Origin of the sequence: Streptomyces sp. NPDC029216 (assembly GCF_040648015.1) — a bacterium.
GTDB lineage: Bacteria > Actinomycetota > Actinomycetes > Streptomycetales > Streptomycetaceae > Streptomyces.
In genome coordinates, this window is record NZ_JBEZWL010000015.1 from 22,530 (window position 1) to 79,106 (window position 56,577).

Consider the following 56,577-nt stretch of genomic DNA (forward strand, 5'->3'; position numbering starts at 1 on the left):
TCCGGCGGTCGTCTGGGGCTGATATCCGCAGCTGAGGACGACGGGATGGTTCTCCGGGTCCGTGGGGCGCGTCAGATCGCTGCGCGCTTCCCTTTGCTGGGCGTCCGGCGGCCGTCTGGGGCTGATGCCTGCAGCCGAGGGTGAGCAGATGGGCCTCTGGGCCCGACAGGTGGACCTCCCGGAGCCCGCGAGCCGGTCGGGACCCCTCCCGGGGCCCTGGCGCTCAGCCGTCCGTGCGGCCCCGGCGCAGCATGGCGAAGCCCAGGCCGGCTGCGCCCACGGCGGCGATGCCGCCGCCTGCGGCGAGCAGCAGTACGCCGTCGCCCGGGCCGTCGGCCAGGGTGTTCAGGCGCAGGGCCTCGGCGGTGCGGGCGGTGCGGTGGGTTTCGGCGTCGGCAGGTACCGCCTGTCCGGCGCCGTGGCGGGTCGCCGTCTTGAAACCGTCGCCGGCCACCGTGTGCGAGCCGTCCTGTGCGCGGGTCTCGCCGACCCAGGAGGACAGGCGCCCGTCCGGCCGCAGTGCGGCGTGCAGCTCACCGGCCCCGCCCACGCCGGTGGCGCCGTCGCGGCTGGTCAGCGTCGCCACCGTGGTGCCCGAGCGCAGGATCTCCGCCTGGTACGCGTCCTTCGCCAGGCGGTACACGTTGGCGGTCGACCGGCCGTCCGCGAGGGAGAGGCTGCTGATCAGGGTCCGCTGCGCGCCGGCGGCGGCCGGAACCCCGTCGGCGAGCGCGGCGGCGGTGGGCAGGGCCAGCAGGCCGGCGGCGCATGCGGTCACGGCGGTGGCGCGAACGATGGTGCGGCGGCTGACGGTGTTCACGGGAGTCCTTCGGGGCGGGCGGTGCTGGCGGGTAGGCCACCAACGTAGGGGCGGGCTGTTGCGGTAGGGCGCTGGCCTTGTAACAGGAAGGCAGCAGCGAGCCGACGGAGCTGTTACATGTTCGAGGGATTGCCGAGGGCGGCGGCGCCTGCTCCCATGGAGAGCGGGGGTGAGGCCGATGGGCGGACTCAAGGTGCTTCCGAGCGGCCGGCCCGGCCGCGGCCGGCTCTACGTGAACCGGCCCGACGGCCAGGCGGTGGCCTGGTACGACCGGCAGACCAACCGGATCAGCGTCCTCGCCGACGACCAGCGCGAGGCCGTACTGGCGGCGCTGCGCCCGTACTTGAGCGCCGACTGGACGATCGGCCCGCCCCCGGTCCCCACCGCGGCCGAACTGCGCCGCCTGTACCTACCGCCGGACCAGGACCTGGCCCCGAACCGCCCCGGCGAGACGCTGCTCGGCGAACTGGCGTACGGCTCACCGGGCGGCAGCCGGGCCCGGCACCGGATGCGGCGGGAACTCCTGGCGTTCCAGCGCACGGGGGCGGAGCTCGACCTGCTGGAGGCCACGGACTGGCGGGCCCTCCACGACGTCCCCCTGCCCGGTCTCGGGCTCCTGGACCACCTGCTCATCGGCCCGCCGGGCGTCCTGGCCCTCCGCACGGTTCCGTGCCGTCACCAGCGGGCCCAGGCGGGCGACCTCCTCCTGGCGGTGGGCCGCGCCGCCCCCACCCCGGACCCGGGCTGGATCCGCCGGGCGGCGGCCTGCGCCGCCCGGGCCCTCTCGGCCCCGGTGGCCCCGGCCCTGGTCCTCACGGACGCCTCCCGGGTGGACGTGGCCCCGACCCTCCGGGACGTCCTGATCCTCCAGCCCCCCACCCTGACGACCACCCTCAGGGCGATCCCGCCCACCCTCAAACCCCCGGACGTGGAAGCCCTCTTCACGGTGGCCCGTACGGTCACGACGTGGGTGGCCCCGCCCGGCCCCGCCGCCCTCAGGCCGAACTCCGCTTCCGCGGCGCAGCCTTCTTGGCCGTCGTCTTCTTCGCGGAGGCCGCCGTCGAGGTGGACTTCGTCCCCGAAGCGGCCTTCTTCGTAGCGGACTTGCCGGCCGTCGCCTTCGAAGTCGACTTCGCCGCGGTCTTCTTGGTGCCCCCGGAGGTCTTCCGGGCCCCGGCCGCAGTCGACTTCTTCCCGCCCACCGCCTTCGGCGCGGCCGGAGCCGCCTTCCGCCGGATCGGCGTGACCTCCGCCTCCCCGCCCCCGCCGGAGCCGGCGGCGTCCCCGCCCCGCGAGGCGCGGGCCGCCCGCACGCTGCTCTCCAGCGCCGCCATCAGGTCGATCACCTGCCCGCCGGCCGGTTCCACCACCGCCTCCTGCGGTTCGAACGCGCCCCCCGCCTTCGCCGTGATCATCGCCTCCACGGCCTCCCGGTACTCGTCCCGCAGGGAGGAGATCTCCACCTCCCCCAGCGTCGCCATCAACGCGTCCGCCAGGTCCAGTTCGGCCTCCCGCACCGAGACCGACGCGTCCGGTGCCACGCCCTCCGGCGCCCGGATCTCGTCGGGCCACAGCAGCCCGTGCATGGCGATCACGTCGTCCACGACCCGCAGCATCCCCAGCCGCTCCCGCCCGCGCAGGGCGAACTTCGCGATGGCCACCTTCCGGCTCCGCTTCAGCGCCTCCCGCAGCAGCGTGTACGGCTTGGCCGCCGTGGCCCCGTTCGCCGCGAGGTAGTACGCCGAGTCCATCTGGAGCGGATCGATCTCATCGGCCGGCACGAAGGAAACGATCTCGATCGTCTTGGCCGTCGCGATCGGCAGCTGCGCCAGGTCCTCGTCCGTGATCGGCACGATCGACCCGTCCGCCTCCTCGTACCCCTTGCCGATCTCGTCCGCCGACACCTCCTCGCCGTCCAGCTCGCACACCTTGCGGTAGCGGACGCGGCCGCCGTCCGTCACGTGGATCTGGCGGAAGGAGATGGAGTGGCTCTCGGTGGCGTTCACGAGCTTGATCGGGATGCTGACCAGGCCGAAGGAGATCGCCCCGTTCCAAATGGATCGCACGGTTCCTCCTGATTCGTGGCAATCTCATCGTATGACGCCGATCACGTTGGTGGAGGGGCGTCGCATCGCGCTCAGCAACCTGGACAAGGTCCTGTACCCGCGGACCGGCTTCACCAAGGGCGAGGTGCTGCACTACTACGCCACCGTCGCGCCTGCCCTCCTCGCGCACATCCATGACCGCCCGGTCTCCTTCCTTCGCTATCCGGACGGCCCTGACGGCCAGCTCTTCTTCACCAAGAACCCGCCGCCCGGCACACCCGCCTGGGTGAAGACCGCCCCGGTGCCCCGCTCCGAGGACCCCCGGGCCGAACAGGTGCTCGTATCCGACGTGCCGGCCCTCATCTGGGCCGCCAATCTGGTGGTCGAGTTCCACGTCCACCAGTGGACGGCCGCCACCCCGGCCGTCGCCGACCGCATCGTCTTCGACCTCGACCCCGGCCCGCCCGCGAGCATCGTCGAGTGCTGCGCCGTCGCCCTCTGGCTGCGCGGCCGCCTCGCCGCCGACGGGCTGCACGCGTACGCCAAGACCTCCGGCTCCAAGGGCCTGCACCTGGCCGTCGCCGTCGAGCCGACCCCGTCCGCGCGGGTGTCCGCGTACGCCAAACGCCTCGCCCAGGAGGCCGAGGCGGCCCTCCCCGGCCTCGTCGTGCACCGCATGGCCCGGGCGCTGCGTCCCGGCAAGGTCTTCGTCGACCACAGCCAGAACGCCGCCGCCAAGACCACCGCCGCCCCCTACACCCTGCGCGCGCGGCCCCTGCCCACCGCGTCCGCCCCCGTCTCCTGGGCGGAGGTCGAGTCCTGCCGGGACGCCTCCGACCTGGTGTTCCTCGCCGACGACGTGCCACCCCGCCTCGCCCGTGACGGCGACCTCCTGGCCCCCCTCCTGGACCCCGCCCAGGCCGGCACCCTGCCCGGGGAGCGACGGTGACACCGCCGGTCCGGGTGGCCCTGGCGGCCTCCGTGCGCACCCTCCCGCGCGGGCCGGGTCTGGCCTACGAGCCGAAGTTCGACGGGCACCGGATGGTCATCCTCCGTGAGGCCGAGCGCGTCGTCCTCCAGGCCCGCTCCGGCCGTACCGTGACCGCCGCGTTTCCCGATCTCGCGGCGGCCGCACGGCAGTTGCCGCCCGGAACCGTCCTGGACGGGGAGGTGGTCGTCTGGCACGCCGGCCGGACGGACTTCGCCCTGGTCCAGCGCCGCGCGGCGGCAACCCCGGCCCGGGCGGCCGCACTGGCCCGCACCCTTCCGGCCTCGTACGCGGCCTTCGACGTCCTGGAGCTGGCCGGCCTCGACGTACGCGCCCACCCCTACGCGCGCCGCCGCGCCCTCCTCGTCGACCTCCTCGTCCCCCTCGGCCCGCCGCTCCAGCCCGTGCCGATGACGACCGACCCGGAACTGGCCGAGACCTGGTACGAGACCCTGCCCGCGAGCGGTATCGAGGGGCTGGTCGTCAAACGCCTGGACCAGCCCTACCCCTCCGGCCGCCGCTCCTGGCGCAAGCTCCGCCACACGAACCTCCGGGACGCGGCGGTGATCGGCTACACCGGCACCCCGCGCCGCCCCCTGGCGCTGGTCCTCGTCCTGACGGGGGAGGACGAGGAGACCCCCCTCCTGTCGAGCCCGCTCTCGCCCACCCTCCGCACGGACCTCACGGCGGCCCTGCGCACGGCACCCCTGGCGGCCCCGGACCTGCCGACGGTCACGGCGGTCGGCCTGGGCGAAACCCCCTACACCCCCCTGGACCCACCCCTGACGGCAGAGGTCCGCCACGCCTCGACCCGCCACCCCCCACCGGAGGTACTACGCCTCCGGACAGACCTCTGACCCGCGCCGAAGGCGCGGGTCAGAAGCCACTGCTCGCTCTACGGACGGGCGCCTAGGCGTGCGCCCCGCGCCCCGCGTCGGGCGGAGCCCCCGGCTGGGGGTGCGGTCCCGGCCCGGTGACGGGCTTGTAGCCGGACTCCCGCTCGGCCCGTACCTCCTCCGGGTGGCTGGAGGTGGTGGAGCCGAAGTTCCCGTACCCCTGCATCTCGTGCGGCCGCAGACCGCCCTCCGGGATCTCCACCTGGTCCCGCTCCTCCCGGACCTCGTGGACGGCACCGCCCTCGGGCAGGTGCGGCTGGCTCTCGGGGCTGGGCGGCGGCGGCTCCTTGGCCCGTACCCGCTGCCCCAGCTTGAACCCGCCGAGCAGGAAGCCCGCGATGATGATTCCGACGATGAAGAACCACGCACTGCGGGACAGGGTCGCGTCCACACTCAGGATCGTGTCCATGAGTCTTATTTTCCCGTTTTCACACCTTTTTCACGCGGGCGGCCCAAAGAATCATGAACGGCCCCCGCCCCGAGGCCCCGCCTCCGGCCCCCGCCCCGCTACCTCAGCGGCCCGTCGGAGTCCCGCAGCCCCCGGGCGTCCCGCCCCCCGAGCACCCCGAGGATCTCCGCGCAGATCGCCAGGGCCGTCTCGGCCGGCGTCTTGGCGCCCAGGTCGAGCCCGATCGGCCCGTGCACCCGCGCCAGCTCGGCCTCGCCCACCCCGGCGGCGATGAGCCCCTCGCGACGCCGCGCGGTGGTCCGCCGCGACCCGAGCGCGCCCACGTACGGAATCCCCAGCGCCAAGGCGTTCCTCAAGGTCGGCACGTCGAACTCCGGCTCATGGCTGAGCAGCACCAGGCACGCGGCGTCCCGGTGGTCGGCCAGCGCCTTCTCGGCCTCACCGGCGCTCTCCACCGCCACCGACTCCCACCCGAGCAGCCCGGCCTGCGCCCCGATCACCTCGGCCAGCTCCCCGCTCCCGCCGATCACCAGGTACGGGGCCGACGGGTACGCCTCCACGAGCACCAGCCCGGACCCCCCGTACAGCGCGTCCCTCCCCGGCCGGCGCGTCCCGAGCAGCTCCCCGGCCCGCCGCCCGGCGTCATCGGCCGGCACGTCCCCGGCCCGTACGACCTCGCTCACGGCGGCGTCCGCCCCCTCGCTCAGCCGGGTCACGAGCGCCACCCCGGCCCCCGTACCGAGCAGCTCCCACCACTCGGCGGGGATCGCGGACAGCGGCTGCAGCAGCACCTCGGCCTGCCCGCCACAGGTCAGCTTCGCCTCCGTGGCCTCACCGGCCCCGACCGACACCTCACACACCCGCGCACCGCCCCCGGCCCCCACAACCCCGGCCTCGGCGACGAGCTCGGCGTCGAACACCCCCCGGTACAGGGCCCCGACACACTCACCCCGCGCGTCCACGAGCACGGCCCCGGCGGGATCCCGCGGCCCGAACCCCTGCTCGGTCACCGGCCGCGCCAGGAACGCCACCCGCCCCTCGGCCACCCACTGCCGCGCCGTCTCCGCCAGCTCACGCATCTCGTCGCCCCATCCTCTATGCGCCATCACGCCACAAAGCACCTGGTCAACGGCACAAAGCGGCCTCAAATCCACCCTACGCACCCCCCGTCCCCCCACCACCCCCCGAACGCACAGACCCTGCCCCGCCCCCTCGTACGGACCACCGGAACGTCTGTGGTCTCGGCCGTGCACCGCCGGTCGCAAGTGGCGGATGCCGCCTCCTGCGTCGAACCCCGTCCCACCCGTCCCCGACAGCCCCGCCCGTTGTGACCGGTTCACGCCCTTTGCAGCGGCCGCCGGACTGTCGACCCTCCAGGTATGGGGGACTTCCATGAGGGACCGCGCCGGCTCGGCGGCGGGCGGGCGTGCTGTGCGTACTGCGGGCTGCCGGTGGACCGGGTGGCGACGCTGGAGCACGACTGGGTGCTGCTGGAGCCGGACATGGAGCCGCTCGCGCACATCGTGCCGGCGGAGCACCGGTGGATCGAGGTGTCGGACGGGAGGGTCACGGTCTACGGGGTCTGCCCGCCGGTCCAGGACCAGCGGTGCCGCATCGAGCACCGGCTCGCCTGCTCGGCGCAGCCCCTCCCCGACCTCTGGCCCTGGCTGACGATCCTGCGCACCGAGAACGGCCGCCGCGTGGAGCGCCGGGCGGACTCCGCGCAGGAGTGGCCCGACGCCGGATAGCAGAGACGGCCCGCCGTGGGAGCCGGCGGGCCGTCGAGGGGGTCAGGCCAGGGGGCCCGCGTTGAACGGCGTCCCGACCGGGGCCGGGTTCGGGGGAGGGTAGCCGCCGTCGGGCGGGGTGCAGGGTGCCGCGAAGCACTCCCACACGTGGCCGGAGGGGATGCCCCCGGGGTGCCCGTGCTTGCCGTCGGGCGGGCCGCAGGGGGCCTTGATGCACTGCCACTGGTGATCGGCCACGGTCACGTGGGGCGTTCCGTGGACGGCGGCGAACGCGGCGACGTTCAGCACGGCACTCCCCGCCGCCACGATGGTCGAGGCGGCGAACACGAACAGACGGCGGGTCCAGAAGGGCTGGGCGGGCTGGGTCATCGGAATCCTCCTCTATAGGGGCAAAGGGGGCGGGACACGGGGCCGGGGCCGCTGCCGCCGCTCGCCCCGCCTCCAGTAGGCCCCGCCGCCCACCCGCCCGTCACGCCCCGCGAACTCGTGCCTTGACGAGCGACACGGATACGGATATGCGATGTGCGGAAGAGCCGACGAATCGACGCGGCTCGCCTGCCCACAGGCCCTTCGAACGCCGACGCGTCGGTTCACCCCCCTGGGACAACGGCCGGACACTAGGCTGGCCGGGTGAACGCCCGCACCGCCCTCACGCAATGGCTCGGCACCCTCGGCACGGACCGGCTCACCGCCCTGCTGGAGCAGCGCGACCTGCCCCTCGCCGCAGGGTTCCGGCGCATCACCACCCTCCCTGAGCTCGCCGACCACCTGCTTGGCGACGAGTCGGTGGCCCACGGCCTGATGGAGGGTACGGCCGGGGAGCTGGAACTCCTGGCCTCCATCGCCGCCCTCGCCCTGGAGCGGCACGGCCCCGTCGATGGAGAGGACGAGGACGGCCCCCGCTACCCCTGGCAGCAGCCCCGGCCGGTGGTGCCGGTGGAGCCCGCGGAGCGGCTGGTGCCGGAGCGGGACGTACTGGCCTGGTTCGAGCCGGGACAGGACCGGCAGCGGGCCGAGCGCACGCTCGCGCGGCTGCGGGAGCGGGCCCTGCTCCTTCCCGCCCCTCGGGGCCGACTGGCCCTGCCGCCGCTGCTGCACGTCCGGGCCGCCGGGTTCGACGGGTACGGCCGGACCGCCGCCCGGCTGCTGACCGCCGCCTACAACGCCCCCGAGGTCAAGCGGATCGCCGCCACGCTCGTCGGAGAGGGTGCGGCGCGGACCCGCGACCAGGCCCAGGAGCTGATCACCGCGGTACTCGCCGACCCCGCCCGGGTCCGGGACCTGGTGGCGGGGGCCCCCGCGCGCGCCCGGGAACTGCTGGACCATCTGGTGCCCGGCCCGCCACTGCTGCGCACCCACTGCTTCGTCAGCCGGTACGGGGAGCAGTACGGCGGACCCGATTCCAAGTACGTCTTCCGGCAGGGCGGCAGCGGCGACGAGGGCACCGACTGGCTGGCCGCGCGCGGGCTGCTGGTCCCCGTCGGGCTCGACCTCGTGGAACTCCCGTACGAGGTCTCACGCGCGCTTCGCGGTGAGCAAGCGCTGCCCAGCCCCCGCCTGGAGCCCGAGCCGTTCACCGCTACCACCGCCCCCCTGCCCCCCGGCTGGGAGGACGAGGGAGCCGCGGCCGCCGCGGCGGCGGCCTGGCGCGCCGAACTGGTCCTGCGGGCGCTGGCCGCGCAGCCCGTCACGATCCGGAAGGCGGGCGGGATCGCCGTACGGGACACCCGGCGGCTGGCCAGGGCGGCCGGTGCGGACGAGGCGGACACCCGGCTGTGGCTCGACCTCGCCGCGAACGCGGGGCTCGCCGCACCCCAGAACGACGAACCCGCCCCCGCCGCCGCCGGCCGCCGGGCACACGCCAAGGCCCCGAAGCCCCCTGCCCGCCTGCTGCCCAGCCACTGCTACGACGCCTGGGCCGCCGCCCCGGCCGCGGGCAAGCTGCTGCCGCTGCTGGCCGCCTGGGCCGTGGTCCCCGAGGTCCTCACCCACTGGCCCGACCCCGACGAACCCCCGGTCGCGCTCATCAGCCCGCAGGACGAGGAGGCGGTGACCCTGCGGACCGGGCTGCTGCAAGCCCTCGCCACCCTCCCCGCCGGACACGGTCTGACGGGGGACGCTCTCGGCTACGCCGAACTCCTCGACCGTGCCGCCTGGTTCCGGCCCGCCCTGCGCGGCCACCTGGCCGTGGACGACACCGGGGCACCGACCGGGCTGGACGGACTCGTCGACCGCCTGGAGGCCACTCTGAAGGAGGCGGTCCTGCTCGGCGTCGTCGCCCACGGTGCCCTCACCCCCGTCGGCCGTGCCCTCTGCCGGCTGCTGGAGGCGGGCGCCGCCCACCACTACCCGGCCGTACCAGGCGCCGCCGCCGACCCGGCCGCCACCGGCGCGGACGGCCTGGGCGAGGACCTGTCCGCCCGCCCCGCGCTGGCGGCAGCGGTCACCGCACTGCGCGACGCCCTCCACGCCGCCCTGCCCGCACCCAGGACCACCGCCCGCTTCCAGAGCGACCTGACCGCCACCGTCACCGGAGCCCCCGCCCCCGCCCTCGCCGACCTGCTCTCCGCCGTCGGCGACATCGAGTCCGAAGGGCACGCGGTGGTCTGGCGCATCACCGCGGCCTCCCTGCGCCGCGCCCTGGACGCCGGCTGGAACGCCGACGAGCTCGTCGACCGCCTCACCGCCGCCTGCGAAGGCGGCACCCAGCTTCCGCAGCCCCTCACCTACACGATCAAGGACACCGCGCGCACCCACGGCCGGCTCAAGGTCGTCCGCTCGGCCTGCTGCATCCGCTCGGACGACCCCGGCCTGATCGCCGAGGTGGCCCAGGCGCGCGGCCTGGCCAAGCTCCGCCTGCGCCGTATCGCCCCCACCGTCCTGATCTCCACGGCCCCTCCCGAGGAGACCCTGACCGCCCTGCGCACCGCCGGCTACGCCCCCACCCAGGAGGCCGAAACCGGCACGACCGTCCTCGACCGCGCCGCCACCCACCGCGCCCCGAGCCTCCTCCCGACCCTGGACGAGGCCCACCCGCCCTACGGCGAACCGACCCGCGGCATCCCGTCCAGCGCTCGCACCCTGGCCGCCGCGCTCACGGCGGCTCGGTGATGCGGCCACTGGGCTCCGTCGGGCCGGCGGCCGCGTGCGCATCCTGGTCCGGGACGCGCGTGCTGGACCTGTCGCGTTGAACAACCGTTCCTGCGCTTGTTGTCAGGGTGATCTCTTCCGATTCGTGCACCAGGGGGAGGGCTTCGGTGACGTTCGAAGAGGAATGGGCAGCCGTTCAACCGGTCGGTCAAGCAGGTGGCACCTGACCGCGGATCCGGCAAGCACGGTGTGGAGGGAGCCGGATGGGACGACTGGCTCACCCGCTCGAAGATGCAGCTGCTCGTCGTCGGTGCTGACGGGGGCGATCGGCCTGGCCCGGGATGGCGGAGGGGATGTCGGCCGATGAACCACCCTCCTGCGGATCCGTCCGGGACGGGGAAGCGAAAGCCCTGGCAGCGGCGCCTCGCCATCGGCGCCTGGGTCTTCTCGGGCTTGTGCGTCTTCGGCGTCCTCGGGATGGTCCTGTCGGTGATGTACGACGTGCGACAGCCGGCCGAGCGTGAGGGGCGGCCGTGCTGCTGGGAGGAGAACGCCACGCCCGAGTGGGTGGCAAAGACCATGGGCTTCCAGGTACCGGAGACAGCCACCGACCGGAGGGCCGGGCTCCACACCAACGTGCAATACGACGTCGCGCTGCTCGCCTTCACCGTGACGACCGCGGAGGCGGACCGGTTCCTCAAGCCGCTGCAGCCGGAGGGCACGCAGTTCGTCCGCAACACCCATCCCGAGGAGCCGGGGTATACCCGTAGCGACGGGTTCGGTCACCTGGGCCTGCCTGAGCCCGAGACTTTTGTCGACGGCATGCGCATCGGCGGCTTCTGCCGCGGTGACAGCAGGAGGCCCGAAGGCCGGGCCGTCCAATTCTGTACGAACATCTACGCACACGAGTTCCAGCCGGGCACCACCCGCATCTACCTCCGGGCCGGCAGCGACACGCCCATCGAGAAGCCGCCGGCCTGACCGAGGGGCCGCAGGCCCGAGCCGGCCTCACCACGTACCGCCACCGTGACCCCGGTCGCAGGTCTATCGCGACCCGTGCGTAACAACGACAAAGACCTGGACTCAGTGGGACTGGGTCCAGGTCTTCATGCTTGGCACTCGTGCGGGTCAGCGGGTGTTTCACGCTGGTCCGGCTGGAGTGCCCCCGGCAGGATTCGAACCTGCGCACACGGCTCCGGAGGCCGTTGCTCTATCCCCTGAGCTACGGGGGCGTGTCGTTCGCGTTGCGGCGACGGGTTGAACACTACCAGCTTCCGTGGGGTGATCAGGAACCGTTTTGGGCGCGGGGAGGGAGGTCGGTCGCCCGGAGGGGGTGGAAGTGGCAAAAACCCGGACGCGGGGGCTTAGGGCAACCTACTCTCGAGTTGTGCCAGGCGCCTCGGGCCGGGTGCTTGTTGTCGACGACAACAAGGTCATCCGGCAGCTGATCAAGGTCAATCTCGAGCTGGAGGGCTTCGAGGTCGTGACCGCGAACGATGGTGCCGAGTGCCTGGACGTCGTCCACCGCGTGTGCCCCGACGCGATCACCCTTGATGTGGTCATGCCCCGGCTGGACGGGTTCGGGGCCGCCGCGCAGCTGCGGGCCGATCCGCGGACGCGGCACGTGCCCGTCGCCATCGTCAGCGCCTGTACGCAGCACGAGGTCGAGGCCGGGATCGCCGCCGGGGTGGACGCCTTCCTCGCCAAGCCCTTCGAACCCGCCGAGCTGGTGAGGGTCGTACGGCGGCTCGTCGAGCGGAAGGACCGGCGGGAGAGGAAGGGCGCGCCCGCCGGGAGAGGGGCCTAGACACCCCCGCTGTTCACATGGCGAAACCCGATGCATGGGGGAGGGGCTTCTCCCCTAGGCTGGGTTCCGTGATCCCCGCCGACCTCTCTCGTGCCGTCGTACGTGCCGTACGCCGTGCCGTGGAGGCCGGGGAACTGGGCGGGCCCGCCCCCGCGCGGGTGGTCGTCGAGCGGACCCGGCCCGGTGGGGTGGGGGAGTACGCAACCCCCGTCGCCCTGGGGATGGGGAAGGCCGGCCGGCGCAGCCCCGCCGACACCGCGCGCGTGCTGGCCGGGGTGCTCGCCCTGGAGTCCGGCATCGAGGCCGTCGAAGTCACCGGGCCCGGGTTCCTGAACTTCACCCTCGCCCCCCTGTCCGCCGCCCGCCTCGTACGGGACGTGCGCGAGCGCGCGGACCGGTACGGGTGCGTCCCCCTCGCCCCGCGGCCCGCGGCCGGAACGCGCGAGGAGGTCGTGCGCGCGGCCGTCGCCCGGATCCGGGAGAGCCAGGGCTTCGACGACGACGCCCGCCAGGGCAACGCGCCCCACGACCCCGCCGAACCGCGCGTCGCGCCCGTGGCCCGGAGGGACGGGGACGTGCGGGCACGGTACGGGGACGGCGCCGCCGTCTGGGCCATGCTCGCCGTGCCGGCCCGTGAGACGCCCGTCTTCGGCGACGCGCTGCTGGTGCAGGCCGAGGAGAACGAGGCCTTCCGCGTGCGCTACGCCCACTCCCGGGCGCGGGCGCTCACGCGCAACGCCGAGCGCCTCGGGTTCCGCGCCGAGCCCGGGGACGTCGACGCCCCGGCCCTGCTGCGCGCCCTCGCCGACCACGCCCTCGCCCTCGAAGCCGCCGCGCACCACCGGGCGCCCGAGCGGCTGGTGCGGCACCTCGTCTCCGTGGCCGACGCGCTGCTCGACTTCCAGCACCAGGTCCTGCCGCTCGGGGACGAGAAACCCTCGGCCGCCCACCGCGCCCGGCTGGCTCTTGCCGAAGCCGCCGGGGCGGTGCTGGCCGGCGGCCTCGCCCTCCTCGGCATAGACGCCCCAGATTTCTTGTGACCCCCGAAGAGAGATTCCGATGAGCCGTTCCGCGCACCCCGCCGGGCCCCGCCACGCCGACGTCCTGCCCGAGGGCCACCACGCCCCGCCGCCCGCCGACCTGAACGCCCTGGACGAGAAGGTCTGGTCGCGGACCGTCACGCGGAACGAGGACGGGGTCGTGACCGTCGGCGGCATCGAAGTGACCAGGCTCGCCGAGGAGTTCGGGACCCCGGGCTACTTCCTCGACGAGGAGGACTTCCGGGCCCGCTGCCGGGCCTGGGCCCACGCCTTCGGCAAGGACGCCGACGTGTTCTACGCGGGCAAGGCGTTCCTCTCCAAGGCCGTCGTGAAGTGGCTGAAGGAGGAGGGGCTCAACCTCGACGTCTGCTCCGGCGGGGAACTGACCACCGCCCTCGCCGCCGGGATGCCCGCCGAGCGGATCGCCTTCCACGGGAACAACAAGTCCGAGTCGGAGATCCGGCGGGCCGTCGGCGCCGGCGTCGGGCGGATCGTGCTCGACTCCTTCCAGGAGATCGCCCGCGTCGCGCACATCGCCGATGAGCTGGGCGTACGCCAGCCCGTGCAGATCCGGGTGACGGTGGGCGTGGAAGCGCACACCCACGAGTTCATCGCGACCGCGCACGAGGACCAGAAGTTCGGCATCGCCGTCGCCGACGGGTCCGCCGCCGAGGCCGTGCGGCGGGCGCTCGGGCACGACAGCCTGGAGCTGCTCGGCGTCCACTCCCACATCGGCTCGCAGATCTTCGACATGGCCGGCTTCGAGGTGTCCGCCAAGCGGGTGGTCCGGCTGCTGGCCGCCGTACGCGACGAGCACGGCGTCGAGCTCCCCGAGATCGACCTCGGCGGCGGCCTCGGCATCGCCTACACCTCGGCCGACGACCCGCGCGAGCCGCACGAGATCGCCAAGGCGCTCACCGAGATCGTGGCGCGGGAGTGCGAGAGCGCGGGGCTGAAGGCCCCGCGGATCTCCGTCGAGCCCGGCCGCGCCATCGTCGGCCCCACCGCCTTCACCCTCTACGAGGTCGGCACGATCAAGCCGCTGGAGGGCCTGCGCACGTACGTCTCCGTCGACGGCGGCATGTCCGACAACATCCGGACGGCCCTGTACGACGCCGAGTACGCCGTCACCCTCGTCTCCCGCGTCTCCGACGCCGAGCCCATGCTCGTCCGCGTCGTCGGCAAGCACTGCGAGAGCGGCGACATCGTCGTGCGGGACGCCTTCCTGCCCGCCGACCTGGCCCCCGGCGACCTGATCGCCGTGCCCGCCACCGGGGCGTACTGCCGCTCCATGGCCAGCAACTACAACCACGCCCTCCGCCCGCCCGTCGTCGCCGTGCGCGACGGGGCCGCGCGGGTGATCGTCCGGCGTGAGACGGAGGAAGATCTCCTGTCCCTCGACCTCGGGTGATTCCCATATTTTTGGGACGGGCCGTCCGGTCCCGAAAATAGACGTCTCACTCAATGGACCGAGGATGGAAACTTCTGTCCATTGAGTGAGACTGGTTCATACCTGGCGCGCAACCCGCGCGCCGGGAGCGAAGAAAGATCGAAAGGCGTAGGTCGAATGATGCGTACGCGTCCGCTGAAGGTGGCGCTGCTGGGCTGTGGAGTGGTCGGCTCAGAGGTGGCGCGCATCATGACGACGCACGCCGACGATCTGACGGCCAGGATCGGCGCGCCCGTCGAGCTCGCCGGCGTCGCCGTGCGCCGTCCCTCCAAGGTGCGCGAGGGCATCGACCCCGCGCTCGTCACCACCGACGCCACCGCGCTGCTCAAACGGGGCGACATCGACGTGGCCATCGAGGTCATCGGCGGGATCGAGCCCGCCCGCACCCTGATCACCACCGCCTTCGAGAACGGCATCTCCGTCGTCTCCGCCAACAAGGCGCTGCTCGCCCAGGACGGTGCCGCGCTGCACGCCGCCGCCGAGACGCACGGGCTGGACCTGTACTACGAGGCCGCCGTCGCCGGCGCCATCCCGCTGGTCCGCCCGATGCGCGAGTCCCTGGCCGGCGACAAGATCAACCGGGTGATGGGCATCGTCAACGGCACGACGAACTTCATCCTCGACAAGATGGACTCCACCGGCGCCGGCTACCAGGAGGCGCTCGACGAGGCCACCGCCCTGGGCTACGCCGAGGCCGACCCGACCGCCGACGTCGAGGGCTACGACGCCGCCGCCAAGGCCGCGATCCTGGCGGGCATCGCCTTCCACACCCGCGTCCGCCTCGACGACGTGTACCGCGAGGGCATGACCGAGGTCAGCGCCGCGGACTTCGCCTCCGCCAAGCGGATGGGCTGCACCATCAAGCTCCTCGCCATCCTGGAGCGCGCCGCGGACGGCGAGTCCGTCACGGCCCGCGTCCACCCGGCGATGATCCCGCTCAGCCACCCGCTCGCCTCCGTCCGCGAGGCGTACAACGCCGTCTTCGTCGAGGCGGAGGCCGCCGGGCGGCTCATGTTCTACGGCCCCGGCGCGGGCGGCTCGCCGACCGCGTCCGCGGTCCTCGGCGACCTCGTCGCCGTCTGCCGCAACAAGCTCGCCGAGGCAACGGGGCCCGGCGAGTCGGCGTACACCCAGCTGCCCGTCAGCCCGATGGGGGACGTCGTCACCCGCTACCACATCAGCCTCGATGTGGCGGACAAGCCGGGCGTCCTCGCCCAGGTGGCGACCACCTTCGCGGAGCACGGAGTGTCGATCGACACCGTCAGGCAGCAGGGCAAGGACGGTGAGGCCTCCCTCGTCGTCGTCACCCACCGCGCACCCGACGCCGCCCTCTCCGGGACCGTCGAGGCGCTGCGGAAGCTGGACACCGTGCGCGGTGTCGCCAGCATCATGCGTGTTGAAGGGGAGTAAGGACCCATGAGCAGCAATCGCACCCACCAGTGGCGCGGCATCATCGAGGAGTACCGGGACCGCCTGCCGGTCACGGACACGACTCCCGTGGTCACGCTCCGCGAGGGTGGTACTCCCCTCGTCCCCGCCCAGGTGCTCTCCGAGCGCACCGGCTGTGAGGTGCACCTCAAGGTCGAGGGCGCGAACCCCACCGGGTCCTTCAAGGACCGCGGCATGACCATGGCCATCACCAAGGCCAAGGAGGACGGCGCCAAGGCCGTCATCTGCGCCTCCACGGGCAACACCTCCGCCTCCGCCGCCGCGTACGCGGTGCGTGCCGGGATGGTGTCCGCGGTGCTCGTGCCGCGGGGCAAGATCGCGCTCGGCAAGATGGGCCAGGCCCTCGTGCACGGCGCGAAGATCCTGCAGGTTGACGGCAACTTCGACGACTGCCTCGACCTGGCCCGCGCGCTGTCCGACAACTACCCGGTGGCGCTGGTCAATTCCGTCAACCCGGTGCGCATCGAGGGTCAGAAGACGGCCGCGTTCGAGATCGTCGACGCGCTCGGCGACGCCCCCGACGTCCACGTGCTGCCCGTCGGCAACGCCGGCAACATCACCGCGTACTGGAAGGGCTTCAAGGAGTACAAGGCCGACGGCCTGGCCTCCCGTACGCCCCGTGTGTGGGGTTTCCAGGCCTCCGGTTCGGCGCCGATCGTGCGCGGCGAGGTCGTCAAGGAGCCGCACACCATCGCCACCGCGATCCGTATCGGCAACCCGGCTTCCTGGGAGTACGCGCTGGCCGCGAAGGAGGAGTCGGGCGGCTTCATCGACGAGGTGACGGACCGCCAGATCCTGGCCGCGTACCGCCTGTTGGCCTCTCAGGAGGGCGTCTTCGTCGAGCCCGCCTCGGCCGCGTCCGTGGCCGGTCTGCTCAAGGCCGCCGAGCTGGGTCTGGTCGACCCGGGCCAGAAGATCGTGTGCACCGTCACCGGCAACGGCCTGAAGGACCCCGACTGGGCGGTCGCCGGCGCTCCGCAGCCCGTCACCGTTCCGGTGGACGCCGAGGCCGCGGCCGTCCGCCTCGGCCTGGTCTGACCCCGGGTCCGACCAGGGAACCCCCCTGGGCCGCGCCGCAGCGGCCCGTGACCCCGTTGCCGGATTCCGGAAGGCTTCCGGAATCCGGCAACCCCGGTCCACCGACACGCATCGTGCGCCTCCTGTGCGCCCTATGTCGCGGGGGAACCTTCCTTCGATACGCTGTACTTACATCCGCCACCGTGCATATGACCGCGGTGCTGCCCCGAGGGCCTTCGGGTGTCGTACGTTCTCCAGTACATTTCGCAGCGAAGATCCCGCACAGCCCGCCGGATCCCGCACAGTCACAAGGAGTGTCATCGACCGATGGCAGGTCCAGCGTTCCGCGCCGCCGCCGTACGGGTGCGCGTCCCCGCCAGCAGTGCCAACCTCGGCCCCGGCTTCGATGCCCTCGGCCTGGCCCTGGGGCTCTACGACGACGTGGTCGTCCGCGTCGCCGACTCCGGCCTGAACATCGACATCGCGGGTGAGGGCGCCGACACCCTCCCGCGTGACGAGAGCCACCTCCTCGTACGCTCCATGCGCACCGCCTTCGACCTGCTGGGCGGACAGCCGCGCGGCCTGGAGGTCGTCTGCGCCAACCGCATCCCGCACGGGCGGGGCCTGGGCTCCTCCTCCGCCGCGATCTGCGCCGGCATCGTCGCCGCGCGCGCCGTGACCATAGGCGGCGAGGCCAAGCTCGACGACGTGGCGCTGCTGGAGCTCGCCACCGAGATCGAGGGCCACCCGGACAACGTGGCCGCCTGTCTGCTCGGCGGTTTCACCCTCGCCTGGATGGAGGGCGGCAGTGCCAAGGCGATCCGTATGGACCCCGCCGATTCCATCGTTCCGGTGGTCTTCGTCCCGTCGAAGCCGGTCCTGACCGAGACCGCCCGCGGCCTGCTGCCGCGCTCCGTGCCGCACGTGGACGCCGCCGTGAACGCGGGGCGCGCGGGCCTGCTCGTGGAGGCCATGACCAGGCGTCCCGAGTTCCTGCTGCCCGCCACCGAGGACCGGCTGCACCAGGAGTACCGCGCCCCGGCGATGCCGGAGAGCGTGGCGCTCGTCAACCGGCTGCGGGCGGACGGCATCCCCGCGGTCATCTCCGGCGCGGGCCCCACGGTCCTCGCGCTGGTCGACAACGACGCGGCCGACAAGGTCGCGCAGCTCGCGGGCGAGGGGTGGGCCGCGAACCGGCTCGCCCTCGACGCCGCGGGTGCGAGCGTCCTTCCGCTGGGCGCCCAGGGCGGTCAGCCCGTGTCCTAGGGACGGGCCCGCCGGGGCGGGCGGCCGGGCAGGCCGTCCGCCCGCGGAAGGGCGATTGCCGGTGATTGAGAGGGGGAATGTCTGTTGGATCCGGTAGTGTTAATCTCAAGTACGCAACCGAAGCCGCCATGGCTCGGTGCTCAGTGTCCCCATCCGGGACCACCTTTCTTCCGGGAGCCTCCCCGACTGCTTTGATCGCTTCCAGCAGTTTCGGGCACGCTCCGGAATCGGCGTGACATTCCCACGCTTCCAGCTCGGGGGCTTCTCGCCGGAACCCATGCACGTTTCTCTCCGCCGTATCTCTACCGGCGGACCACCGCCCCGGCACCGTCCACACACCTAGGACTGCTGCCGGACAGCACAACCGGTCGCCGAGCCAGACAGGCCGACGTCCGCTCCAGGGAAGGACCCTTCGTGAGCGACACCACCGATCTGATGGGCGCTGCCGACACCAACGTCGACACCAGTGCCCCCGCCGCGGGCGCCGCAGCTGCCACTGCCACCCGGCGCCGCCGCTCCGGCACCGGCCTTGAGGGCATGGTCCTGGCCGAGCTGCAGCAGGTCGCGTCGGGCCTCGGAATCAGGGGCACCGCGCGCATGCGCAAGAGCCAGCTGATCGAGGTCATCAAGGAGGCGCAGGGCGGCAGTGCCCCCAAGGCCGCGGCCCCCGCCGCCGAGGCCGCCGAGGCCAAGCCGAAGCGCCGCGCCACCAGCAAGGCCCGCACGGGTGAGGCGGCCGCCGCCGCGCCCGCCGAGAAGCCCGCCGCACAGGCCCAGATCGAGATCCCGGGCCAGCCGGCCGGGGGCGCCTCCGAGGACGCCCCGGTCGGCGAGCGCCGCCGCCGCCGCGCCACCGCCCCCACGGGCAGCCCCGAGTCCTCGGCGCCCGCCGTCGTGCAGGTCGAGCAGAAGACCGAGGCCCCCGCGGCCGCGCCGCAGGCCGAGGTCAAGGCGGAGCCGGCGGCCGCCGCCGTGTCCGCCCAGGGCCAGGCGCCGGCGCAGGAGGCCGGCGAGGGCCGCAGCCGCCGTGACCGCCGTGACCGCGGCGAGCGCGGGGAGCGCGGGGAGCGCGGGGAGCGCGGCGAGCGCGGTGACCGTCAGGGCCGCCGCGACCGCGGTGCCAAGGCCGACGAGCAGGGCCAGCAGGGCGCCGGCCAGGGCCAGCAGCAGGGCGGCCGCCAGGACCGGGCCGACCGCCAGGACCGCGCCGACCGCCAGGACCGTCAGCAGCAGGGTGGCGGCCGGGGCCAGCAGGGCCGTCAGGACAACGGTCCGCAGGACGACTTCGAGGGTGAGGACGGCCGTCGCGGCCGTCGCGGCCGCTACCGCGACCGCCGTGGCCGCCGTGGCCGCGACGAGTTCGCCCCGGGCGAGCCGCAGGTCGCCGACGACGACGTCCTGATCCCCGTCGCGGGCATCCTCGACATCCTCGACAACTACGCGTTCATCCGGACCTCCGGCTACCTGCCCGGCCCGAACGACGTGTACGTCTCCCTCGCCCAGGTCCGCAAGGCCGGCCTGCGCAAGGGCGACCACACCACCGGCGCCGTGCGCCAGCCCAAGGACGGCGAGCGCCGCGAGAAGTTCAACGCCCTCGTGCGCCTGGACTCCGTCAACGGCATGGCGCCCGAATCGGGCCGCGGCCGCCCGGAGTTCCAGAAGCTGACCCCGCTCTACCCGCAGGACCGGCTCCGTCTGGAGACCGACCCGGGCGTGCTGACCACCCGCATCATCGACCTCGTGTCGCCGATCGGCAAGGGCCAGCGAGGCCTGATCGTGGCCCCGCCGAAGACCGGCAAGACCATGATCATGCAGGCGATCGCCAACGCGATCACCACCAACAACCCCGAGTGCCACCTGATGGTCGTCCTGGTCGACGAGCGTCCGGAAGAGGTCACCGACATGCAGCGGTCGGTCAAGGGCGAGGTCATCTCCTCGACCTTCGACCGCCCGGCCGAGGACCACACCACCGTCGCCGAGCTGGCCATCGAGCGCGCCAAGCGTCTCGTGGAGCTGGGCCACGACGTGGTCGTCCTGCTGGACTCCATCACCCGTCTGGGCCGCGCGTACAACCTCGCGGCGCCCGCCTCCGGCCGCATCCTGTCCGGTGGTGTCGACTCGACCGCGCTGTACCCGCCGAAGCGCTTCTTCGGTGCCGCGCGCAACATCGAGGACGGCGGCTCGCTGACCATCCTGGCCACCGCGCTGGTCGACACCGGCTCGCGCATGGACGAGGTGATCTTCGAGGAGTTCAAGGGCACCGGCAACATGGAGCTCAAGCTCGACCGCAAGCTCGCCGACAAGCGCATCTTCCCGGCCGTCGACGTCGACCCGTCGGGTACGCGCAAGGAGGAGATCCTCCTCAACAGCGAGGAGCTCGCCATCGTCTGGAAGCTGCGCCGGGTGCTGCACGCGCTCGACTCGCAGCAGGCGATCGAGCTGCTGCTCGACAAGATGAAGCAGACGAAGTCGAACGCCGAGTTCCTGATGCAGATCGCCAAGACCACCCCGGCGGGCAAGAACGACGACTGACCCCGCCGGTCGGTCCGCACGTGAGCGCAGGCGCCCCCACCGCACCGCGGTGGGGGCGCCCGCGTATGTGCGACCTTCGCCACACCGGAAGCCCCGCGGGGCGCCGTACGGGCCCTCACGAGCCCCGGACGGGCACCCCGGGTGTGCGGGCCGTCACGCGGCGTGCCCGACCCGGAAGGGGCGTGCGGAGCGGCCTCCGCGCCGTGGAACCCTGGAATGCGCTAGTCCGTCTGTGTGAGAGAACAGCGGGCACCGGAGCCAGGACCGAGGAGAGCATGAGCGAGGACAGCAGGGGGAGCGGTCGCGGTCGCGGTGCCGAGGGCAGGCGCCGGCGCAGAGCGCAGCCGCAGCGCCGCAAGGGCCTCAGGGTCGCCGCCTGGACCGCCGCCGGCGTGGTCCTGCTGGGCGGCGGCGGCCTCGGCTGGTTCTACTTCAAGCTCAACGGCAACCTGCACAGCGTCGACATCGACTCGGCCCTCGGCAAGGACCGCCCGGCCAACGTCGACAACGGCTCGATGGACATCCTCGTCCTCGGCTCCGACTCCCGCAGCGGCGCCAACAGCGAGTACGGCCAGGACGACGGCGGCTCCGCCCGCTCCGACACCGCGATGATCGTGCACCTCTACGAGGGCCACCAGAAGGCCAGCGTCGTCTCCATCCCCCGCGACACCATGGTCCCGCGCCCCGCCTGCGCCACCGGCAAGGGCAAGACCGACCCCGGCCGGCGCAAGGCCCAGTTCAACGAGGCCTACACCGTCGGCGGACCCGCCTGCGCGGTGAAGACCGTGGAGCAGCTGTCGGGGATCCGCATGGACCACTACATGGAAGTCGACTTCACCGGCTTCAAGAAGATCATCGACAACCTCGGCGGGGTCCAGCTCACGACCACCAAGCCGATCAAGGACGACGGCAGCCACCTCGACCTGCCGCCCGGCCCGCACAAGCTCAACGGCGAGCAGTCCCTGGGCCTCGTGCGCACCCGCAAGAGCGTCGGCGACGGCAGCGACCTGGGCCGAATACAGCTCCAGCAGGCCTTCATCAAGGCGCTGATCAAGCAGGTCAAGGGGATCGGGGTGTTCGACAACCCCAAGAAGCTGTTCGGTCTCGCCGACTCCGCCACCAAGGCGCTCACCACCGACAAGGCGCTCGGCGACGTGAAGTCCCTCATGGGCTTCGCCCAGAGCCTCCAGGGCATCAGCGCCGAGAACATGCACATGATCACCCTGCCGGTGGGCCCGGACCCGGCCGACAGCGACCGCGTGGTGCCGCTCGTCAAGGAGTCCAAGATGGTCTGGGACTCCCTCCTCGCCGACCAGCCGATCCCCGCCCAGGCCACGGAGAAGTCGGCCGGGGACAAGAGCGCGGCGGGCTCGATCGTCCAGTAGCGGCACGGGGGCCGGCGGGCAGGAATAGATACCGGCCCCGCCCCGTTGAGGGGACTGTTCTCAGAATTTTGACAGGCGGCCCGGTCCTGGCAGACTGGTCTGTCGGCCCCGGTTCACGCAGTGCGCAATTCGGCTCCTGCGACCCGGCGCCCTCCCGAATCTAGGAGACACCTTGAAGCGCGATGTTCACCCCGAGTACGTCGAGACCCAGGTCAGCTGCACCTGTGGCGCGTCGTTCACCACCCGCAGCACCCTGACCGAGGGCACCATCCGTGCCGAGGTCTGCTCCGAGTGCCACCCGTTCTACACGGGCAAGCAGAAGATCCTCGACACCGGTGGCCGTGTGGCCCGCTTCGAGGCCCGCTTCGGCAAGGGTGCGGCCAAGAAGTAGCGCGACCCAGGCGCCGGTCAACGGCCGCCCCCTGATCACGCGGGGGCGGCCGGACCGGCGCCTTTGTCGTCGTTCAGCCAGCCCAGCCCATTTTTGATTTTTTCACCACAGGAGCATCCGATGTTCGAGGCGGTCGAGGAACTGGTCGGCGAGCACGCCGATCTTGAGAAGAAGCTCGCCGACCCTTCGGTCCACTCCGATCAGGCGAACGCGCGCAAGCTGAACAAGCGCTACGCGGAGCTGACCCCGATCGTCGCGACCTTCCGTGCGTGGAAGCAGTCGGCCGAGGACATCGAGACGGCCAAGGAGCTGGCGGCCGACGACCCCGACTTCGCCGCCGAGGTCAAGGAAATGAGCGCGCAGCGCGAGGAGCTCACCGAGAAGCTCCGCCTGCTGCTCGTCCCGCGCGACCCCAGCGACGACAAGGACGTGCTGCTGGAGATCAAGGCGGGCGCCGGCGGCGACGAGTCCGCCCTGTTCGCCGGTGACCTGCTGCGCATGTACCTGCGCTACGCCGAGCGCGTGGGCTGGAAGACCGAGATCATCGACTCCACCGAGTCCGAGCTGGGCGGCTACAAGGACGTCCAGGTCTCCGTCCGCACCAAGGGCGGCAACGGCGCCACCGAGCCCGGCCAAGGCGTGTGGGCCCGGATGAAGTACGAGGGCGGCGTCCACCGCGTCCAGCGCGTCCCGGCCACCGAGTCCCAGGGCCGCATCCACACCTCCGCCGCCGGCGTGCTCGTCACCCCGGAGGCCGAGGAGGTCGAGGTCGAGATCAACCCGAACGACCTCCGCATCGACGTGTACCGCTCCTCCGGCCCCGGCGGCCAGTCCGTCAACACCACCGACTCGGCCGTGCGCATCACGCACCTCCCGACCGGTGTGGTCGCCTCCTGCCAGAACGAGAAGAGCCAGCTCCAGAACAAGGAGCAGGCCATGCGCATCCTGCGCTCGCGCCTGCTGGCCGCCGCCCAGGAAGCCGCCGAGCAGGAGGCCTCCGACGTGCGCCGCAGCCAGGTGCGCACCGTGGACCGTTCCGAGAAGATCCGTACGTACAACTTCCCGGAAAACCGGATCTCGGACCACCGCACCGGTTTCAAGGCGTACAACTTGGACCAGGTGCTCGACGGCGACCTCGACTCGGTCATCCAGGCCTGCGTCGACACCGACTCCGCGGCGAAGCTCGCGGCCGCGCACTGACGAACCCCGCACCACCCCCCCGTACGACAGCAGCCCGGAGGACCAGCGTGAATTTGCTGCTTGCCGAGGTGGCCCAGGCCACCCAGCGGCTGGCCGCCGCCGGCGTGCCCTCACCGCGTTTCGACGCGGAGGAGCTCGCGGCCTTCGTGCACGGCGTCAAGCGGGGGGAACTGCACCACGTCAAGGACGCCGACTTCGACGCCCGCTACTGGGAGGCCGTCGCCCGCCGTGAGGCGCGCGAGCCGCTCCAGCACATCACCGGCCGGGCCTTCTTCCGCTACCTGGAGCTCCAGGTTGGCCCCGGGGTGTTCGTGCCCCGGCCCGAGACCGAGTCGGTCGTGGACTGGGCCATACACGCCGTCCGGGCCATGGACGTGGTCGAGCCGCTGATCGTGGACCTGTGCACCGGCTCCGGCGCGATCGCGCTCGCCATGGCGCAGGAGGTGCCGCGCTCGCGCGTGCACGCCGTGGAGCTGTCCGAGGACGCCCTGCGGTGGACCCGCAAGAACGCCGAAGGCTCCCGGGTCACCGTCCACCAGGGCGACGCCCTGACCGCGCTGCCCGAGCTGGACGGCCAGGTCGACCTCGTCATCTCCAACCCGCCGTACATCCCGCTCACCGAGTGGGAGTACGTGGCCCCCGAGGCCCGCGACCACGACCCCGAGATGGCGCTGTTCTCCGGCGAGGACGGCCTCGACACCATCCGCGGGATCGAGCGCACCGCCCACCGCCTGCTGCGGCCCGGCGGCATCGTCGTGATCGAGCACGCCGACACCCAGGGCGGCCAGGTGCCGTGGATCTTCGCCGACGAGCGGGGCTGGGCCGACGCCGCCGACCACCCCGACCTGAACAACCGCCCGCGCTTCGCGACCGCCCGCAAGGCCATGCCGTGACGCCCGCGACCCCGATGACCGACGACACCACCCCGCTGCACGAGGAGGCCCGCTGATGGCCCGGCGATACGACTGCAACGACGCGACGGACCGCAAGACGGGCCTGCGCGAAGCGGCCTCCGCAGTGCGCCGTGGCGAGCTCGTCGTGCTGCCCACCGACACCCTCTACGGGATCGGCGCGGACGCCTTCAGCGCCGAGGCCGTCGGCGACCTGCTGGCCGCCAAGGGCCGCGGCCGGAACATGCCCACCCCGGTGCTCATCGGCTCCCCGAACACCCTGCACGGCCTCGTCACGGACTTCTCCGAGCAGGCGTGGGAGCTCGTCGACGCCTTCTGGCCGGGCGGGCTCACGCTCGTCGCCAAGCACCAGCCGTCGCTGGCCTGGGACCTGGGGGAGACCCGCGGGACCGTGGCCGTGCGCATGCCGCTGCACCCCGTCGCGATCGAGCTGCTGACCGAGGTCGGCCCGATGGCGGTGTCCTCGGCGAACCTGTCCGGGCACCCGGCGCCGGAGGACTGCGACGCGGCGCGCGCCATGCTGGGCGACTCCGTGTCCGTGTACCTGGACGGCGGGCCGACCCCGAGCACCCTGCCGTCGTCGATCGTCGACGTCACCGGGAAGGTTCCCGTGCTGCTGCGTGAGGGCGCGCTGACCGCCGAGCAGCTGCGGGAGGTCGTACCCGACCTTGAGGTCGCTCCGTGAGCCCTCAGGGGCGTGGCATAGCCAAGGGAGACACCTTCCGCATACTCCACGTCAGCACCGGGAACGTGTGCCGCTCGCCCATCACCGAGCGGCTGACGCGGCACGCGCTCGCGCACCGGCTGGGCGTGCTGGGGCTGGCGCCGGGCGGCCTGATCGTGGAGAGCGCGGGCACCTGGGGCCACGAGGGCGCGCCGATGGAGGCCAACGCGGCGGCCGTACTGGCGGACTTCGGGGCCGACGCCTCGGGGTTCACCGGGCGGGAGCTGCTCGACGAGCACGTCATACGGGCCGACCTGGTGCTGACCGCCACCCGGGACCACCGGGCGCAGGTCATCTCCATGGGGCACTCGGCGGGACTGCGGACCTTCACGCTGAAGGAGTTCACGCGGCTGGTGCGGGCCATAGACCCGGCGACCCTGCCGCCGCTGGACGACGGCATGGCGGAACGGGCGCGAGCCCTGGTGCGGGCCGCCGCGGCCCTCCGGGGGTGGCTGCTCGCCCCCTCCGCCGACGCGGACGAGGTGTACGACCCGTACGGCGCACCGATCACCTTCTTCCGGTCGATCGGCGACGAGATCAACCAGGCGCTGGACCCGGTGGTCACGGCCCTGACGGGCGTCACCGGGTCGCGCTGACCCTCCGGGGCCGGCTCCGCGGGGCGTGAACGCGGGGTCCGGCCTACAGTGGCTGGTACCGGTACCCCCACTGCGCGGGAGTCGCGCCATGAGCGTCACCACTGAGCGGGCCACGGACGTGCTGCGGACGCAGGACCCGCAGCTGGCCGACATCCTCGACGGGGAGCGGCAGCGGCAGAGCACGACGCTGCAGATGAGCGCCGCCGAGAACTTCACCTCGCCCGCCGTCCTCGCCGCCCTGGGCTCGCCGCTCGCCAACAAGTACGCCGAGGGCTATCCCGGCGCCCGCCACCACGGGGGGTGCGAGTACGCCGATCTGGCCGAGCGGGTGGCCCAGGAGCGGGCCAAGGCGCTGTTCGGCGTCGAGCACGCCAACGTGCAGCCGCACTCCGGATCCTCCGCCGTACTGGCCGCGTACGCCGCCCTGCTGCGGCCCGGCGACACGGTCCTGGCCATGGGGCTCGCGTACGGCGGGCACCTCACGCACGGTTCGCCCGCCAACTTCTCCGGGCGGTGGTTCGACTTCGTGGGCTACGGGGTCGACGCCGAGAGCGGGCTGGTCGACTACGAGCAGGTGCAGCAGCTCGCCCGGGCGCACCGGCCCAGGGCCATCGTGTGCGGGTCCATCTCCTACCCGCGGCACCTGGAGTACTCCGCGTTCCGCGAGATCGCCGACGAGGTCGGGGCCTATCTCATCGCCGACGCCGCCCATCCCATCGGGCTCGTCGCGGGAGGGGCGGCGCCCAGCCCCGTGCCGTACGCCGACGTGGTCTGCGCGACCACCCACAAGGTGCTGCGCGGCCCGCGCGGCGGGATGGTGCTGTGCGGGGCCGAGTTCGCGGAGCGCGTCGACCGGGCGGTGTTCCCCTTCACCCAGGGCGGCGCCCAGATGCACACCATCGCCGCCAAGGCGGTGGCCTTCGGGGAGGCGGCCGGCCCGGCCTTCACCCGGTACGCGCACAAGGTCGTCGCCAACGCCCGGGCCCTCGCCGAGTACCTCCGGGCGCACGGCCTGGACGTCACCACCGGCGGCACCGACACCCACCTGATCAGCGCCGACCCCGCCCCGCTCGGCCTCGACGGACCGGCCGCGCGCGGACGGCTGGCCGCCGCCGGGATCGTCCTCGACACCTGTGCCCTGCCGTACGGGGACCAGCGCGGGATCCGCCTGGGCACCGCGGCGGTGACCACGCAGGGGATGGGGGAGCCGGAAATGGGCCGGATCGCGGAGCTGTTCGCCGCCGCGCTGCGGGGGGAGGCGGCCGGGACCCGCACCGAGGTGGCCGAGCTGACCGGGCGATTTCCCCCGTACGTGGCGTAATCGGGACGAGAGTCCCGTAGTGCAACCGGAACGAGGGCTCCGCGCGTCCTCGTCCCCGTGTGCATCGCGGCTAATGTGTGGGGCTGAGATGGCCGGCGATACATCTGGGGCAGCCAGTGCGTGAATATCTGCTGACGCTTTGCGTCACGGTCGCGGTGACCTACCTGCTGACCGGGCCCGTCCGGAAGTTCGCGATCGCGGCGGGCGCGATGCCGGAGATCCGCGCCCGCGATGTGCACCGCGAGCCCACCCCCCGGCTGGGCGGCATCGCCATGTTCGGCGGCCTGTGCGCGGGCCTGCTGATCGCCGACCACCTGCAGAGCCTCAACGGGGTCTTCGAACGCTCCAACGAGCCCAGGGCCCTGCTCTCCGGCGCCGCGCTGATCTGGCTCGTCGGTGTCCTCGACGACAAGTTCGAGCTGGACGCGCTGATCAAGCTCGGCGCCCAGATGATCGCCGCCGGTGTGATGGTCATGCAGGGTCTGACCATCCTGTGGATTCCGGTTCCGGGCATCGGCACCGTCGCGCTGACCCAGTGGCAGGGCACCCTGCTCACCGTGGCCCTGGTGGTGATCACCATCAACGCGGTGAACTTCGTCGACGGCCTCGACGGCCTGGCCGCCGGCATGGTCTGCATCGCCACCTGCGCGTTCTTCCTCTACAGCTACCGCATCTGGTTCGGCTACGGGATCGAGCCGGCGGCCCCCGCGACGCTCTTCGCCGCCATCCTGATGGGCATGTGCCTGGGCTTCCTGCCGCACAACATGCACCCCGCGCGGATCTTCATGGGCGACTCCGGCTCGATGCTGATCGGCCTGGTGCTGGCCGCCTCGGCCATCTCGATCACCGGGCAGGTGGACCCCGACACCATGGCCCTGTTCGTGGGCGGCGAGCGCAACGCCACGCACGCGATGCTGCCGGTCTTCATCCCGCTGCTGCTGCCCCTGACGATCATCGCGATCCCGATGGCGGACCTCGTCCTGGCCATCGTGCGGCGCACCTGGAAGGGCCAGTCGCCCTTCGCCGCCGACCGCGGGCACCTGCACCACCGGCTCCTGGAGCTCGGGCACTCGCACAGCCGCGCCGTACTCATCATGTATTTCTGGTCGGGCCTCATCGCCTTCGGCACGGTGGCCTACTCGGTGAACTCCGCCTCGATGTGGATCGTCCTCGGCATCGCCGCGCTGAGCGCCCTGGGCCTCGTCCTGCTCCTCCTGCCGCGGTTCACCCCGCGCGCCCCGCGCTGGGCGGAGGGGCTCGTCCCGCCGCGCTACCGGCACGCCCGGCGGGCCACGGACGCCGCGGCCGAGGCGGCGGTACGGGAGGACACGGGGACCGAGCCGGAGCCGGCACGGCCGATCGCGGCGGGTGTGTCCGGCGTCAACGGCGCGACAGCGGTAGGCCCCCGTTCGCGCTTCCCCGACCGGCGTAAGGCGGGTTCGGCGCGCTGACGCGGCGGGCGCATGTCCGACATGAACGCCCTTTACCAGACAAGAGGTAGCCCTGTCTTGCACACACGGGCGGATTAGCCCTCATGTGTGACAGTCAGCACACCGCACAGGTAAAGCTCTCATCAAATAGTTTGTGATACCGTTCACTAAACCCGGCGACAGAGCCGAAGGACCGTAGTGCGACGGTCCATTGGCCCGAGGCGATCACTCGGACCGGGCTTACGCTCGTCCCCGTACGAGTTCCCGTACGAGTCCGTGCCCCCACCACCACGCGGAGCAAACCGCCATGCGGTCAAACGACGTCCGATCCCTCCTGCAAACCGCCGTACCCACCGCTGCCGCCGGCGCCATCGCCGCCGTGATCAGCGGTCTGGTCGTCGGTGGCAAGGGGGCCGTCGGCTCGATCGTGGCGACCGTGGTCACGATCCTGTTCATGGGTATCGGATTCATCGTTCTGCAGCGCACGGCGAAAACCCTGCCGCATCTGTTCCAGGCGATGGGCCTCATGCTCTACGCGGCTCAGATCCTGCTGCTCTTCGTCTTCCTCGCCGTGTTCAAGAACACGACGCTGTTCCACCCCCGGGCCTTCGCGATCACGCTCGTCGCCACCACCCTCGTGTGGATCGGCGCGCAGACGCGTGCTCACATGAAGGCCAAGATTCTTTACGTCGAGCCTGACTCGACCAATGGGGAAAAGCCCGAAAATCCGGGGTCGAAGCCGTGAAGGGTAGGGCCGGGATAAGTGTGCGTTCGAGATGCTGCTATCGTCCGGTTCAAACTGCGGCACTGCGGGCACGGGCATCTGAGCTGACGCCTGGTCCATCGCGAGGCTCGATGCCCGACTGCCGCCCCCACACCCGTTACACCAGTCCAGTGCCGAACCGCGGCCGTGCGCCGCGCCGACACGATGAGGTTGCCCTACCTATGCGCCACGCTGAAGGAGCCCGCGGTGAGTGCTGACCCGACGCAGGTCCTCGCCTTCGAGACCGACTGTCACATCTTCTCGGGATGTGGCTTCCCCGGCCCGGGCCTGCACTCGTTCCTCTTCGAGCCGCTGTGGGGCGAAGCTGGTCTGACCAGTGTCTACTTCAACAAGCCGATGCTGCTGGCCCTCCTGGGCTCGATCATCATCGTGGCTTTCTTCTGGGCCGCCTTCGCCAAGCCGAAGCTCGTCCCCGGCAAGCTCCAGATGGTCGGCGAGGCCGGTTACGACTTCGTGCGCCGCGGCATCGTCTACGAGACGCTCGGCAAGAAGGAGGGCGAGAAGTACGTCCCCTTCATGGTCTCGCTGTTCTTCTTCGTCTGGATCCTGAACGTCTGGTCGATCGTCCCCGTGGCCCAGTTCCCGGTGACCTCGATCATCGCGTACCCGGCGATCCTGGCCCTGTCGGTCTACTTCGTGTGGCTGCCGCTGACCTTCAAGCGCCACGGCTTCATCGGCGGTCTGAAGAACCTCACCGGCTACGACAAGAGCCTCGGCGGCGTCCTGCCGCTCGTCATGGTCATCGAGTTCTTCTCGAACGTCCTGGTGCGCCCGTTCACCCACGCGGTCCGACTGTTCGCGAACATGTTCGCCGGCCACACCCTGCTGCTGCTCTTCACGATCGCCAGCTGGTACCTGCTGAACGGCATCGGTATCGCCTACGCCGGCGTGTCGTTCGTGATGGTCATCGTGATGACCGCCTTCGAGCTCTTCATCCAGGCCGTCCAGGCGTACGTCTTCGTCCTCCTGGCCTGCAGCTACATCCAGGGCGCGGTCGCCGAGCACCACTGAGCCAGGCCCGCCCCCCGCTCAGCCCCCCCGTATTCGTCCGGTGGCCAACCCCCACCGGTCCGTGAAAGAGAAGGAAGAACTGGCATGTCCCAGACCCTTGCCGCCGTCACCGGCTCCCTCAGCTCCGTTGGTTACGGTCTCGCGGCCATCGGCCCCGGCGTCGGCGTCGGCATCATCTTCGGTAACGGCACCCAGGCCCTCGCCCGCCAGCCCGAGGCTGCCGGTCTGATCCGCGCCAACCAGATCCTCGGCTTCGCCTTCTGTGAGGCGCTCGCCCTGATCGGTCTGGTCATGCCGTTCGTCTACCCGAGCTCCTGATCCTCGGTCCTCGACGAACAGCCCATTAGACGAAAGGCACTGATGTGAACCTCATGGTTCTCGCGGCAGAGACGGAGAATCCGCTCTTCCCGCCGATCCCCGAGCTCGTCATCGGTCTGATCGCCTTCGTCATCGTCTTCGGTTTCCTCGCGAAGAAGCTCCTCCCGAACATCAACAAGGTTCTGGACGAGCGTCGCGAGGCCATCGAGGGCGGTATCGAGAAGGCTGAGGCCGCTCAGACCGAGGCCCAGAGCGTGCTGGAGCAGTACAAGGCCCAGCTCGCCGAGGCCCGGCACGAGGCCGCGCGCCTGCGCCAGGAAGCGCTGGAGCAGGGCACTGCGCTCAAGGAAGAACTGCGCGCAGAGGGCCAGCGGCAGCGTGAGGAGATCATCGCTGCCGGTCACGCCCAGATCGCCGCAGACCGCAAGGCCGCCTCTCAGGCGCTGCGCCAGGACGTCGGCAAGCTCGCCACCGACCTGGCCGGCAAGCTCGTCGGCGAGTCCCTCGAGGACGTCGCCCGTCAGAGCCGCACCATCGACCGCTTCCTCAGCGAGCTCGAGGAGAAGGCCGAGGCGGCCCGATGAACGGAGCGAGCCGCGAGGCGCTGGCCTCCGCGCGCGAGCGTCTCGACGCGCTGACGGACAACACGTCCGTCGACGCGTCGAAGCTCGCCGGTGAGCTGGCAGCCGTCACCGCGCTGCTCGACCGTGAGGTCTCGCTGCGTCGGGTCATCACGGACCCGGCGCAGTCCGGCGAGGCCAAGGCCGAGCTGGTCGGCCGGCTGCTGTCCGGCCAGGTGGGCGGGGAGACCCTCGACCTGGTGTCCGGCATGGCACGGTCCCGCTGGTCGCAGTCCCGCGACCTGGTGGACGCGCTGGAGGAGCTGGCGGCCACCGCCGACCTCACGGCGGCCCAGCAGGCCAACGCGCTCGACAACGTCGAGGACGAACTGTTCCGCTTCGGCCGGATCGTCGCCTCCAGCACCGAGCTGCGTGCCGCGCTGACCGACCGCGCCGCCACCGGCTCCGCCAAGAGCGAGCTGCTGCGCAGCCTGCTCGGCGGCAAGGTGAACGCCGTCACCGAGCGCCTGGTCGTCCGTCTCGTCACGCACCCGCGTGGACGTAGCCTTGAGGGGGGCCTCGAGTCCCTCTCGACGCTCGCCGCTGCGCGCCGTGACCGCATGGTCGCCACCGTGACCAGCGCGGTCCCGCTCAGCGACGTGCAGAAGCAGCGTCTCGGCGCGGTGCTGGCCAAGCTGTACGGCCGCCAGATGCACCTGAACCTCGACGTGGACCCCACGGTCCTCGGCGGGATCTCGGTGCGGGTCGGCGACGAGGTCATCGACGGCACCATCGCGGACCGCCTCGCCGAGGCGTCCCGCCGCATGGCCGGCTGACCAGCCGCCACCACACAGATACAAAGCATTCCTAGCGGCCCGGTTGGGCCGTGCAGAACTTGCAGAAGATTCCTGGGGGTCGCCCCCAGACCCCTAAGAAGCTTCAGGCCCAACAAGGAGAGCAGGGAACCCAGATGGCGGAGCTCACGATCCGGCCGGAGGAGATCCGGGACGCACTGGAGACCTTCGTCCAGTCGTACCAGCCGGACGCGGCCTCGCGCGAGGAGGTCGGAACGGTCAGCGTTGCCGGCGACGGCATCGCGAAGGTGGAGGGCCTGCCCTCCGCCATGGCGAACGAGCTGCTGAAGTTCGAGGACGGCACCCTCGGTCTCGCCCTCAACCTCGAGGAGCGCGAGATCGGTGCGATCGTCCTCGGCGAGTTCAGCGGTATCGAGGAGGGTCAGCCGGTGCAGCGCACCGGTGAGGTCCTCTCCGTAGGCGTCGGCGAGGGCTACCTCGGCCGCGTGGTCGACCCGCTCGGCAACCCGATCGACGGCCTCGGCGAGATCGCGACCGAGGGCCGCCGCGCCCTCGAACTGCAGGCCCCGGGCGTCATGGTCCGTAAGTCGGTGCACGAGCCCATGCAGACCGGCTACAAGGCCGTCGACGCGATGGTGCCGATCGGCCGTGGCCAGCGTCAGCTGATCATCGGTGACCGTCAGACCGGCAAGACCGCCCTGGCCGTCGACACGATCATCAACCAGCGCGACAACTGGCGCTCGGGCGACGTGAACAAGCAGGTCCGCTGCATCTACGTCGCCATCGGCCAGAAGGGCTCGACCATCGCGTCCGTTCGCGGCGCCCTGGAAGAGGCCGGCGCGCTCGAGTACACGACGATCGTCGCCGCCCCGGCGTCCGACCCGGCCGGCTTCAAGTACCTGGCGCCGTACACCGGTTCCGCCATCGGTCAGCACTGGATGTACGCCGGCAAGCACGTCCTGATCATCTTCGACGACCTGTCGAAGCAGGCCGACGCCTACCGCGCCGTGTCGCTGCTGCTGCGCCGCCCGCCGGGCCGTGAGGCCTACCCGGGTGACGTCTTCTACCTGCACTCCCGTCTGCTGGAGCGCTGCGCGAAGCTCTCCGACGACATGGGTGCCGGTTCGATGACCGGTCTGCCGATCGTCGAGACCAAGGCCAACGACGTCTCGGCGTTCATCCCGACCAACGTCATCTCCATCACCGACGGCCAGTGCTTCCTGGAGTCCGACCTGTTCAACGCCGGTCAGCGCCCGGCCCTGAACGTCGGTATCTCGGTCTCCCGCGTCGGTGGTTCCGCCCAGCACAAGGCGATGAAGCAGGTCTCCGGCCGTCTTCGCGTCGACCTGGCCCAGTACCGCGAGCTGGAGGCGTTCGCCGCCTTCGGTTCCGACCTGGACGCCGCGTCGAAGGCCTCGCTGGAGCGCGGCAAGCGCATGGTGGAGCTGCTGAAGCAGGGCCAGTACCAGCCGATGCCCGTCGAGGAGCAGGTCGTCTCCGTCTGGGCCGGCACCACCGGCAAGATGGACGACGTCCCGGTCGAGGACATCCGCCGCTTCGAGTCGGAGCTGCTGGAGCACCTGCGCCGCGAGCGCAAGGACCTCCTCACCTCCATCGCCGACGGCGGCAAGATGTCGGACGACACGCTGGGCTCGATCGCCGACGCGATCGCCGCCTTCAAGCGCCAGTTCGAGACCTCGGACGGAAAGCTCCTGGGCGAGGACGTTCCGGCCGTCAACGTCTCCAAGTGACGACGGAAGGGACCTGACTCATGGGAGCGCAGCTCCGGGTCTACAAGCGTCGCATCCGTGCCATCACGGCGACCAAGAAGATCACCAAGGCGATGGAGATGATCGCCGCCTCGCGCATCGTCAAGGCGCAGCGCAAGGTGGCGGCGTCGATGCCGTACGCGACCGAGCTCACCCGTGCGGTGACCGCGGTGGCGACCGGTTCGAACACCAAGCACGCCCTGACCACCGAGGTCGAGGCGCCGACCCGCGCCGCGGTCCTGCTCATCACGAGCGACCGCGGTCTGGCCGGCGGATACTCCTCGAACGCCATCAAGCAGGCCGACCGGCTCACCGAGCGGCTGCGCGCTGAGGGCAAGGAGGTCGACAGCTACATCGTCGGCCGCAAGGGTGTCGCCTACTACGGCTTCCGTGAGCGCAAGGTCACGGAGTCGTGGACCGGCTTCACCGACAGCCCGGCCTACGCCGACGCCAAGCGCGTCGCGGCGCCGCTGATCGAGGCCATCCAGACGGAGACGGCTGATGGCGGCGTCGACGAGCTGCACATCGTCTTCACGGAATTCGTGTCGATGATGACGCAGAACGCGGTGGACGGCCGGATGCTGCCGCTCAGCCTCGACCAGGCTGCGGAGGAGAGCGGTGCGAAGGGCGAGATCCTTCCGCTGTTCGAGTTCGAGCCGTCGGCGGAGGACGTCCTCGACGCCCTGCTGCCGCGCTACGTCGAGAGCCGCATCTACAACGCACTGCTGCAGTCGGCCGCTTCCGAGCACGCCGCCCGCCGCCGCGCGATGAAGTCGGCCACCGACAACGCCGGGGAGCTCATCAAGAGCCTCTCCCGGCTTGCCAACGCGGCCCGCCAGGCCGAAATCACCCAGGAAATCAGCGAGATCGTCGGTGGCGCGAGCGCCATGGCCGACGCGACCGCGGGGAGTGACAAGTAATGACGACCTCTGTTGAGACGGCCGCTGCCACGGGCCGCATCGCCCGGGTCATCGGCCCGGTCGTCGACGTGGAGTTCCCCGTCGACGCGATGCCCGAAATCTACAACGCGCTCAAGGTCCAGGTCGCCGACCCGGCCGAGGACGGCGCGCTCAAGACGCTGACCCTCGAGGTCGCCCAGCACCTGGGTGACGGCATGGTCCGCACCATCTCCATGCAGCCCACCGACGGTCTGGTCCGCCAGGCCCCGGTGACCGACACGGGCGAGGGCATCACCGTCCCCGTCGGTGACTTCACCAAGGGCAAGGTTTTCAACACCCTGGGTGAGGTGCTCAACTACCCGGAGGCCAACTCCGAGGTCACCGAGCGCTGGGCGATCCACCGCAAGGCCCCGAACTTCGACGAGCTCGAGTCGAAGACCGAGATGTTCGAGACCGGCGTCAAGGTCATCGACCTCCTCACCCCGTACGTCAAGGGTGGAAAGATCGGTCTGTTCGGTGGTGCCGGTGTCGGCAAGACCGTTCTGATCCAGGAAATGATCTACCGCGTCGCCAACAACCACGACGGTGTGTCGGTGTTCGCGGGTGTCGGTGAGCGTACCCGTGAGGGCAACGACCTCATCGAGGAGATGTCGGACTCCGGCGTTCTGGACAAGACCGCGCTGGTCTTCGGCCAGATGGACGAGCCCCCGGGCACCCGTCTGCGCGTCGCCCTGGCCGGTCTGACCATGGCGGAGTACTTCCGCGATGTGCAGAAGCAGGACGTCCTCTTCTTCATCGACAACATCTTCCGGTACACCCAGGCCGGTTCCGAGGTCTCGACCCTGCTCGGCCGTATGCCCTCCGCGGTGGGTTACCAGCCGAACCTGGCCGACGAGATGGGTCTCCTCCAGGAGCGCATCACCTCGACCCGTGGTCACTCGATCACCTCCATGCAGGCGATCTACGTCCCCGCCGACGACCTCACGGACCCGGCGCCGGCGACCACCTTCGCCCACCTCGACGCGACGACGGTTCTCTCCCGTCCGATCTCCGAGAAGGGCATCTACCCGGCCGTGGACCCGCTGGACTCCACGTCCCGGATCCTGGACCCCCGCTACATCGCGGCGGACCACTACAACGCGGCCATGCGCGTCAAGGGGATCCTCCAGAAGTACAAGGACCTCCAGGACATCATCGCGATCCTCGGTATCGACGAGCTGGGCGAGGAGGACAAGCTCGTTGTCCACCGTGCCCGTCGCGTCGAGCGCTTCCTGTCGCAGAACACCCACGTCGCCAAGCAGTTCACCGGCGTGGACGGTTCGGACGTTCCGCTCGACGAGTCGATCGCCGCGTTCAACGCGATCTGCGACGGTGAGTACGACCACTTCCCCGAGCAGGCGTTCTTCATGTGCGGTGGCATCGAGGACCTGAAGGCCAACGCCAAGGAGCTGGGCGTCTCCTGATGCCCCCAGGAGAGGGGCGGGTGCGTCCCGCCCCTCTCTCCACGCCCATTAGAATTTGACCCAACACCCGGCGGACCCGCCGGGTGGTGACCCGAGGAGCCACCTTGGCTGCTGAGCTGCACGTCGAGATGGTCGCGGCGGACCGCAATGTCTGGTCCGGTGAGGCCACCCTGGTCGTCGCCCGCACCACGTCCGGCGACATCGGCGTCATGCCCGGTCACCAGCCGCTTCTCGGTGTGCTGGAATCGGGCCCGGTGACCATCCGTACCAGCGAGGGCGGCACGGTCGTCGCCGCGGTGCACGGCGGTTTCATCTCGTTCGCGGACAACAAGCTGTCCCTGCTGGCCGAGATCGCCGAGCTCGCGGACGAGATCGACGTCCAGCGGGCGGAGCGGGCACTGGAGCGCGCGAAGGCGGAGGCTGACGCGGCCGCCGAACGTCGCGCCGATGTCCGGCTGCGTGCGGTCGCGGGGCACTGAGCCCCGTACCGAAGAGTTTGAAACCTCAGCCGCGGTCCGTTCCGGAATTTTCCGGAGCGGGTCGCGGCTGAGGCGATGTACGTACTTTTTGTTTGTGCGGTTTTCGATGAGCGAGGAGGTCGGTGAAGATGCTCCTCGCTCTGCTTGTGAGCGGCCTGGTCGTAGCCCTGGTGGTGATCGGGCTGTTCGTGTTCGGGCTGCGCCGCAGACTCATCCAGCGCTCCGGCGGGACCTTCGACTGCAGCCTGCGCTGGGGTGTGGCCGAGGAGCCCGACGTCTCCGGCAAGGGGTGGGTGTACGGGGTCGCCCGCTACAGCGGTGACCGCATCGAGTGGTTCCGTGTGTTCAGCTATTCACCGCGCCCGCGCCGGCTGCTGGAGCGTTCCTCCATCGAGGTGCTCGCACGCCGCGCGCCGCAGGGCGAGGAGGAGCTGGCCCTGCTGTCCGACTCCGTCGTGCTCGGCTGTTCCCACCAGGGGACGCGCCTGGAGCTGGCGATGAGCGAGGACGCGCTGACCGGGTTCCTGGCCTGGCTGGAGGCGGCGCCTCCCGGGCAGAGAGTCAACGTGGCCTGAGGGTTTACGGCCGTAAAAGAAGCCGGGGAGACGGGGGCGGACCCGTCTCCCCGGCTTCGTTCATCTCTTTACTGCAGCCCGGTGTGGATCGCGTTGGCGAGCTCGCCGTTCGCGGTGTCGCCGCTGAACTCCCAGAAGAAGGCTCCCTTGAGCCCCTGGTTCTTCAGCCAGGTCATCTTCCCGGTGATGGTGGCGGGGGTGTCGTAGCTCCACCAGTTGCTCCCGCACCTGGCGTACGCCGTTCCGGCGATGGTTCCGGTGGTCGGGCAGCTGGTCTTGAGCACCTTGTAGTCCTCGATGCCCTGCTCGTACGTGCCGGGGGCGGGGCCGGTGGCGGTGCCGCCGGGGGCGTCCTGGGTGACGCCGGTCCAGCCGCGGCCGTAGAAGCCGATGCCGAGGTTGAGCTTGGATCCGGGGATGCCCTTGCCCTTGAGCTTGGTGATGGCGGCCTCGGAGTTGAAGCCGGCGATCGGGATGCCGGCGTAGGAGGTCAGCGGGGAGTGGGGGGCGGTGGGGCCCTTGGCGTCCCACGCGCCGAAGAAGTCGTACGTCATCACGTTGTAGAAGTCGACGTACGGGGCGGCGCCCGCGTAGTCCGCGAGGTCGAGCTTGCCGCCGTTGGACCCGTCGGCGGAGATGGCGGCGGTGACCAGGTTGGAGGCGCCGAACTTGGCGCGCAGGGCCGACATCAGGTTCTTGAAGGCGGCGGCCCCGCTGGTGTCGCAGGACAGGCCGCAGGCGTTCGGGTACTCCCAGTCGATGTCGATGCCGTCGAAGACGTCCGCCCAGCGGGGGTCCTCGACGAGGTCGTAGCAGGACTGGGCGAAGGCGGCCGGGTTCTGGGCGGCCTGGCCGAAGCCGCCGGACCAGGTCCAGCCGCCGAAGGAGTAGACGACCTTGATGTTCGGGTACTTGGCCTTCAGCTTGCGCAGCTGGTTGAAGTTGCCGCGCAGGGGCTGGTCCCAGGTGTCGGCGACGCCGTCGACGCTCTGGTCGGCGGTGTAGGCCTTGTCGTAGTCGGCGTAGGAGTCACCGATGGTGCACTTGCCGTTCTGGACGTTGCCGAAGGCGTAGTTGATGTGGGTGATCTTCGCGGCGGTGCCGGAGGTGACCAGGTTCTTCACGTGGTAGTTGCGCTGGTAGACGCCCCAGTCGGTGAAGTAGCCGAGCTTGACCCTGGCGCCCGGGTCGGGGCCGGGACCGGGTCCCGGGTCGGTGCCGCCGCCGGGGGTGGTGACGGAGAGCGGGGCGGAGGCGGGGCCGGTCTGGTCGGCGGTGTCGCGGGCGGTGACCGTGTAGGTGTAGGTGGTGCCCTTGGTCAGGCCGTTGTCGCCGTAGGTGGTGCCGGTGACGGTGGTCAGCCGGGTGCCGTCGCGGTAGACGTCGTAGTTCTTGACGCCCTTGTCGTCGGTGGCCGCGGGCCAGGACAGGGTGAGGGAGGTCTCCGTGAGCCCGCCGGCCGTGGGGGTGCCGGGGGCTGAGGGCGGGTTGTCCGCGGGGGTGGTGCCGCCCTCGCAGGAGCCGCCGTTGACCTTGCAGCCCGAGGGGGCGCCGGGGCCGCTGCCGTTGAAGCCGAAGCTGGCGGTGGCGCCGGGGGCGAGGGTGCCGTTCCAGCCGACGTTCTTGGCGGTCCAGTGGGTGCCCGAGCCGGTGACGGTGGCGTCCCAGGCCGAGGTCACCTGGGTGCCGGCGGGGTAGTCCCACTCCACGGTCCAGCTGCTGAGGGTGGTGGTGCCGGTGTTCTTCACCGTCCACTTGCCCTCGAAGCCGGTGCCCCAGTCGGAGACCTTGGTGTAGGTGGCGGTCGCGGAGGCGGCGGCCTGCGCGGGCCCGGCCAGGCCGACGAGGCCGGCGACGGGAAGGGCGAGGGCGGCCGCGGTGGCGGCCAGCCTCCGGAAGAGGCGGATGCGTCGTGGGGGTGCTGTGCTCAAGGGTGCTCCTCGGTAGGTCCGTGGCCGTCGGGGGACCCGACTGCCACTGGGGATGGGACCTGCGCCGCCCGTGAGCCCGCCCGGCAGCGATCTTTGTCATGGCACGCTCACCACAGTGATGCGGTGAGATTAGAAAGGTCTGGACCAAGCGTCAAGAGGTCCAGACCTCACCTCCGGGCGGCGGCTGGATGCCCAACTCCCGGGCCAGTACGGCCGCTTGGACCCGGCTGCGCAGCTCCAGCTTTCCCAGCAGCCTGCTGACGTGCGTCTTCACCGTGGCCTCCGCCATGTCCAGACGTACGGCGATCTCCGCGTTCGACAGCCCCTCGCCCAGCGCCCCCAGCACCTCCCGCTCCCGCCGGGTCAGCGACTCCACCGCCGCGGCCGCCTCCGGCCGCGCCGGGGCCCGTACCGTCCGCGGGGCGGCGAACTCGGCGATCAGCCGCCGCGTCACCGCCGGGGCGATCAGCCCCTCGCCGCGCGCCACCGTCCGCACCGCCGCGATCAGCTCCGCCGCCTCCGCGTCCTTCAGCAGGAAGCCCGCGGCCCCCGCCCGCAGCGCCCCGAACACGTACTCGTCGAGGTCGAAGGTGGTCAGCACGAGCACGTCGGCCAGCCCCTCCGCGACCACCCGCCGGGTGGCCTCGACCCCGTCGAGGAGCGGCATCTGCACGTCCATGAGGACCAGATCCGGCCGCAGCTCCCGGGCCAGGCGCACCGCCTCCTCGCCATCGGCCGCCTCGCCCACCACCTCGACGTCGCCCGCACTGCGCAGGATCAGCACCAGCCCGGCCCGTACCGCCCGCTGGTCCTCCGCCACCACGACCCTGATGCTCACTCCGGAACCGCCTCGTCCTCCGCGGGCAGCTCCGCCCGCACCTGCCAGACGGGCCCGCGCGGGCCCGCCGTGAACGTACCGCCGAGCAGTTCGGTCCGCTCGTGCATACCGGTCAGCCCCGCCCCGGAGCCGGGGGCGCGCGGGCCCGGCCGGTCCCCGTACGGGGAGTCCACCGCCACCGTCAGCAGCCCGTCGCGCCGGGCCAGCCGGACCGCGACCGTGCCGGCGGCCGCGTGCTTGAGGGCGTTGGTCAGCGACTCCTGCACGATCCGGTACGCCGCCAGCTCCACCGGCGCCGGCAGCGGCGGCCCGGGCGGGCGCGCGTCGTGCAGGACGAACTCCAGCCCGCTGCCGGCGCCGTTCGCCCGGGCCCGCTCCAGCACGGCCTCCAGCCCGTCGAGGGAGGGCACCGGCGCGGGCTCCTGCCCGGCCCCGGCGGCGCGCAGCAGCCCGATCAGGCGGCGCATCTCGGCGAGCCCCTGGACGCTGTTCTCGCGGATCACCCCGAGGGCCTCGCGGCTGGTGGCGGGGGAGTCGATGGACAGCGCGGCGGTGGAGTGGATGGCGATGGCCGACAGGTGGTTGGCGACCATGTCGTGCAGTTCGCGGGCCATCCGGGCGCGCTCGGCGGCCACCGCCTGCGTACGGTCCATCTCGGCCAGCAGCGCCGTCTGCTCGGCGCGCAGCCGGGCGGCCTCGGCGGCCTCGCGGTGGTTGCGCAGGGTGGCGCCGGTCAGGGCGGGGCCGAAGCTGACGATCCCGGTGATGACGCCGATCATCAGGGACTGCGGGGTGCGCAGCCAGGCCACGGCGACGACGGTGACGACGACCGTGACCAGGCCGGTGGTGATCGGCAGCCGCCGGGCCATGGCCGGTTTGCCGTAGACGACGGCCGCGTACATCAGGTCGGTGAAGACGAGGACGGTGCCGAGGTTGCCCACGGTGAACTGGTCGGCGATCACCGCCACCGTGCCGACGGCCAGGGTGAGGTTGGGGGCGGTGCGCCGCAGCAGCTCCATCGGCCCGATGGCCAGCAGCGGCACCAGGGCCGCCCAGGCGGGGAAGAGGTGCCGGTTGTCGGTGCTGTAGACCCCCAGGGACCACAGCAGAAGACCGGCGAGCACGCTGACCACCGCGAGGAGCACGTCGTCGCGGTGCGGGCGGAAGATCTTGGACTGCACGCTCCCATCCAACACGTGGCGCTCCGGTGCGGCGTCGGCGGTGGGGTGGAGTCGCGGCTACATCGAAGGATGCAGCGGGGATTCGTCACTGGTGACGAGGCGGCGGGCCCTGCCGGCCGGAACCCTGGAGAGGAGTCCACGAGGGGAAGGGGAACGGTCATGCTCGTCGCGCTGATCATCGCCTGCGAGGTCGGCTTCTGGGTGCTGCTGGCCGGCGGACTGGCCCTGCGCTACCTCGCCGGGATGCCCCGGCTCGGAGCCGCGGTCCTGCTGTGCGAGCCGCTGCTGGAGCTGGCGCTGCTGGTGGTGTCCTTCGCCGACCTGAAGAACGGCGGCGAGCCGAGCTGGCGGCACGGGCTCGCGGCCTTCTACATCGGTTACACCGTCGGCTACGGGCACTACACCGTGAAGTGGCTGGACCGGCACGCCGCCCACCGCCTCGCCGGGGGGCCGAAGCCGCCCGGGACGAAGTACGGCAAGGCCCGCGCCGTCCACGAGTGGAAGCTGTGGACCCGGACCCTGGCCGCCGCGGTGGTCGCGCTCGGGCTGCTCCAGGCCGGGATCTGGTACGCCGGCGACGCGGCCGACACCAGCGGGCTCCAGGCGTGGCAGTTCGCCGCGCTGCGGGTGCTCGGCATCCAGGCCCTGATCGCCGCGACCTACTCGATCTGGCCCCGCAAGGCCCCGGCGGGTGCGCAGGCGGACGCCGGCGCGGACGAGGACGCCGAACTGGCCGGAACCAAGCGCTAGCGCTCCCCGCCGGGCACCCACAGCACGTCCCCGACCTCCTTGTTGGCCGTCCGCGCCAGGATGAACAGGAGGTCGGAGAGGCGGTTGAGGTAGGTGGCCGTCAGGGGGTTCATCACCTCGCCGTGCGCCTCCAGGGCCGCCCACGTCGAGCGCTCGGCCCGCCGCACCACCGTGCAGGCCTGGTGCAGCAGGGCCGCGCCGGGGGTGCCGCCGGGGAGGATGAAGCTGCGCAGCTTCTCCAGCCGCTCGTTGAAGACGTCGCAGTCCGCCTCCAGCCGGTCGATGTAGAACTGCTCCACCCGCAGCGGCGGGTACTGCGGGTCCTCCATGACCGGGGTGCACAGGTCGGCGCCGACGTCGAACAGGTCGTTCTGCACGCGGACCAGGACCTTGACGACCTCCTGCGGCAGCGAGCCCAGCGCGATCGCCGTCCCGATGGCGGCGTTGGCCTCGTTGGCGTCGGCGTACGCGGAGATCCGCAGGTCCGTCTTCCGCGTACGGCTCATGTCGCCCAGGGCGGTCGTCCCCTGGTCGCCGGTGCGGGTGTAGATGCGCGTGAGGTTCACCATGCCGCCAGGGTAGTGCGGGCCAACTGCGGGCGGCCCGCGCACTGCTGGGCCGTGTCAGTGTGATGTCCGTCATCTGAGACGTGACGCGTGTTACTTCGCGGTCACTGGGCCCCTCACGGGCGCTAGTCTCCGCCGGAGAGGCTACGAGGCCGGGTCGTACTGAGAACAACGAGGGGTGTGCAGTGGCTGGGAAGCTCGCCGTCATCGGCGCGGGACTGATGGGTTCCGGGATCGCTCAGGTCTCCGCTCAGGCGGGTTGGGACGTCGTCCTGCGGGACGTCACCGACGCCGCGCTGACCCGGGGCACGGACGGGATCAAGGCCTCGTACGACAAGTTCGTCTCCAAGGGCAAGATGACGGCCGAGGACGCCGAGGCGGCCCTCGCCCGCATCACCACGACCACCGACTTCGACGCGGTCGCCGACGTGGACATCGTCGTCGAGGCCGTCTTCGAGAAGATCGAGGTCAAGCACGAGATCTTCCGCACCCTCGACGAGCTGGTCCGCGAGGACACGGTCCTGGCCTCCAACACCTCCGCCATCCCGATCACCAAGATCGCGGCGGTCACCAAGCGCCCGGAGCGGGTCGTCGGCGCGCACTTCTTCTCGCCCGTCCCGATGATGCAGCTCTGCGAGCTGGTCCGCGGCTACAAGACGAGCGACGAAACCCTCGCCGCCACCCGCGCGTTCGCCGAGTCCGTCGGCAAGACCTGCATCGTCGTCAACCGCGACGTCGCCGGCTTCGTCACCACCCGCCTGATCTCCGCCCTCGTCGTCGAGGCCGCGAAGCTCTACGAATCGGGCGTGGCCTCCGCCGAGGACATCGACATCGCCTGCAAGCTGGGCTTCGGCCACGCGATGGGCCCGCTGGCCACCGCCGACCTCACCGGCGTGGACATCCTGCTGCACGCCACCAGCAACATCTACACCGAGTCCCAGGACGAGAAGTTCGCGCCGCCGGAGCTCATGCGCCGCATGGTCGACGCGGGCGACATCGGCCGCAAGAGCGGCCAGGGCTTCTACAAGCACTGAGCGCCGACCAGCACGGAGCACGACCGTTCGAATCCCCGCACCCTACGGGGTGAATTAGGTATCGGTTCGCTCACGGTCGGCAACTTCACCGCCCGCGGGGCAGTCAGTTGCGGTGAGAGTTGCCGACCATGGGCCGACCGCGGACCCGTCGGACCACACGCACGCAGTACAGCCGGGGAGCACACATGCACATCAGGGGCGACCACGCCGAACTCGCTGTCGGGGGCCGCCTCGACGTGCGCAGCGCGGCGGACGCCCGTACGGCCCTCCACACCGCCCTCGACGACGGCCACGGCGACCTCGTGCTCGACCTGACCGGACTCGACTCCTGGGACGCGACCGGACTCGGCGTGATCATGGGAGCCCACCGGCGGGCCGGCCGGACCGGCCGGCGACTGGTGCTGCGCGGGGTGCCCGACCGGATGCAGCGGCTGCTCGTCGCCACCCGGCTGCACCGCATCCTCGCGATCGAGGGCGGGCTGGAAGCGGATTCCCTGCCCCGGGTCTGATCCGGATCGGGGCGGCGGGCGTACGGCGGCCCGCGCCGCGGAAAAGGGGCTGCGGGGGCGGACCGGGCTCGGTTTACATGGACGCATGGTGTCCACCGACAGACTGCCGGCCTTCGCGGCCATGTCCCTCCTCCTGATCGTCATTCCCGGCCCGAGCGTGCTCTTCGTGATCGGCCGGGCCCTGGCGCAGGGCCGCCGGGCCGCGCTGACGACGGTGGCCGGGAACACGCTCGGGGCGTACGTGCTCGTCGTGGCCGTGGCCCTCGGGGTCGGGTCCGTCGTCGAGCGCTCGGTCCTCGTCTTCACGGCGCTGAAGCTGATCGGCGCCGCGTACCTGGTGTACTTGGGCGTCAAGGCCGTGCGCCGGCGCGGCTCCCTGCAGGCCGCCCTCGCCGGGGCTGCGCCCGCCGCGCACGGCGGGCTGCGGACCCTGGGGGAGGGGTTCGTGGTCGGCGTGGCCAATCCCAAGACCATCGTCTTCTTCGCCGCCGTACTGCCCCAGTTCGTCGACCGCGAGCGTGGCCACGTCGTCGTCCAGATGCTCCTGCTCGGCCTGGTCTTCAATCTCATCGCGATCGTGTCCGACAGCGTCTGGGGGCTCGTCGCCGCGACCACCCGGGGCTGGTTCGCCGGATCCCCGCGCCGGCTCTCCCTCGTCGGCGGGGCCGGCGGGCTCACCATGATCGGCCTCGGGGTCGCGGTCGCCGCGACCGGCCGCAAGGACTGAGCCCCGTACCGCCGGCCAGCTGCGGAGTTCCGGCTTCCGCACGTACGGGCGGAAAACGTAACGGTCCGGTGGTAGAGGCACCCCTGCGGTACCGGCGCGACCCGGCAGCGTTTAGGGTCGGGCGGAAACCGGACCAGTGGCGACAAGCAGCGCGAGCGAGGCCGGGCGGTAGGAAAGACGGCGACGGAGCGCGCGACGCGAGCGGGGGGACGGGGTCATGGACCGTACACAGGGGCAGCCCGGACAGGGGCGGCGGCCTGAGGACCGGCCCGAGGAGAGGACCGGCGAGCGGACCGAGGAGCGGACCGCGGCGCGGCCGCCAGCGGGACCGGCGACCGGGGGACCGGCTGTCGGGGGAACGGTTCTCGGGGGACCCGGCGTCGGTACGCCTTCCGCCGGTACGCCGTCCGCGGGCACGCCGGCCGGCGGGGCTCCGTCCGCCGGGGCGCCCGCCGCGCCCGCGCGGATCGTGACCCTGACCGCCGGGGAGTTCACCCTCACCGTCAACCCCGTCGACGGCAGCGAGATCGAACCCCACCGGCCCGGCACCGGCCCGGACGCCGGCCGCCGCCCCCACAAGCGCGACGCCGCCTCCCGCGCCGCCCAGGACGCCGCCGCCCGCCCGCCCGCACTGCCCGGCGAGCCCCTTCCCGCCCGGCCGCTCCTGGAGCGCGCCGAGGAGCAGGAGCGGCTCGTACGTCTCCTCGGGCGCGGCCGCTCCGTACGCCTCACCGGCCCCGCCGGATCCGGCCGCACCACCCTGCTCGACGCGGTCGCCCGGGCCTGCGCGGACCTCGCACCCGACGGAGTGGTCCGGCTCAACGGCCACGGCCGGCAGCAGCCGGCCGAACTCCTCCACGCCCTCTACGCCACCGTGTACGACACCTCCGGCCGGCGCCCCGACCGTACGGCGCTCCTCGCGCGGGTCCGCGAGATCGGCGCCGTCGTCCTCCTCGACGACCTGGAGCTGAGCGGCCCCGCCCTGGACGAGCTGCTGCGCGCCACCCCCGAGTGCGCCTGGCTGCTCGCCGCCACCCCCGACGCCAAGTCCCCCTCCGACGACTCCCACCTGGAGGAGGTCTTCCTCGGCGGCCTCGGCCGCACCGGCTGCGCCCAGCTGCTGGAGACGCTCACCGGACGGCCCCTGACGGAGACGGAGACGGCCTGGGCGGGGGACCTGCGGTTCGCCTCCGAGGGGCTGCCGCTGCGCTTCGTCCAGGCGGCCGCGCTGCTGCGCCGGCGCGACGAGCTGAACGGGACCGCCGACGGGGACGAGGACGAGGAGCCCGGGGTCTTCGACGAGCGCCCGCGCGTCCCCGCCCCCGTCCCGCTGCCCACCCTCGCCCAGGCCGCGGCCCCCGCCGAGCTGCTGGCCTCCCGGGTGAGCGAGTCGGCCCGCGCCACCCTGCGGATCGCCTGCGCGCTGGGCGGGGAACTCCCGCACCCCGCGCACCTGCCCGCCCTGGTCGGGGACACCCACGCCGACACGGCCGTCGCCGAGCTGCTCGGCTGCGGGCTGATCACCCCCGTCGGACCGCGCTACCGGCTCGCCGAGGGGGTCGCCCGGCAGCTGGAGGAGGCCGGCTACGGAGGCGCCGGCGCCGAGGAGGCCCGTACCGCCGCCCGGCACTACGCCTGGTGGACCGGGCACGCCTCGGTGACCCCGGAGCGGGTCGCGGCCGAGGCCGACGCGGTGCTCGCGGCGCTGGCCGGGGCCGATGTGGTGGCCGCCGTGCTGCTGGCCCGGACTGCCGCTCCGGCCTTCGCGGCCTCGCTGCACTGGGACGCGTGGGAGCGGGTGCTGCGCGCCGGGGCGGAGGCGGCCCGCAAGGCGGGGGAGGTCGCCGAGCAGGCGTACTTCCACCACGAACTCGGCGTCCTGGCCCTGTGCGAGGGCCGGCTGGACCGGGCGCGGGCGGAGCTGGAGGCCTCGATCGGGCTGCGCGGCGCCCTCGCGGACAAGCGCGGGACGGTCGCCGGCCGGCGGGCGCTGGCGCTGGTCACCGACCGGGAGGCCCTCGGCGGGACGGCCTCCCCGCCGCTCCGGCTCCAGGCCCCGCCGGGCCCGGGCGCGACGGTGTCGGAGACGGCCCCGACGGCGGCCCTGCCGCAGCCTCCGGCGACGGCCGCGACGACGCCTCTGGCGAAGCCGCCGGCGACGGCCGGGCCCACGGCTGCGACGACGCCTCTGGCGAAGCCGCCGGCGACGGCCGGGCCCACGGCTGCGACGACGCCTCTGGCGAAGCCGCCGACGACGGCCGGGCCCACGGCGTCGACGTCGCCCCTGGCGAAGCCGCCGGCCGCCGCACCCACCGGGAAGCCCACCAAGCCCGCGTCGGCCCCCGCCGCCCGCCCGGCCGCCGCTCCGGGGACGTCGGCCCCCGCCGCCCGGCTCGGGCGGGCGGCCGCACCCGCACCCGGCTCGGAGGCCGTCACCGCGGTCAACCCGGTGATCAGCCGGGCCCAGCTGCCGCCCGCCCAGGCCCCGGCGAACCTCTCGGCGGTGTTCGAGAACGCCTTCCCCCCGCCGTCCGCGCCCGCCAGGCCCGCCCCGCCGCGCCTCGTCGGCCCGTACCCGCCCGCCGCCCGGGACGCCGCGCAGCGGCGCCGGACGGCGCTCCTGGGCGCGGCCGGGGTGCTCACGGTGGCGGCGCTCGGCACGGTCATCGGCCTCGCGCTGGCCTCGGACGGCACGGAGACCCCGCAGGCGCCCTCGGTGTCGTCGAGCCCCTCGGCCCGGGTCTCCCCGCACGTCCCCCAGGTGCCCGGCACCGGCGGCGGCGACCCCGCGTCCGACCCGGCCCCGCCGGCCGTGCCCGGGCAGTCCGGCGCCCCGCAGCCGGGCCGCAGCGGGGCCGCCTCCGCCGACCCGGCACCGACCGGCACGGCCACCCCCCAGCCCCCGGCGAGCCCGAAGCCCACGCCGACCCCGACGCCCACCCCCACGCCGACCCCCACCCCGACGCCCACGCCCACCCCGACACCGACCCCCACGCCCACGCCGACCCCCACCCCGACGGCCACCGCCACCACGACGGCCTCGGGCCCGGTCGAGGGTGGCTCCGCCGCCCCCTCGACGACGGCCGGCTAGCAGCCCGGCGGACGGCGCACACGCGAAAGCGGCCCCCCGAGCCGGAGCTCGGGGGGCCGCTTCGTCCGGACGTCAGAACAGCCGCAGCTTGTCGTCCTCGATGCCGCGCAGGGCGTCGTAGTCCAGGACCACGCAGTCCATGCCCCGGTCATTGGCCAGAACCCGCGCCTGCGGCTTGATCTCCTGTGCCGCGAAGACACCGCGCACCGGCGCCAGGTGCGGGTCGCGGTTCAGCAGCTCCAGGTACCGGGTCAGCTGCTCGACGCCGTCGATCTCCCCGCGCCGCTTGATCTCCACGGCCACCGTCGCGCCCGACGCGTCCCGGCACAGGATGTCCACCGGGCCGATCGCCGTCATGTACTCGCGCCGGATCAGGGAGTAGCCCTCGCCCAGCGTCTCGATGCGGTCCGCGAGCAGCTCCTGGAGGTGCGCCTCGACGCCGTCCTTGATGAGGCCCGGGTCGGTGCCCAGCTCGTGGGAGGAGTCGTGGAGGACCTCCTCCATGGTGATGATGAGCTTCTCGCCCGCCTTGTTGACGACGGTCCAGACGTTCGCGTCGTCGCCGCTCCCCTCCTTGAGGGTGCACGGAGGCGACATCCAGTTGAGCGGTTTGTACGCCCGGTCGTCCGCGTGGATCGAGACACTGCCGTCGGCCTTCACGAGGATCAGACGGGGTGCCGAGGGCAGATGGGCGGTGAGCCGGCCCGCGTAGTCGACGGAGCAGCGGGCAATGACGAGACGCATGGTCGGCAACGCTACTCGACCGACGGGCCTTCACGCGATTCGCCCCTGAAAGCCCCGTTCGCCGATGGCGCGTTGTATGCGCATTCTCCTGGTGCGCCACCCGGCGGGCGCCTACCGTGGTGAGCGGGAGGTTGCCGAGCGTGCACACTGCGTCGCGGCCTCCTTCCCTGCCCGTACGGCTCCGGCGATCCAGAACGCCGGGGTCACGAGAGGAGAACCCATGTCGCTCGACGTCTCACCGGCCCTACTCGAACAGGCCGAGCGAGGCGAGGTCGACGAAGCCGCCTTCGTCGACTGCGTCCGGACCTCCCTGCCCTACGCATGGGAGATGATCAGCTCGTTGACGGCCCAGCTGGAGGTTGAGGGCGGAGAGTTCGCCGACAACCAGACGCCGCCGCCGGACGAGCAGGCGCGCGGCCAGCTGCTGCGCGCGCTCGCGAGTGACGCGATACGGGGTGCGCTGCAGCGGCACTTCGGGGTGCGCCTGGCCTTCCAGAACTGCCACCGCGTGGCGGTGTTCCCGCTGGATCCCTCCGTGGACGACCGGCTGGCCAAGTTCACCTCGATCCGCGGCCAGCTGCTCAACCAGTCGCCCGAACTGCGCGACTGCTAGCAGGACCGGTACTCGCTGCCGCTCCGTGTCGCGCGAGGTGCGACGGACACCGGAGCGGCAGCCCAGGCTGGGCAGGCTCCACGACAGGCCCCGCGACCGGCCCCACGACAGGTCACACGACAGGTCACACGGCGGGTCACACCAGCAGGGGCATGACCTCCGCGCCGAGCCGCCGGACGTTCTCCTCCGTCGCGGCGAGATCGCCGGAGCCCTCCGCCAGCAGGGCGAAGCGGGTGATGCCCGTACGCTCCGAGGTGGCCGCCAGCCGGTCCGCCGCGAGCTCCGGCGTGCCGACGGGGTGCAGGTCGCACAGCAGCTCCGTGTAGGCGTGGGGGTCGCGCATCGCGCGGTGCCGGCCGTCCACCGTCACGTGCGCGTCCAGGCCCTGCCGGAGCCAGCCCGGCATCGCCTTCAGCAGGGTCTCGCGGGCGTCCGCCGTACGGTCCGCCAGCTGGCACACCCCGGCCGACACGTGCCCGGCCGCCCGTACGGCCTCCGGTGCGTGCCCCTCGGCCAGCGCGGTCTCGCGCCAGAGCGCGACCATCTCCGCCTTGTCCTCGTCCCCGCAGTGCATCCCCAGCAGCATCGGCAGCCCGCGCCGCGCGGCCGTCCGCACCGAGGCGGGGGAGGTGCAGGCGACGATCACTTCCGGCCCCGTCCCGTCGCCGTCCAGAGCCTGGTCCGGGCGCGGTACGACGGCCACCTCGCGGAAGCCGTGCCGGCCGCCGGCCGCCCCCACCCGGGGCTGGGCCAGCCAGCGCCGCAGCAGGTCGAGGTCCTCCGGGAACCCGGACTCGTACGCCTCCAGGCCGCCCCCGAACACCTCCAGGTCCACCCACGGCCCGCCCCGCCCCACCCCGAGGGTGAACCGCCCGCCGGAGGTGACGTGGAGCAGGGCCGCCTGCTCCCCGAGGGACACCGGATGCGTGTTCGGCAGCACGCTCACCGCCGTACCCACCCGCAGCCGCCGGGTCCGCCCCAGCAGCAGCGCCGCCAGCGTCACCGCCGACGGGCAGACCCCGTACGGGACGAAGTGGTGCTCGGCGATCCAGATCGAGTCCAGCCCGGCCTCCTCGGCCACCTCGGCGGTCCGCACCGCCCGGTGCAGCGCCTCCCCCTGTCCCTGGCCCGGGAACTGGGCCGCCACTACAAACGCTCCTACGCGCATCGCCCTTGGCCTCCTCGCGGCTGGCGCGGCCTCCCCCAGGTGGACCGGCTCATGACTCGTTGATGGCATCAACGTCACTGGCAACAACGTCTGACACGTGCCAAAGGCACGGCCTGACAGGAAAGTTATTGAGATAGTCGGGCCAGTTCCGTTCGGAGGAGGGCCTTCACCGGACACCCTGCGGGTAGCACGGCTCGCTGCGCGTAGTCTGGGGGAAAGTCACTGCCCGCCGCGCCTTCGTGAGGTATACGTGTCACCGCGCCACAACCGCCCCAGGGGCGGAGAGACCCCGGACGAACGGCCCGGCTCCGGCTACGACCGCTACGGGCTGGAGCGGACCGAGGAGTATCTGGGCGAGGAGTGGAAGGTCCGGCACGTGGCGGGCGCCAGTGCGGCGGGCAAGCGCTACCGCTGCCCCGGCTGCGACCAGGAGATCCCCTCGGGCACCCCGCACGTGGTGGCCTGGCCCGAGTACGGCGGCGTGGACGACCGCCGGCACTGGCACAAGGCCTGCTGGAACGCGAAGGACCGCCGCACCTCCAAGGTGCAGCGGTCCCGCAACGCCCCGCGGTACTGAGCGGCGACGCTCAGACGTCCCGGCGGCGGACCACGGCGTACGAGGCGGCGATCGCGCCGGCCGTCACCAGGAGGAGCAGCGTCACCTGGGCCAGGTCGCTGGGCATCGACGCACCCCCGACCCCGCTGTCCTGCATCCCGAAGAGCTGGAACAGCCCGACGGGCGCGTTGTAGCGGAGCACCAGCAGGGCGAGCCCGTTGGTGACCGGCCAGACCGTCAGTATCGCCCCGAGCACCGGGGGCATGGTGACCACGCCGAGCATCACCGCGATGGCGCCCGCCGAGTGCCGTACCAGCGCCCCGACGGCGAGGGCGAGCAGGCCCAGCAGGGTCACGTAGAAGCAGCCGGCCAGCGCGCCCGCCCACTCGGTGAGGCCGTGCGGCCCGGCGGCGGGCCCGTTGTGCAGGATCGCCGCCCAGAGGCCGACGAAGCCCACCGAGCAGGTGGTGGTGGCGAAGGCGACCGTGCCGAAGACGAGGTACTTCGCGGTGAGCACCCGCAGCCGGTCGGGCGCGGCGGTGAACGTGGTGCGGATCAGGCCCGTGCCGTACTCGGAGGTGATCGTCAGCACGCCGAGCACGATCACGGCGATCTGCCCGACCATCAGCCCGAAGAGGGCCGGCGCGGTGTAGGGGAGGCTCTCGTAGTCGCGGGACGCGGTCTGGAGGACGGCGAGCATGCCGACGCCGACGACCAGGGACACGAGGGAGCCGAGCGTCCACAGGGTGGAGCGCACTGAGGTCAGCTTGGTCCACTCCGAGGCCAGCGCGTGCCCCAGGTGAGGGCGCGGCGTCGGCAGCGGGGAGGTGTAGGCGGCGGGTGTGCCCGGCCCGGATGCGTCCGGCCCCGGTGCGCTCGGCGTGCTCGACGCGGTCGCGCTCGCCGTCGGCTTCCCGGCGGGGGTGGTGGTCATCGGGGGTCCTCGGGGGTGTGCTGGGGGGAAGGGGCGAGGTCGGCGGCGGTGTCCGGCATCAGGAAGGGCCGCCGCTGCGATCCGGGGGGCGGGGGAGCGAAGAAGCTCGCCGCCGTCTCGGCCGTGACGGCCGCCCCGGCCTCGTCCTCCCACTCGGGGACGGTCAGCGGCTCGGGTTCCCACAGCTCGGCGCGGGGGTCGTCGGTGGAGGTGTACTCGACCGAGGTCTGCGTCATCCGCATGTAGGCCTCCTCCAGCGAGGCCCGGTGCGGGGACAGCTCCCACAGCCGTACGCCGGCGCCGTGCGCGAGGTCGCTGATCCGCGGGAGCTCCAGCCCGGTGACCCGCAGCGCCCCGTCGGGTTCCTGGAGGACCCGGCCGCCGGCCTTGGTCAGGGCGGTTCCCAGGGTGCGGCGGCCCTGGGGGTCCCCGTCGGCGGTGCGCACCCGCGCGAATCCGGCCGAGTTGTGTGTGATGAAGTCCTGCGTGCTCATGTCGGCCAGTAGCCGTCCCCGGCCGATCACGATCAGGTGGTCCGCGGTCAGCGCCATCTCGCTCATCAGGTGCGAGGAGACGAAGACGGTGCGGCCCTCGGCGGCGAGCCGGCGCATCAGGGTGCGGACCCAGAGGATGCCCTCGGGGTCGAGGCCGTTGACCGGCTCGTCGAAGAGCAGCACCTGCGGGTCGCCGAGGAGGGCGGCCGCGATGCCGAGCCGCTGGCCCATGCCGAGCGAGAAGCCCTTCGTCCGCTGGCGGGCGGCGGCCTGCAGGCCGACCACGCCGAGGACCTCGTCCACCCGCTTCTCGGGGATCCCGGAGAGCTGGGCGATGGCCAGCAGGTGGGTACGGGCCCGGCGGCCGCCGTGCACGGCCTTGGCGTCGAGCAGGGCGCCGACGTGCCGCTGGGCGTTGGGGAGCTCCCGGAAGGGGAGGCCGTTGATCGTGACATGACCGGAGGTGGGCCGGTCCAGGCCGAGGATCATGCGCATGGTGGTCGACTTGCCGGAGCCGTTGGGCCCGAGGAAGCCGGTCACGTGACCGGGCTTGACCTGGAAGGACAGCTGGTCGACGGCGGTTTTGGTGCCGAAACGCTTCGTCAGGCCGACTGCCTCGATCATCGTGCTGCCCCTTGTCGGCCCCGGACGGCTCTCGCCCGCCTATGCCCTAAGAGGGTATCGAGCCCCGGCCGGTTCCCGCCGGGGCCGGATCCCTGAGCTCTCCCTGAGATCCGGCCCGGGGTTTTCCCGTAGTACGCGAGGCGTCCGCCTTGAGACGGAGGCGCCGCCGTCAGGCGTCCCGCTTCCCGAGGACGAGGTAGCCGCCGATCACCGCCGCCGCCACCCACAGGACCATGATCCCGAGACCGCCCCAGGGGCCGTAGGAGGCCTCGGCGCTGTCCATGGCCCCGGGCACGACCTGCATGATCCGGGTGCCGGCCTGGTCGGGGAAGTACTGGGCGACCTGCCGGGTGGCCTCCACGGCCCCGAGGATGGTCGAGATCAGGAAGAAGAACGGCATCAGGATGCCGAGCGCCAGCATCGAGCTGCGCAGCATCATGGCCACGCCCATGGAGAAGAGGGCGATCAGCGCCATGTAGAGGCCCGCGCCGATGACCGCGCGCAGGACGCCGTCCCCGCCGATGCCGATGCCGTGCTCGCCCAGGATCGCCTGCCCGAGGAAGAAGGACAGGAAGCTGGTGACGAGGCCCACGGCCAGGGCGAGCCCGGTGGCCGCGGTGAGCTTGCCCAGCAGGAAGCTCCCGCGGGCCGGCACGGCGGCCAGCGAGGTGCGGATCATGCCGGAGCTGTACTCGGTGCCGACGACCAGCACCCCGAAGACGATCATGGCGAGCTGGCCGAGGCTCATGCCCGTGAAGCTCGCGAAGGTCGGGTCGAAGCTGAGCTGCTGCTCCTTGGCCATGTTCTTGAAGCCGGCGGCGAAGACGGCGCACAGCGCGGCGCCGATCCCGACCGTGACGACCAGGGCCGAGGCCAGGGTCCAGGTGGTGGAGGCGACCGTGCGGATCTTCGTCCACTCGGAGCGGAGGACGGCGGGGAAGGAGGCCACGGTCACTCGCCGCCCTTTCGGGGTGCGTGGGCGTGGTACTCGACGGAGTCCGCCGTCATGCGCATGAACGCTTCCTCCAGTGAAGCCCGTTGCGGGCTGAGTTCGTGCAGCACGATCTGGTGCTGGGCGGCGAGTTCGCCGAGCTGCTCGCTCGCGATGCCGTCGATTTCCAGGGTGCCGGTCGCGGGGACGCCGATGGCGTCGATGCCGGCCTGGTGCAGGACGTCCCTGAGCCGTTCCTGCTGCGGCGAACGCACGCGCACGTAACTGCGCGAGTTCTGGTGGATGAAATCCGCCATCGACAAGTCGGCGAGGAGCTTTCCCTGACCGATGACCACCAAATGGTCTGCGGTCAGCGCCATTTCACTCATCAGATGGGAAGAGACGAAGATCGTTCTCCCCTCCGACGCCAGACCCTTCATCAGATTGCGGATCCAGAGAATTCCCTCGGGGTCCAGACCATTGACGGGTTCGTCGAACATGAGGATCTCCGGATCACCCAGCAGGGCAGCGGCGATTCCCAGCCGTTGGCCCATTCCGAGCGAAAATCCTTTCGACTTCTTCTTCGCCACCGGCGTCAGGCCGACCAGGTCCAGCACCTCGCCGACCCGGCTCTTCGGGATCCGGTTCGCCTGGGCGAGGCAGAGCAGGTTGTTGTAGGCGCTGCGGCCGCCGTGCATGGCTTTGGCGTCCAGCAGCGCACCGATGTGCTTCAGCGGTTCCTTGAGGTCCCGGTAGTGCTTTCCGTCGATCCGGACCGTGCCACTGGTCGGGTGGTCGAGGTCCAGCATCATGCGCATGGTCGTCGACTTCCCGGCCCCGTTGGGGCCGAGGAAGCCGGTGACCGCCCCCGGTCTGACCTGGAAGCTGAGGTGGTCCACGGCGGTCTTCGCGCCGAATCGCTTGGTGAGGCCCTCTAGCTCGATCATGCGGCCACGCTAGAACGCCGCAGGGCCGTACGCCACCTCGAAAGGTGATGTACGGCCCTGTATGCCCGATTTCGACTACCGGGAAGTAGCTCCGCGTGCGTACGGGGGTGTATCCGCACGCGGGCGCAAGGGAGTTGCTACCGGCTCTGCTGGGCCGGAACGCCGCGGGTCACGGGCTCGTCGTCGATCGGGGAGCCGGCGGCGGCCACGGCCGCGCCGGTCAGGGTCGCCAGCATCTCGCGGACGTTGGTCAGCTGGGCGTTGATGGAGTCGCGGCGGTTGGTGAGCGCCGCCAGTTCGCGCTCGGACTCGCTGCGGATGCGGTCGGCCTTGGCGTTGGCGTCGGCGACGATGTCCTCGGCCTGGCGCTGCGCGGTCTCGACGGTCTGGCGGGCCCGGCGCTCGGCGTCCGTGCGCAGCTTCTCGGCCTCCAGGCGCAGCTGCTCGGCGCGGTGCTCGATCTCGGCGAGGCGCTTCTCGGCCTTCTGCTGGCGCGAGGCCAGGTCGCGCTCGGACTGCTCGCGGCGCTTGGCCAGGTTGGTCTCGAAGTCCGCGGCGGCCTGGGCGGCCTTGGCGCGGGTCTCCTCGAACAGGGCGTCGGCTTCCTCGCGCTTGGAGGCGGCGTCCTTCTGGGCCTCGGCGCGCAGGGTGGCGGCGTCGCCCTTCGCCTTCTCGACGATGCGGACGCCCTCGTCCTCCGCCTTCGACTTCCGGTCCGCGGCGAACGACTCGGCGTCGTTGCGCACCTGCTGCGCGGCGGACTCGGCCAGCTCACGGTGCTGCTCGGCCGCGCGACGGGCCTCCTCGCGCAGGTCCTTCGCCTCCTCCTCGGCCAGCCGCAGGATCTTCTCGACCCGGGCGCCGAGCCCGGCGTACGACGGCTCCGCGTCGCTCACCTGGGCCTGGGCGTTCTGCGTTTCGAGGTGCAGCTCCTCGATCCGCTTTTCCAGAGAGTTGATACGTCCAAGGGCGCTGTCGCGGTCGGAGACCAGCTTGGTAATGCGGTCGTCCACCTGACCGCGGTCGTAACCACGCCGCACGAGCTCGAAGCCGAAGGGGGAGGAAGTGTCGCTCATGGGGTTCCTGTCGAATGAGACCGATGAGGTGCTACGTGAGGTGTTAAGGGGAATCCTAGGCGCCCGGGCGGCGTGTCATCGAGTCAATCCGCGTTTGCCCTGGACAATGACACCCCTTTTGAGTGGCAAGGCGACGGAATGATTGTCACTCCTTCGACTGAACCTCCCTCAGAAGCACACATCCTGCGTTCCGACTACCCCTCCGACGCCTTACCGCCCGAACGAGTGGACCCCGCTGATGCGCCGGCCTTCACGCCCCCCGCGCCCTGGCCGCCCAAAGCGGGCTTTCCGCCACCCGAAGGTGCCTCGAATGATTCCAACGCCTCAAGAACGTCCTGGACACGGGAGATCTCCGCCTGAATGTCCTCGCGCCTGCGCACCAGGACCTCCAGCTCGCGCCGCCCCTCGTCCACGAGCCGCTCGGCCTCCGCCTGCGCCTCCGCGAGCACCTTCTCGGCCTGCCGCGACAGCTCCGCCTTCTTCTGCTCCGCCTCCTTGAGCAGCGTCTCCGCCTTGCGCACCGCGGCGATGCGGACCTTGCTCGCCTCGCTGCTCGCGTCCGACACCAGCTCCTTGGCCTTCGCCTCCGCCTCGGCGCTCTGCTCGGTCGCCGCCCGGACCAGCTTGTCCACGCGTTCGCCGGCCGACTTCATCTGCTCCGCCGACTCCCGGCGG

General features: G+C 71.9%; 55 protein-coding genes and 1 tRNA gene (1 of these 56 cut by a window edge). 38 read left to right on the forward strand and 18 right to left on the reverse strand.

The window, feature by feature from the left end:
* Positions 1-223 precede the first annotated feature (223 nt).
* Positions 224-820: a hypothetical protein gene (locus AB0F18_RS08735; RefSeq protein WP_362056425.1), complete on the reverse strand. Its 597-nt coding sequence runs from the start codon at positions 818-820 to the stop codon at positions 224-226.
* A 178-nt stretch (positions 821-998) separates the two neighbouring features.
* Between AB0F18_RS08735 and AB0F18_RS08740 the strand changes: the two genes are divergently transcribed.
* Positions 999-1,919 (forward strand): NERD domain-containing protein, encoded by a 921-nt coding sequence (locus AB0F18_RS08740; RefSeq protein WP_362056427.1) that lies wholly within the window; start codon positions 999-1,001, stop codon positions 1,917-1,919.
* Here AB0F18_RS08740 and AB0F18_RS08745 read toward each other — a convergent pair.
* Positions 1,816-2,886 carry a Ku protein gene (locus tag AB0F18_RS08745; RefSeq protein WP_362056429.1) on the reverse strand — a complete coding sequence of 357 codons (1,071 nt, stop codon included), beginning with the start codon at positions 2,884-2,886 and terminating at the stop codon, positions 1,816-1,818. The genes AB0F18_RS08740 and AB0F18_RS08745 overlap by 104 nt on opposite strands.
* A gap of 31 nt (positions 2,887-2,917) precedes the next feature.
* Between AB0F18_RS08745 and ligD the strand changes: the two genes are divergently transcribed.
* Both ligD and AB0F18_RS08755 read left to right on the forward strand, forming a co-directional pair.
* Positions 2,918-3,814, forward strand: a complete 897-nt coding sequence (ligD, locus tag AB0F18_RS08750; protein ID WP_362056431.1) for a non-homologous end-joining DNA ligase — start codon at positions 2,918-2,920, stop codon at positions 3,812-3,814.
* Positions 3,811-4,710 (forward strand): ATP-dependent DNA ligase, encoded by a 900-nt coding sequence (locus AB0F18_RS08755; protein ID WP_362056433.1) that lies wholly within the window; start codon positions 3,811-3,813, stop codon positions 4,708-4,710. The genes ligD and AB0F18_RS08755 overlap by 4 nt, the downstream gene beginning before the upstream one ends.
* A gap of 52 nt (positions 4,711-4,762) precedes the next feature.
* Here AB0F18_RS08755 and AB0F18_RS08760 read toward each other — a convergent pair whose 3' ends face one another.
* Together AB0F18_RS08760 and AB0F18_RS08765 are read right to left on the reverse strand one after the other, a co-directional pair.
* Positions 4,763-5,158, reverse strand: a complete 396-nt coding sequence (locus tag AB0F18_RS08760; protein WP_362056435.1) for a DUF6479 family protein — start codon at positions 5,156-5,158, stop codon at positions 4,763-4,765.
* Positions 5,159-5,256: 98 nt separating this feature from the next.
* Positions 5,257-6,237 carry an XdhC family protein gene (locus tag AB0F18_RS08765; RefSeq protein ID WP_362056437.1) on the reverse strand — a complete coding sequence of 327 codons (981 nt, stop codon included), beginning with the start codon at positions 6,235-6,237 and terminating at the stop codon, positions 5,257-5,259.
* A 300-nt stretch (positions 6,238-6,537) separates the two neighbouring features.
* On the opposite strand from AB0F18_RS08765, the gene AB0F18_RS08770 reads away from it, so the two are divergent.
* Positions 6,538-6,906: a DUF6083 domain-containing protein gene (locus AB0F18_RS08770; protein ID WP_362056438.1), complete on the forward strand. Its 369-nt coding sequence runs from the start codon at positions 6,538-6,540 to the stop codon at positions 6,904-6,906.
* Between the two features lie 42 nt (positions 6,907-6,948).
* Here the strand turns inward: AB0F18_RS08770 and AB0F18_RS08775 are convergent, their stop codons facing one another.
* Positions 6,949-7,275: a hypothetical protein gene (locus tag AB0F18_RS08775; RefSeq protein WP_362056440.1), complete on the reverse strand. Its 327-nt coding sequence runs from the start codon at positions 7,273-7,275 to the stop codon at positions 6,949-6,951.
* Positions 7,276-7,536: 261 nt separating this feature from the next.
* Between AB0F18_RS08775 and AB0F18_RS08780 the strand changes: the two genes are divergently transcribed.
* Together AB0F18_RS08780 and AB0F18_RS08785 are read left to right on the forward strand one after the other, a co-directional pair.
* Positions 7,537-10,017, forward strand: coding sequence for a helicase-associated domain-containing protein (locus AB0F18_RS08780; protein WP_362056442.1), 2,481 nt, complete (start codon positions 7,537-7,539; stop codon positions 10,015-10,017).
* A 270-nt stretch (positions 10,018-10,287) separates the two neighbouring features.
* Positions 10,288-10,977, forward strand: coding sequence for a hypothetical protein (locus AB0F18_RS08785; protein ID WP_362056443.1), 690 nt, complete (start codon positions 10,288-10,290; stop codon positions 10,975-10,977).
* Positions 10,978-11,156: 179 nt separating this feature from the next.
* Here AB0F18_RS08785 and AB0F18_RS08790 read toward each other — a convergent pair.
* Positions 11,157-11,228, reverse strand: a tRNA-Arg gene (locus AB0F18_RS08790).
* A gap of 107 nt (positions 11,229-11,335) precedes the next feature.
* Here AB0F18_RS08790 and AB0F18_RS08795 point away from each other — a divergent pair.
* From AB0F18_RS08795 to AB0F18_RS08915, 25 genes are all read left to right on the forward strand, one after another.
* The gene (locus AB0F18_RS08795; protein ID WP_362056445.1) at positions 11,336-11,803 is read left to right on the forward strand and encodes a response regulator; all 468 of its coding nucleotides are present in this window, start codon (positions 11,336-11,338) and stop codon (positions 11,801-11,803) included.
* Between the two features lie 68 nt (positions 11,804-11,871).
* Positions 11,872-12,843, forward strand: coding sequence for an ArgS-related anticodon-binding protein NrtL (nrtL, locus tag AB0F18_RS08800; protein ID WP_362056447.1), 972 nt, complete (start codon positions 11,872-11,874; stop codon positions 12,841-12,843).
* 19 nt (positions 12,844-12,862) lie between these two features.
* Complete coding sequence (lysA, locus tag AB0F18_RS08805; RefSeq protein WP_362056449.1) at positions 12,863-14,254, forward strand: diaminopimelate decarboxylase; 1,392 nt, start codon at positions 12,863-12,865, stop codon at positions 14,252-14,254.
* Positions 14,255-14,413: 159 nt separating this feature from the next.
* Positions 14,414-15,703, forward strand: a complete 1,290-nt coding sequence (locus AB0F18_RS08810) for a homoserine dehydrogenase (protein ID WP_362056535.1) — start codon at positions 14,414-14,416, stop codon at positions 15,701-15,703.
* A gap of 6 nt (positions 15,704-15,709) precedes the next feature.
* Complete coding sequence (gene thrC / locus AB0F18_RS08815; RefSeq protein WP_362056451.1) at positions 15,710-16,780, forward strand: threonine synthase; 1,071 nt, start codon at positions 15,710-15,712, stop codon at positions 16,778-16,780.
* 306 nt (positions 16,781-17,086) lie between these two features.
* A complete protein-coding gene (gene thrB, locus AB0F18_RS08820; protein ID WP_362056453.1) occupies positions 17,087-18,025 on the forward strand; it encodes a homoserine kinase in 939 nt (312 codons plus the stop codon).
* A 414-nt stretch (positions 18,026-18,439) separates the two neighbouring features.
* Complete coding sequence (rho, locus tag AB0F18_RS08825) at positions 18,440-20,557, forward strand: transcription termination factor Rho (protein ID WP_362056455.1); 2,118 nt, start codon at positions 18,440-18,442, stop codon at positions 20,555-20,557.
* Positions 20,558-20,832: 275 nt separating this feature from the next.
* Positions 20,833-21,942, forward strand: a complete 1,110-nt coding sequence (locus tag AB0F18_RS08830; protein ID WP_362056457.1) for an LCP family protein — start codon at positions 20,833-20,835, stop codon at positions 21,940-21,942.
* Positions 21,943-22,114: 172 nt separating this feature from the next.
* Positions 22,115-22,333, forward strand: coding sequence for a 50S ribosomal protein L31 (rpmE, locus tag AB0F18_RS08835; RefSeq protein WP_007266580.1), 219 nt, complete (start codon positions 22,115-22,117; stop codon positions 22,331-22,333).
* Positions 22,334-22,453: 120 nt separating this feature from the next.
* Entirely contained in the window at positions 22,454-23,533 is a 1,080-nt protein-coding gene (prfA, locus tag AB0F18_RS08840) for a peptide chain release factor 1 (protein ID WP_362056459.1), read from the forward strand.
* A 47-nt stretch (positions 23,534-23,580) separates the two neighbouring features.
* Complete coding sequence (gene prmC / locus AB0F18_RS08845) at positions 23,581-24,426, forward strand: peptide chain release factor N(5)-glutamine methyltransferase (protein ID WP_007266582.1); 846 nt, start codon at positions 23,581-23,583, stop codon at positions 24,424-24,426.
* Positions 24,427-24,481: 55 nt separating this feature from the next.
* Positions 24,482-25,129, forward strand: coding sequence for an L-threonylcarbamoyladenylate synthase (locus AB0F18_RS08850; protein ID WP_079429782.1), 648 nt, complete (start codon positions 24,482-24,484; stop codon positions 25,127-25,129).
* On the forward strand, positions 25,126-25,764 hold the full coding sequence (locus AB0F18_RS08855; RefSeq protein WP_362056461.1) for a protein-tyrosine-phosphatase: 639 nt from the start codon (positions 25,126-25,128) through the stop codon (positions 25,762-25,764). The genes AB0F18_RS08850 and AB0F18_RS08855 overlap by 4 nt, the downstream gene beginning before the upstream one ends.
* Positions 25,765-25,852: 88 nt before the next feature.
* Entirely contained in the window at positions 25,853-27,085 is a 1,233-nt protein-coding gene (glyA, locus tag AB0F18_RS08860) for a serine hydroxymethyltransferase (RefSeq protein WP_362056463.1), read from the forward strand.
* Between the two features lie 116 nt (positions 27,086-27,201).
* Complete coding sequence (locus AB0F18_RS08865; protein WP_362056464.1) at positions 27,202-28,536, forward strand: MraY family glycosyltransferase; 1,335 nt, start codon at positions 27,202-27,204, stop codon at positions 28,534-28,536.
* 286 nt (positions 28,537-28,822) lie between these two features.
* Positions 28,823-29,260 (forward strand): hypothetical protein, encoded by a 438-nt coding sequence (locus AB0F18_RS08870; RefSeq protein WP_362056466.1) that lies wholly within the window; start codon positions 28,823-28,825, stop codon positions 29,258-29,260.
* 210 nt (positions 29,261-29,470) lie between these two features.
* Positions 29,471-30,310, forward strand: coding sequence for a F0F1 ATP synthase subunit A (atpB, locus tag AB0F18_RS08875; protein WP_362056537.1), 840 nt, complete (start codon positions 29,471-29,473; stop codon positions 30,308-30,310).
* A gap of 84 nt (positions 30,311-30,394) precedes the next feature.
* Complete coding sequence (atpE, locus tag AB0F18_RS08880; protein ID WP_007266589.1) at positions 30,395-30,628, forward strand: ATP synthase F0 subunit C; 234 nt, start codon at positions 30,395-30,397, stop codon at positions 30,626-30,628.
* Between the two features lie 53 nt (positions 30,629-30,681).
* Positions 30,682-31,212 carry a F0F1 ATP synthase subunit B gene (locus tag AB0F18_RS08885; protein WP_358892454.1) on the forward strand — a complete coding sequence of 177 codons (531 nt, stop codon included), beginning with the start codon at positions 30,682-30,684 and terminating at the stop codon, positions 31,210-31,212.
* The gene (locus tag AB0F18_RS08890; RefSeq protein WP_362056469.1) at positions 31,209-32,024 is read left to right on the forward strand and encodes a F0F1 ATP synthase subunit delta; all 816 of its coding nucleotides are present in this window, start codon (positions 31,209-31,211) and stop codon (positions 32,022-32,024) included. Before AB0F18_RS08885 ends, AB0F18_RS08890 begins: the two co-directional genes overlap by 4 nt.
* Positions 32,025-32,158: 134 nt before the next feature.
* Complete coding sequence (atpA, locus tag AB0F18_RS08895) at positions 32,159-33,754, forward strand: F0F1 ATP synthase subunit alpha (protein WP_079429789.1); 1,596 nt, start codon at positions 32,159-32,161, stop codon at positions 33,752-33,754.
* Positions 33,755-33,774: 20 nt separating this feature from the next.
* On the forward strand, positions 33,775-34,692 hold the full coding sequence (locus tag AB0F18_RS08900) for a F0F1 ATP synthase subunit gamma (protein ID WP_362056471.1): 918 nt from the start codon (positions 33,775-33,777) through the stop codon (positions 34,690-34,692).
* On the forward strand, positions 34,692-36,134 hold the full coding sequence (gene atpD / locus AB0F18_RS08905) for a F0F1 ATP synthase subunit beta (protein ID WP_362056473.1): 1,443 nt from the start codon (positions 34,692-34,694) through the stop codon (positions 36,132-36,134). Before AB0F18_RS08900 ends, atpD begins: the two co-directional genes overlap by 1 nt.
* A 104-nt stretch (positions 36,135-36,238) precedes the next feature.
* Positions 36,239-36,613, forward strand: a complete 375-nt coding sequence (locus AB0F18_RS08910; RefSeq protein WP_362056475.1) for a F0F1 ATP synthase subunit epsilon — start codon at positions 36,239-36,241, stop codon at positions 36,611-36,613.
* A gap of 128 nt (positions 36,614-36,741) precedes the next feature.
* Complete coding sequence (locus tag AB0F18_RS08915; protein ID WP_362056477.1) at positions 36,742-37,188, forward strand: DUF2550 domain-containing protein; 447 nt, start codon at positions 36,742-36,744, stop codon at positions 37,186-37,188.
* 68 nt (positions 37,189-37,256) lie between these two features.
* Here the strand turns inward: AB0F18_RS08915 and AB0F18_RS08920 are convergent, their stop codons facing one another.
* From AB0F18_RS08920 to AB0F18_RS08930, 3 genes are all read right to left on the reverse strand, one after another.
* Entirely contained in the window at positions 37,257-39,119 is a 1,863-nt protein-coding gene (locus tag AB0F18_RS08920; protein WP_362056479.1) for a glycoside hydrolase family 18 chitinase, read from the reverse strand.
* A 151-nt stretch (positions 39,120-39,270) separates the two neighbouring features.
* Positions 39,271-39,957, reverse strand: a complete 687-nt coding sequence (locus tag AB0F18_RS08925) for a response regulator transcription factor (protein ID WP_362056481.1) — start codon at positions 39,955-39,957, stop codon at positions 39,271-39,273.
* Entirely contained in the window at positions 39,954-41,138 is a 1,185-nt protein-coding gene (locus AB0F18_RS08930) for a histidine kinase (protein ID WP_362056483.1), read from the reverse strand. The genes AB0F18_RS08925 and AB0F18_RS08930 overlap by 4 nt, the downstream gene beginning before the upstream one ends.
* Before the next feature lie 159 nt (positions 41,139-41,297).
* Between AB0F18_RS08930 and AB0F18_RS08935 the strand changes: the two genes are divergently transcribed.
* Entirely contained in the window at positions 41,298-41,888 is a 591-nt protein-coding gene (locus AB0F18_RS08935; protein WP_362056485.1) for a hypothetical protein, read from the forward strand.
* On the opposite strand, the gene AB0F18_RS08940 is transcribed toward AB0F18_RS08935, so the two are convergent.
* Entirely contained in the window at positions 41,885-42,457 is a 573-nt protein-coding gene (locus AB0F18_RS08940; protein WP_362056487.1) for a cob(I)yrinic acid a,c-diamide adenosyltransferase, read from the reverse strand. The two genes, AB0F18_RS08935 and AB0F18_RS08940, sit on opposite strands and share 4 nt — an antisense overlap.
* Positions 42,458-42,639: 182 nt before the next feature.
* On the opposite strand from AB0F18_RS08940, the gene AB0F18_RS08945 reads away from it, so the two are divergent.
* The 4 genes from AB0F18_RS08945 (at position 42,640) to AB0F18_RS08960 (ending at position 47,815) form a co-directional block, all read left to right on the forward strand.
* Positions 42,640-43,488, forward strand: coding sequence for a 3-hydroxyacyl-CoA dehydrogenase family protein (locus AB0F18_RS08945; protein ID WP_362056489.1), 849 nt, complete (start codon positions 42,640-42,642; stop codon positions 43,486-43,488).
* 185 nt (positions 43,489-43,673) lie between these two features.
* Complete coding sequence (locus tag AB0F18_RS08950; protein ID WP_362056491.1) at positions 43,674-43,997, forward strand: STAS domain-containing protein; 324 nt, start codon at positions 43,674-43,676, stop codon at positions 43,995-43,997.
* Between the two features lie 85 nt (positions 43,998-44,082).
* Complete coding sequence (locus AB0F18_RS08955) at positions 44,083-44,724, forward strand: LysE family translocator (RefSeq protein ID WP_362056493.1); 642 nt, start codon at positions 44,083-44,085, stop codon at positions 44,722-44,724.
* A 469-nt stretch (positions 44,725-45,193) separates the two neighbouring features.
* On the forward strand, positions 45,194-47,815 hold the full coding sequence (locus tag AB0F18_RS08960; RefSeq protein ID WP_362056495.1) for an ATP-binding protein: 2,622 nt from the start codon (positions 45,194-45,196) through the stop codon (positions 47,813-47,815).
* Positions 47,816-47,887: 72 nt separating this feature from the next.
* Here AB0F18_RS08960 and nucS read toward each other — a convergent pair whose 3' ends face one another.
* Positions 47,888-48,559 carry an endonuclease NucS gene (gene nucS, locus AB0F18_RS08965; RefSeq protein ID WP_344165307.1) on the reverse strand — a complete coding sequence of 224 codons (672 nt, stop codon included), beginning with the start codon at positions 48,557-48,559 and terminating at the stop codon, positions 47,888-47,890.
* A gap of 220 nt (positions 48,560-48,779) precedes the next feature.
* On the opposite strand from nucS, the gene AB0F18_RS08970 reads away from it, so the two are divergent.
* Complete coding sequence (locus AB0F18_RS08970; RefSeq protein ID WP_030235830.1) at positions 48,780-49,172, forward strand: SCO5389 family protein; 393 nt, start codon at positions 48,780-48,782, stop codon at positions 49,170-49,172.
* Positions 49,173-49,308: 136 nt separating this feature from the next.
* On the opposite strand, the gene AB0F18_RS08975 is transcribed toward AB0F18_RS08970, so the two are convergent.
* Positions 49,309-50,340, reverse strand: a complete 1,032-nt coding sequence (locus tag AB0F18_RS08975) for an LLM class flavin-dependent oxidoreductase (RefSeq protein ID WP_362056497.1) — start codon at positions 50,338-50,340, stop codon at positions 49,309-49,311.
* A 250-nt stretch (positions 50,341-50,590) separates the two neighbouring features.
* On the opposite strand from AB0F18_RS08975, the gene AB0F18_RS08980 reads away from it, so the two are divergent.
* Positions 50,591-50,917, forward strand: coding sequence for an ATP/GTP-binding protein (locus AB0F18_RS08980; RefSeq protein ID WP_079429803.1), 327 nt, complete (start codon positions 50,591-50,593; stop codon positions 50,915-50,917).
* A 10-nt stretch (positions 50,918-50,927) separates the two neighbouring features.
* Here the strand turns inward: AB0F18_RS08980 and AB0F18_RS08985 are convergent, their stop codons facing one another.
* The 6 genes from AB0F18_RS08985 to scy form a co-directional block, all read right to left on the reverse strand.
* On the reverse strand, positions 50,928-51,830 hold the full coding sequence (locus tag AB0F18_RS08985) for an ABC transporter permease (protein ID WP_362056499.1): 903 nt from the start codon (positions 51,828-51,830) through the stop codon (positions 50,928-50,930).
* Complete coding sequence (locus AB0F18_RS08990; RefSeq protein ID WP_362056501.1) at positions 51,827-52,948, reverse strand: ABC transporter ATP-binding protein; 1,122 nt, start codon at positions 52,946-52,948, stop codon at positions 51,827-51,829. Before AB0F18_RS08990 ends, AB0F18_RS08985 begins: the two co-directional genes overlap by 4 nt.
* A gap of 169 nt (positions 52,949-53,117) precedes the next feature.
* Positions 53,118-53,897, reverse strand: a complete 780-nt coding sequence (locus tag AB0F18_RS08995) for an ABC transporter permease subunit (RefSeq protein ID WP_362056539.1) — start codon at positions 53,895-53,897, stop codon at positions 53,118-53,120.
* A gap of 2 nt (positions 53,898-53,899) precedes the next feature.
* Positions 53,900-54,826, reverse strand: a complete 927-nt coding sequence (locus AB0F18_RS09000; protein ID WP_362056503.1) for an ABC transporter ATP-binding protein — start codon at positions 54,824-54,826, stop codon at positions 53,900-53,902.
* A gap of 137 nt (positions 54,827-54,963) precedes the next feature.
* Entirely contained in the window at positions 54,964-55,902 is a 939-nt protein-coding gene (locus AB0F18_RS09005; RefSeq protein WP_042811317.1) for a cellulose-binding protein, read from the reverse strand.
* Between the two features lie 194 nt (positions 55,903-56,096).
* Positions 56,097-56,577 carry the 3' end of a polarized growth protein Scy gene (gene scy / locus AB0F18_RS09010; RefSeq protein ID WP_362056505.1) on the reverse strand. The gene runs 4,208 nt beyond the window's last position, so the window shows 481 of its 4,689 coding nt (coding positions 4,209-4,689); its start codon lies off the right edge, out of view; it ends in the stop codon at positions 56,097-56,099.

What these genes read in the sequence shown, in the direction of transcription:
- AB0F18_RS08740 (WP_362056427.1), top strand. Translation starts at nt 999, where the DNA reads ATGGGCGGACTCAAGGTGCTTCCGAGCGGCCGGCCCGGCCGCGGCCGG.
- ligD (WP_362056431.1), top strand. Translation starts at nt 2,918, where the DNA reads ATGACGCCGATCACGTTGGTGGAGGGGCGTCGCATCGCGCTCAGCAAC.
- AB0F18_RS08760 (WP_362056435.1), bottom strand. Translation starts at nt 5,158, where the DNA reads ATGGACACGATCCTGAGTGTGGACGCGACCCTGTCCCGCAGTGCGTGG.
- AB0F18_RS08765 (WP_362056437.1), bottom strand. Translation starts at nt 6,237, where the DNA reads ATGCGTGAGCTGGCGGAGACGGCGCGGCAGTGGGTGGCCGAGGGGCGG.
- AB0F18_RS08770 (WP_362056438.1), top strand. Translation starts at nt 6,538, where the DNA reads ATGGGGGACTTCCATGAGGGACCGCGCCGGCTCGGCGGCGGGCGGGCG.
- AB0F18_RS08775 (WP_362056440.1), bottom strand. Translation starts at nt 7,275, where the DNA reads ATGACCCAGCCCGCCCAGCCCTTCTGGACCCGCCGTCTGTTCGTGTTC.
- AB0F18_RS08785 (WP_362056443.1), top strand. Translation starts at nt 10,288, where the DNA reads ATGCAGCTGCTCGTCGTCGGTGCTGACGGGGGCGATCGGCCTGGCCCG.
- lysA (WP_362056449.1), top strand. Translation starts at nt 12,863, where the DNA reads ATGAGCCGTTCCGCGCACCCCGCCGGGCCCCGCCACGCCGACGTCCTG.
- AB0F18_RS08810 (WP_362056535.1), top strand. Translation starts at nt 14,414, where the DNA reads ATGCGTACGCGTCCGCTGAAGGTGGCGCTGCTGGGCTGTGGAGTGGTC.
- thrC (WP_362056451.1), top strand. Translation starts at nt 15,710, where the DNA reads ATGAGCAGCAATCGCACCCACCAGTGGCGCGGCATCATCGAGGAGTAC.
- thrB (WP_362056453.1), top strand. Translation starts at nt 17,087, where the DNA reads ATGGCAGGTCCAGCGTTCCGCGCCGCCGCCGTACGGGTGCGCGTCCCC.
- AB0F18_RS08830 (WP_362056457.1), top strand. Translation starts at nt 20,833, where the DNA reads ATGAGCGAGGACAGCAGGGGGAGCGGTCGCGGTCGCGGTGCCGAGGGC.
- prfA (WP_362056459.1), top strand. Translation starts at nt 22,454, where the DNA reads ATGTTCGAGGCGGTCGAGGAACTGGTCGGCGAGCACGCCGATCTTGAG.
- AB0F18_RS08850 (WP_079429782.1), top strand. Translation starts at nt 24,482, where the DNA reads ATGGCCCGGCGATACGACTGCAACGACGCGACGGACCGCAAGACGGGC.
- glyA (WP_362056463.1), top strand. Translation starts at nt 25,853, where the DNA reads ATGAGCGTCACCACTGAGCGGGCCACGGACGTGCTGCGGACGCAGGAC.
- AB0F18_RS08870 (WP_362056466.1), top strand. Translation starts at nt 28,823, where the DNA reads ATGCGGTCAAACGACGTCCGATCCCTCCTGCAAACCGCCGTACCCACC.
- atpE (WP_007266589.1), top strand. Translation starts at nt 30,395, where the DNA reads ATGTCCCAGACCCTTGCCGCCGTCACCGGCTCCCTCAGCTCCGTTGGT.
- AB0F18_RS08885 (WP_358892454.1), top strand. Translation starts at nt 30,682, where the DNA reads ATGGTTCTCGCGGCAGAGACGGAGAATCCGCTCTTCCCGCCGATCCCC.
- AB0F18_RS08890 (WP_362056469.1), top strand. Translation starts at nt 31,209, where the DNA reads ATGAACGGAGCGAGCCGCGAGGCGCTGGCCTCCGCGCGCGAGCGTCTC.
- atpA (WP_079429789.1), top strand. Translation starts at nt 32,159, where the DNA reads ATGGCGGAGCTCACGATCCGGCCGGAGGAGATCCGGGACGCACTGGAG.
- AB0F18_RS08900 (WP_362056471.1), top strand. Translation starts at nt 33,775, where the DNA reads ATGGGAGCGCAGCTCCGGGTCTACAAGCGTCGCATCCGTGCCATCACG.
- atpD (WP_362056473.1), top strand. Translation starts at nt 34,692, where the DNA reads ATGACGACCTCTGTTGAGACGGCCGCTGCCACGGGCCGCATCGCCCGG.
- AB0F18_RS08915 (WP_362056477.1), top strand. Translation starts at nt 36,742, where the DNA reads ATGCTCCTCGCTCTGCTTGTGAGCGGCCTGGTCGTAGCCCTGGTGGTG.
- AB0F18_RS08935 (WP_362056485.1), top strand. Translation starts at nt 41,298, where the DNA reads ATGCTCGTCGCGCTGATCATCGCCTGCGAGGTCGGCTTCTGGGTGCTG.
- AB0F18_RS08940 (WP_362056487.1), bottom strand. Translation starts at nt 42,457, where the DNA reads ATGGTGAACCTCACGCGCATCTACACCCGCACCGGCGACCAGGGGACG.
- AB0F18_RS08950 (WP_362056491.1), top strand. Translation starts at nt 43,674, where the DNA reads ATGCACATCAGGGGCGACCACGCCGAACTCGCTGTCGGGGGCCGCCTC.
- AB0F18_RS08955 (WP_362056493.1), top strand. Translation starts at nt 44,083, where the DNA reads ATGGTGTCCACCGACAGACTGCCGGCCTTCGCGGCCATGTCCCTCCTC.
- nucS (WP_344165307.1), bottom strand. Translation starts at nt 48,559, where the DNA reads ATGCGTCTCGTCATTGCCCGCTGCTCCGTCGACTACGCGGGCCGGCTC.
- AB0F18_RS08970 (WP_030235830.1), top strand. Translation starts at nt 48,780, where the DNA reads ATGTCGCTCGACGTCTCACCGGCCCTACTCGAACAGGCCGAGCGAGGC.
- AB0F18_RS08975 (WP_362056497.1), bottom strand. Translation starts at nt 50,340, where the DNA reads ATGCGCGTAGGAGCGTTTGTAGTGGCGGCCCAGTTCCCGGGCCAGGGA.
- AB0F18_RS08985 (WP_362056499.1), bottom strand. Translation starts at nt 51,830, where the DNA reads ATGACCACCACCCCCGCCGGGAAGCCGACGGCGAGCGCGACCGCGTCG.
- AB0F18_RS08990 (WP_362056501.1), bottom strand. Translation starts at nt 52,948, where the DNA reads ATGATCGAGGCAGTCGGCCTGACGAAGCGTTTCGGCACCAAAACCGCC.
- AB0F18_RS09000 (WP_362056503.1), bottom strand. Translation starts at nt 54,826, where the DNA reads ATGATCGAGCTAGAGGGCCTCACCAAGCGATTCGGCGCGAAGACCGCC.
- AB0F18_RS09005 (WP_042811317.1), bottom strand. Translation starts at nt 55,902, where the DNA reads ATGAGCGACACTTCCTCCCCCTTCGGCTTCGAGCTCGTGCGGCGTGGT.